53 protein-coding genes and 2 pseudogenes (2 of these 55 running past the window's edge) are annotated in these 57,427 nt (G+C 68.6%); 23 read left to right on the top strand and 32 right to left on the bottom strand.

Annotated elements, in window-relative coordinates:
• On the bottom strand, positions 1-314 hold the 5' portion of the coding sequence (gene dcd, locus QM721_RS03425) for a dCTP deaminase (protein WP_415119003.1). It extends 262 nt beyond the left edge of the window; 314 of the gene's 576 nt are visible here — the first part of the coding sequence; its start codon is at positions 312-314; its stop codon lies beyond the left edge, outside the window.
• A 315-nt stretch (positions 315-629) separates the two neighbouring features.
• On the opposite strand from dcd, the gene QM721_RS03420 reads away from it, so the two are divergent.
• Positions 630-806 carry a DUF5302 family protein gene (locus QM721_RS03420; RefSeq protein ID WP_415119001.1) on the top strand — a complete coding sequence of 59 codons (177 nt, stop codon included), beginning with the start codon at positions 630-632 and terminating at the stop codon, positions 804-806.
• A gap of 105 nt (positions 807-911) precedes the next feature.
• On the opposite strand, the gene QM721_RS03415 is transcribed toward QM721_RS03420, so the two are convergent.
• The 3 genes from QM721_RS03415 to QM721_RS03405 all read right to left on the bottom strand — a co-directional run bounded on the left by QM721_RS03415 (position 912) and on the right by QM721_RS03405 (position 4,982).
• Positions 912-1,298 (bottom strand): hypothetical protein, encoded by a 387-nt coding sequence (locus tag QM721_RS03415; protein WP_415118999.1) that lies wholly within the window; start codon positions 1,296-1,298, stop codon positions 912-914.
• A gap of 4 nt (positions 1,299-1,302) precedes the next feature.
• Positions 1,303-3,426: a BTAD domain-containing putative transcriptional regulator gene (locus QM721_RS03410; protein ID WP_415118997.1), complete on the bottom strand. Its 2,124-nt coding sequence runs from the start codon at positions 3,424-3,426 to the stop codon at positions 1,303-1,305.
• 236 nt (positions 3,427-3,662) lie between these two features.
• Positions 3,663-4,982, bottom strand: coding sequence for an MFS transporter (locus tag QM721_RS03405; protein ID WP_415118995.1), 1,320 nt, complete (start codon positions 4,980-4,982; stop codon positions 3,663-3,665).
• 215 nt (positions 4,983-5,197) lie between these two features.
• Here QM721_RS03405 and QM721_RS03400 point away from each other — a divergent pair, with 215 nt between their 5' ends.
• Together QM721_RS03400 and QM721_RS03395 are read left to right on the top strand one after the other, a co-directional pair.
• Positions 5,198-5,626 carry an OsmC family peroxiredoxin gene (locus QM721_RS03400; protein WP_415118992.1) on the top strand — a complete coding sequence of 143 codons (429 nt, stop codon included), beginning with the start codon at positions 5,198-5,200 and terminating at the stop codon, positions 5,624-5,626.
• A 64-nt stretch (positions 5,627-5,690) separates the two neighbouring features.
• Complete coding sequence (locus QM721_RS03395; protein ID WP_415118990.1) at positions 5,691-6,431, top strand: alpha/beta hydrolase; 741 nt, start codon at positions 5,691-5,693, stop codon at positions 6,429-6,431.
• Between the two features lie 174 nt (positions 6,432-6,605).
• Here QM721_RS03395 and QM721_RS03390 read toward each other — a convergent pair whose 3' ends face one another.
• Positions 6,606-7,814 carry an NAD(P)-dependent oxidoreductase gene (locus QM721_RS03390; protein WP_415118988.1) on the bottom strand — a complete coding sequence of 403 codons (1,209 nt, stop codon included), beginning with the start codon at positions 7,812-7,814 and terminating at the stop codon, positions 6,606-6,608.
• A gap of 111 nt (positions 7,815-7,925) precedes the next feature.
• Here QM721_RS03390 and QM721_RS03385 point away from each other — a divergent pair, with 111 nt between their 5' ends.
• Positions 7,926-8,843 carry a hypothetical protein gene (locus QM721_RS03385; RefSeq protein ID WP_415118986.1) on the top strand — a complete coding sequence of 306 codons (918 nt, stop codon included), beginning with the start codon at positions 7,926-7,928 and terminating at the stop codon, positions 8,841-8,843.
• 69 nt (positions 8,844-8,912) lie between these two features.
• Here QM721_RS03385 and QM721_RS03380 read toward each other — a convergent pair whose 3' ends face one another.
• Positions 8,913-9,311, bottom strand: a complete 399-nt coding sequence (locus QM721_RS03380; RefSeq protein WP_415118984.1) for a hypothetical protein — start codon at positions 9,309-9,311, stop codon at positions 8,913-8,915.
• Positions 9,311-9,805 (bottom strand): NUDIX hydrolase, encoded by a 495-nt coding sequence (locus QM721_RS03375; protein ID WP_415118982.1) that lies wholly within the window; start codon positions 9,803-9,805, stop codon positions 9,311-9,313. The genes QM721_RS03380 and QM721_RS03375 overlap by 1 nt, the downstream gene beginning before the upstream one ends.
• Positions 9,806-9,915: 110 nt before the next feature.
• Between QM721_RS03375 and QM721_RS03370 the strand changes: the two genes are divergently transcribed.
• From QM721_RS03370 to QM721_RS03345, 6 genes are all read left to right on the top strand, one after another.
• Positions 9,916-10,845, top strand: a complete 930-nt coding sequence (locus tag QM721_RS03370; RefSeq protein ID WP_415118980.1) for a rhomboid family intramembrane serine protease — start codon at positions 9,916-9,918, stop codon at positions 10,843-10,845.
• On the top strand, positions 10,842-11,666 hold the full coding sequence (locus QM721_RS03365) for an NAD-dependent protein deacetylase (RefSeq protein WP_415118978.1): 825 nt from the start codon (positions 10,842-10,844) through the stop codon (positions 11,664-11,666). Before QM721_RS03370 ends, QM721_RS03365 begins: the two co-directional genes overlap by 4 nt.
• 79 nt (positions 11,667-11,745) lie before the next feature.
• Positions 11,746-12,528 carry an EI24 domain-containing protein gene (locus QM721_RS03360; RefSeq protein ID WP_415118976.1) on the top strand — a complete coding sequence of 261 codons (783 nt, stop codon included), beginning with the start codon at positions 11,746-11,748 and terminating at the stop codon, positions 12,526-12,528.
• 32 nt (positions 12,529-12,560) lie between these two features.
• A complete protein-coding gene (locus tag QM721_RS03355) occupies positions 12,561-13,139 on the top strand; it encodes an ArsR/SmtB family transcription factor (protein WP_415118974.1) in 579 nt (192 codons plus the stop codon).
• A complete protein-coding gene (locus QM721_RS03350) occupies positions 13,136-14,476 on the top strand; it encodes an MFS transporter (RefSeq protein ID WP_415118972.1) in 1,341 nt (446 codons plus the stop codon). The genes QM721_RS03355 and QM721_RS03350 overlap by 4 nt, the downstream gene beginning before the upstream one ends.
• A 55-nt stretch (positions 14,477-14,531) precedes the next feature.
• Positions 14,532-15,563, top strand: a complete 1,032-nt coding sequence (locus QM721_RS03345; RefSeq protein ID WP_415118970.1) for a DUF1353 domain-containing protein — start codon at positions 14,532-14,534, stop codon at positions 15,561-15,563.
• A 2-nt stretch (positions 15,564-15,565) separates the two neighbouring features.
• Here QM721_RS03345 and QM721_RS03340 read toward each other — a convergent pair whose 3' ends face one another.
• From QM721_RS03340 to QM721_RS03330, 3 genes are all read right to left on the bottom strand, one after another.
• Positions 15,566-15,886 (bottom strand): hypothetical protein, encoded by a 321-nt coding sequence (locus QM721_RS03340; RefSeq protein WP_415118968.1) that lies wholly within the window; start codon positions 15,884-15,886, stop codon positions 15,566-15,568.
• 126 nt (positions 15,887-16,012) lie between these two features.
• Positions 16,013-16,525: a flavin reductase family protein gene (locus QM721_RS03335; protein ID WP_415118966.1), complete on the bottom strand. Its 513-nt coding sequence runs from the start codon at positions 16,523-16,525 to the stop codon at positions 16,013-16,015.
• A gap of 60 nt (positions 16,526-16,585) precedes the next feature.
• The gene (locus QM721_RS03330) at positions 16,586-17,341 is read right to left on the bottom strand and encodes a hypothetical protein (RefSeq protein ID WP_415118964.1); all 756 of its coding nucleotides are present in this window, start codon (positions 17,339-17,341) and stop codon (positions 16,586-16,588) included.
• Positions 17,342-17,389: 48 nt separating this feature from the next.
• On the opposite strand from QM721_RS03330, the gene QM721_RS03325 reads away from it, so the two are divergent.
• Complete coding sequence (locus tag QM721_RS03325) at positions 17,390-17,803, top strand: globin (protein WP_415118962.1); 414 nt, start codon at positions 17,390-17,392, stop codon at positions 17,801-17,803.
• A 144-nt stretch (positions 17,804-17,947) separates the two neighbouring features.
• Here the strand turns inward: QM721_RS03325 and QM721_RS03320 are convergent, their stop codons facing one another.
• From QM721_RS03320 to QM721_RS03295, 6 genes and pseudogenes are all read right to left on the bottom strand, one after another.
• On the bottom strand, positions 17,948-18,316 hold the full coding sequence (locus QM721_RS03320) for a glycosyltransferase (RefSeq protein WP_415118960.1): 369 nt from the start codon (positions 18,314-18,316) through the stop codon (positions 17,948-17,950).
• Positions 18,317-18,605: 289 nt separating this feature from the next.
• Positions 18,606-19,016: pseudogene (locus QM721_RS03315) on the bottom strand (MGDG synthase family glycosyltransferase); the annotation flags it as partial.
• 348 nt (positions 19,017-19,364) lie between these two features.
• Positions 19,365-20,285 carry an IS982 family transposase gene (locus tag QM721_RS03310; protein ID WP_415118958.1) on the bottom strand — a complete coding sequence of 307 codons (921 nt, stop codon included), beginning with the start codon at positions 20,283-20,285 and terminating at the stop codon, positions 19,365-19,367.
• A gap of 96 nt (positions 20,286-20,381) precedes the next feature.
• Positions 20,382-21,170, bottom strand: a complete 789-nt coding sequence (locus QM721_RS03305; RefSeq protein WP_415118956.1) for an amino acid ABC transporter ATP-binding protein — start codon at positions 21,168-21,170, stop codon at positions 20,382-20,384.
• Between the two features lies 1 nt (position 21,171).
• The gene (locus QM721_RS03300) at positions 21,172-21,999 is read right to left on the bottom strand and encodes an amino acid ABC transporter permease (RefSeq protein WP_415118954.1); all 828 of its coding nucleotides are present in this window, start codon (positions 21,997-21,999) and stop codon (positions 21,172-21,174) included.
• A gap of 79 nt (positions 22,000-22,078) precedes the next feature.
• The gene (locus QM721_RS03295) at positions 22,079-22,921 is read right to left on the bottom strand and encodes a transporter substrate-binding domain-containing protein (protein WP_415118952.1); all 843 of its coding nucleotides are present in this window, start codon (positions 22,919-22,921) and stop codon (positions 22,079-22,081) included.
• 146 nt (positions 22,922-23,067) lie between these two features.
• Between QM721_RS03295 and QM721_RS03290 the strand changes: the two genes are divergently transcribed.
• Entirely contained in the window at positions 23,068-24,351 is a 1,284-nt protein-coding gene (locus QM721_RS03290) for a low temperature requirement protein A (RefSeq protein ID WP_415118950.1), read from the top strand.
• Between the two features lie 258 nt (positions 24,352-24,609).
• Here the strand turns inward: QM721_RS03290 and QM721_RS03285 are convergent, their stop codons facing one another.
• Both QM721_RS03285 and QM721_RS03280 read right to left on the bottom strand, forming a co-directional pair.
• A complete protein-coding gene (locus QM721_RS03285) occupies positions 24,610-24,777 on the bottom strand; it encodes a hypothetical protein (RefSeq protein WP_415118948.1) in 168 nt (55 codons plus the stop codon).
• A gap of 173 nt (positions 24,778-24,950) precedes the next feature.
• Positions 24,951-27,275 (bottom strand): sodium-translocating pyrophosphatase, encoded by a 2,325-nt coding sequence (locus QM721_RS03280; protein ID WP_415118946.1) that lies wholly within the window; start codon positions 27,273-27,275, stop codon positions 24,951-24,953.
• Between the two features lie 173 nt (positions 27,276-27,448).
• Between QM721_RS03280 and QM721_RS03275 the strand changes: the two genes are divergently transcribed.
• From QM721_RS03275 to QM721_RS03250, 6 genes are all read left to right on the top strand, one after another.
• A complete protein-coding gene (locus tag QM721_RS03275; RefSeq protein WP_415118944.1) occupies positions 27,449-29,176 on the top strand; it encodes a glycerol-3-phosphate dehydrogenase/oxidase in 1,728 nt (575 codons plus the stop codon).
• Positions 29,177-29,583: 407 nt separating this feature from the next.
• Positions 29,584-29,928, top strand: coding sequence for a hypothetical protein (locus tag QM721_RS03270; RefSeq protein WP_415118942.1), 345 nt, complete (start codon positions 29,584-29,586; stop codon positions 29,926-29,928).
• Positions 29,929-29,997: 69 nt separating this feature from the next.
• Positions 29,998-30,885 (top strand): GNAT family N-acetyltransferase, encoded by an 888-nt coding sequence (locus QM721_RS03265; RefSeq protein WP_415118940.1) that lies wholly within the window; start codon positions 29,998-30,000, stop codon positions 30,883-30,885.
• Positions 30,886-31,090: 205 nt separating this feature from the next.
• A complete protein-coding gene (locus QM721_RS03260; protein WP_415118938.1) occupies positions 31,091-32,350 on the top strand; it encodes a glycosyltransferase in 1,260 nt (419 codons plus the stop codon).
• Entirely contained in the window at positions 32,347-33,114 is a 768-nt protein-coding gene (locus tag QM721_RS03255; RefSeq protein ID WP_415118936.1) for a PIG-L family deacetylase, read from the top strand. Before QM721_RS03260 ends, QM721_RS03255 begins: the two co-directional genes overlap by 4 nt.
• 127 nt (positions 33,115-33,241) lie before the next feature.
• A complete protein-coding gene (locus tag QM721_RS03250) occupies positions 33,242-34,537 on the top strand; it encodes a multidrug effflux MFS transporter (RefSeq protein WP_415118934.1) in 1,296 nt (431 codons plus the stop codon).
• Here the strand turns inward: QM721_RS03250 and QM721_RS03245 are convergent.
• The 5 genes from QM721_RS03245 to QM721_RS03225 form a co-directional block, all read right to left on the bottom strand.
• Positions 34,513-35,151: an ABC transporter ATP-binding protein gene (locus tag QM721_RS03245; RefSeq protein ID WP_415118932.1), complete on the bottom strand. Its 639-nt coding sequence runs from the start codon at positions 35,149-35,151 to the stop codon at positions 34,513-34,515. The two genes, QM721_RS03250 and QM721_RS03245, sit on opposite strands and share 25 nt — an antisense overlap.
• A 2-nt stretch (positions 35,152-35,153) precedes the next feature.
• The gene (locus tag QM721_RS03240) at positions 35,154-36,626 is read right to left on the bottom strand and encodes a hypothetical protein (protein WP_415118930.1); all 1,473 of its coding nucleotides are present in this window, start codon (positions 36,624-36,626) and stop codon (positions 35,154-35,156) included.
• A 44-nt stretch (positions 36,627-36,670) separates the two neighbouring features.
• Positions 36,671-37,486, bottom strand: coding sequence for a hypothetical protein (locus QM721_RS03235; RefSeq protein WP_415118928.1), 816 nt, complete (start codon positions 37,484-37,486; stop codon positions 36,671-36,673).
• Between the two features lie 70 nt (positions 37,487-37,556).
• Positions 37,557-37,898, bottom strand: coding sequence for a hypothetical protein (locus QM721_RS03230; RefSeq protein ID WP_415118926.1), 342 nt, complete (start codon positions 37,896-37,898; stop codon positions 37,557-37,559).
• A 170-nt stretch (positions 37,899-38,068) separates the two neighbouring features.
• Positions 38,069-38,731, bottom strand: coding sequence for a response regulator (locus tag QM721_RS03225; protein WP_415118924.1), 663 nt, complete (start codon positions 38,729-38,731; stop codon positions 38,069-38,071).
• Positions 38,732-39,117: 386 nt separating this feature from the next.
• Here QM721_RS03225 and QM721_RS03220 point away from each other — a divergent pair, with 386 nt between their 5' ends.
• Positions 39,118-40,311, top strand: a complete 1,194-nt coding sequence (locus tag QM721_RS03220) for a sensor histidine kinase (protein ID WP_415118922.1) — start codon at positions 39,118-39,120, stop codon at positions 40,309-40,311.
• Here the strand turns inward: QM721_RS03220 and helR are convergent.
• On the bottom strand, positions 40,245-42,512 hold the full coding sequence (helR, locus tag QM721_RS03215) for an RNA polymerase recycling motor ATPase HelR (protein WP_415118920.1): 2,268 nt from the start codon (positions 42,510-42,512) through the stop codon (positions 40,245-40,247). The genes QM721_RS03220 and helR overlap by 67 nt on opposite strands.
• 107 nt (positions 42,513-42,619) lie before the next feature.
• On the opposite strand from helR, the gene QM721_RS03210 reads away from it, so the two are divergent.
• Both QM721_RS03210 and QM721_RS03205 read left to right on the top strand, forming a co-directional pair.
• Positions 42,620-43,426, top strand: a complete 807-nt coding sequence (locus QM721_RS03210; protein WP_415118918.1) for a methyltransferase domain-containing protein — start codon at positions 42,620-42,622, stop codon at positions 43,424-43,426.
• A 104-nt stretch (positions 43,427-43,530) separates the two neighbouring features.
• Positions 43,531-43,905, top strand: coding sequence for a VOC family protein (locus tag QM721_RS03205; RefSeq protein ID WP_415118916.1), 375 nt, complete (start codon positions 43,531-43,533; stop codon positions 43,903-43,905).
• A gap of 9 nt (positions 43,906-43,914) precedes the next feature.
• Here the strand turns inward: QM721_RS03205 and QM721_RS03200 are convergent, their stop codons facing one another.
• From QM721_RS03200 to QM721_RS03185, 4 genes and pseudogenes are all read right to left on the bottom strand, one after another.
• Positions 43,915-44,397 carry a YbaK/EbsC family protein gene (locus QM721_RS03200; protein WP_415118914.1) on the bottom strand — a complete coding sequence of 161 codons (483 nt, stop codon included), beginning with the start codon at positions 44,395-44,397 and terminating at the stop codon, positions 43,915-43,917.
• Between the two features lie 179 nt (positions 44,398-44,576).
• A pseudogene (locus QM721_RS03195) lies at positions 44,577-46,269 on the bottom strand (L-lactate permease).
• Positions 46,270-46,311: 42 nt separating this feature from the next.
• Entirely contained in the window at positions 46,312-49,146 is a 2,835-nt protein-coding gene (locus tag QM721_RS03190; RefSeq protein ID WP_415118912.1) for an FAD-binding and (Fe-S)-binding domain-containing protein, read from the bottom strand.
• 196 nt (positions 49,147-49,342) lie between these two features.
• Positions 49,343-50,233, bottom strand: a complete 891-nt coding sequence (locus QM721_RS03185; protein ID WP_415118910.1) for a hypothetical protein — start codon at positions 50,231-50,233, stop codon at positions 49,343-49,345.
• A gap of 64 nt (positions 50,234-50,297) precedes the next feature.
• Between QM721_RS03185 and QM721_RS03180 the strand changes: the two genes are divergently transcribed.
• Positions 50,298-52,076, top strand: coding sequence for a hypothetical protein (locus QM721_RS03180; protein WP_415118908.1), 1,779 nt, complete (start codon positions 50,298-50,300; stop codon positions 52,074-52,076).
• Between the two features lie 136 nt (positions 52,077-52,212).
• Here the strand turns inward: QM721_RS03180 and QM721_RS03175 are convergent, their stop codons facing one another.
• Complete coding sequence (locus QM721_RS03175) at positions 52,213-53,220, bottom strand: intradiol ring-cleavage dioxygenase (RefSeq protein WP_415118906.1); 1,008 nt, start codon at positions 53,218-53,220, stop codon at positions 52,213-52,215.
• A gap of 160 nt (positions 53,221-53,380) precedes the next feature.
• Here QM721_RS03175 and QM721_RS03170 point away from each other — a divergent pair, with 160 nt between their 5' ends.
• Complete coding sequence (locus QM721_RS03170) at positions 53,381-54,334, top strand: phosphatase PAP2 family protein (protein ID WP_415118904.1); 954 nt, start codon at positions 53,381-53,383, stop codon at positions 54,332-54,334.
• On the opposite strand, the gene QM721_RS03165 is transcribed toward QM721_RS03170, so the two are convergent.
• From QM721_RS03165 to QM721_RS03155, 3 genes are all read right to left on the bottom strand, one after another.
• Positions 54,303-55,265, bottom strand: coding sequence for an ATP-binding cassette domain-containing protein (locus QM721_RS03165; RefSeq protein ID WP_415118902.1), 963 nt, complete (start codon positions 55,263-55,265; stop codon positions 54,303-54,305). The two genes, QM721_RS03170 and QM721_RS03165, sit on opposite strands and share 32 nt — an antisense overlap.
• Positions 55,266-55,372: 107 nt before the next feature.
• On the bottom strand, positions 55,373-56,506 hold the full coding sequence (locus QM721_RS03160) for an ABC transporter permease (RefSeq protein WP_415118900.1): 1,134 nt from the start codon (positions 56,504-56,506) through the stop codon (positions 55,373-55,375).
• Positions 56,503-57,427, bottom strand: partial view of an ABC transporter permease gene (locus QM721_RS03155; RefSeq protein WP_415118898.1) — the 3' portion only. Its footprint extends 215 nt past the window's final position; 925 of the gene's 1,140 nt are visible here — the last part of the coding sequence; its start codon lies off the right edge, out of view — the gene reads right to left on this strand; its stop codon occupies positions 56,503-56,505. The genes QM721_RS03160 and QM721_RS03155 overlap by 4 nt, the downstream gene beginning before the upstream one ends.

Below are 57,427 nucleotides of genomic sequence, written 5' to 3'. Positions count from 1 at the left end.
CCGAGGCTCGACTTGCCCTCGACCCGGGCGGCCAGATCGTCGGGCAACGTGATCGTCTCGAACGTGCTGCCCAGCACGAACTCGCCCGGGTGCAACACGAACCCCTCGGCGGGGTCGACCTCAACCAGGCGGGTCAGGTCGGGCTGGTCCTGGGCGGGGTCGATCACCGGGTATTTGTGGTTGTCGAACAGCCGAAAGTACTTGTCGAGCCGCACGTCGACGCTGCCCGGCTGAATCATGGCCGGGTCCCACGGCTCGAACTCCACGCGTCCGGCGTCGATCTGGGCGCGAATGTCGCGGTCGGAAAGCAGCACGCAGCGAGGCTATCGTGCCGAGGCCATCGGGCAGCAGTTGTTTGCGGCAGCCGGGGCCCTTGTGACGTGCCCGCCGAGAAACGCGCGTATTGATCGATGCACTCGCAGCGGTTCCCTCGTGACGCGCAGAGATGAGCGTTATGGCGTACCCGAAGCCGGGGCATAACGCTCATCTCTCCGCAGGCGGTTCCCTGGGCGGCACGAGCCATCCTGAAAACGCGCGTTTCGCCGCGAACACCTCGGCTGCCGGGGCAGGCACCCGGCCAAATCACCCGACCGCTACAGTGAAGACCAACCGCAGCCCAGGAGGTCAGCATGCCCGACGCCAGCGATCCCAACGCCGACACCAAGGCCGCCTTCGCTGCGGCGCTGGAGCGCAAGAAGCAGGCCCAGCACTCCGGAACCGACCACACCGACGCCGCCCGGGGCAGCGCCAAGAACACCCACGCGCAGGGCGGCAAGCGGCAATTCCGCCGCAAGTCGGGTGGCTGAAGAAGCGCTCGCCCACGCAACCCACCGCTGATTGAGCCTGTCGAAACCCCCCGTGCGTGCACTCTATTCGAGGTCTCGACAAGCTCGACCGACGACAATCGGGGTTCAGGCAGCCGGGTCGCCCACCACGTAGAGCATCACGATCTTGGCCGCCTTGTTCTCGGCGACGCTCACCGCCGGCGGAAACGAGAAGTCGAACTGGTTCACCACCGCTCCGAAGCGCCAATTCTTCTTCTTCACCTTCTTGAACGCCTTCAAGAAGGTGCGCGAGAAGTTCTCGTGCCTGGTCAGGTAGTGCCCGATGTGCTCGGGCACCTGGTCGTCCATGGCCGCGGCGAGCGCGGTGATGAAACCCAGCGCGCTGCGGTGGTCGGCCTTCCAGGCCGCTGCGTAGAGCTGCTGCCGCTGCTGTGAGGTCGACCAGTTGTTCCAGCGCAGCACGAAGCTGGTCACGCTTTCGCTGGCGTCGTCCTCAATGCCGCTCTTGGGCATGTACTCACTCCTTCTCGGTGAATCGCACCCAGGCGGGCGCAAAACTGTGCGCGACCGACGTCGCCCGGCGGCGGTGCCGCTCACCGGCCGCGGCGTCGCCCTGCAGCACGAACAGCCGCGCCAGGTAGGCGTCGGCCGGGCCGGCACCCGCCGAGCCGCCGATCGGAATCCAGCAGCCCTGGAGCACCTGCAACTGGGCGGCCAGTTCGGCACCCAGGTGCGCCTCCGGCGCCTGGTCGGCGCAGGCCACGACCAGCAGGGCGGCCCCCGATCCGGCACGGAAGGTGCCGCGGACGTTCGTCCACAACTGCGCCAGATACGCCTGCGGCACCGGCGCCCCCGCCGCCGCCGCGATGGCTGCGCCGGCAATCTGGTACAGCGGGTCGGCGTTCGACATGTCGTCGGAAAGATCGGCCATCTCGGTGGCCAGGTCGGCCAGCACGCCCTCGCGCAGGGCGTCGCTCAACTGCCGCTCGTGCAGGGCCACCTGCACTGTCTCGGGGTCGACCCCGTGCTGCAGGGCCGCGGCCCGCTGGGCATGCCGGACGGCCAGCGCGGTGCGTCCGCCCAAGGTGGCGAGCAGTTCGGAGCGTCCGGCCGCCCACCACTGGTGCAGCACCGACCCGGCGGCTTGCGCCCGCTGGGCATAGGTCTGGGCCGCCGCCGCTGCTGCCAGCCGGTCGGCCAATTCGAAGTGGGCGTTGACCACCAGCCGCAACGCCTCGAGTTCGGCCTCGGCACTGTGCACCCGGGCGGCCTTGACGGCGATCTGCTGGGCCAGGTCGAGCCGCTGCGCGGGCGGGCGTCCGGCGGGCCAGGTGAGCGAATGCAGGGCGCGCAGGGCGTCCAGCGCAACGGCCGGGTCGGCTCCGGCGGCCTGCTGGCGCAACTCGGGCTCGACGTCGCCCAGCCGGGCCAGCATGGTCGGGTCTCCGGCCTTGCCGGCCCGCAGATAGCCCTCGATCAACCGGACCCGCCACGCGCCCTGCTCGCGGGGCAGCCAGTCGAGCGCCTCGCTGATCAGCAGCTGGGCGCGGCGGGCGTCCGCGCCCAGCGGCACCCAGGGGCTGGCCACGGCCAGCGCCGCCTGGGCGAACAGGATGGGTTCGCCGGCGCGCCGGGCAGCCACAGCCACCTCGCCGGCACGCACCATGGCCTGCTCGATATGCCCGCCCAGGCTGAGCGCGTTGACGGCCTCGAGTTCCCAGGGCAGCCAGACCGCGGGCGACTGCTCGGCCCGGCGGGCCAGTTCGACCGCCCGGGCATAGCCCTCGGCGGCGGCCAGCGGGTCGCCGTCGCCGAGCAGCAGGGCGGCCCGCTGCGCGTCCTTCCGGGCCGACCGGGCCAGCGAGTCATGGTCGGCCAGCGGCAGCGGCGCATCGAGACGTGGGTTCTGGTTCAGCACGTCGGCCTCGAGCCGGCGGAAGCCGCGGCTGGCGTCCAGGCCGTACTCGTCGGCGAAGCGAGCGGTGAAGGCGCGGCACTCCTCGAGAGCGGCGATCGGGTCGCCGCTGCGGTAGAGGGCGAGCACCAGGCTGGCGGCCAGCGACTCCGACTCGGGAAACTCCGCCGTCCAACGGCGCAGGTCGGCCACCACGGTGACGTGCCGGCCCGCTGCTAGTTCGACCTCGGCGAGTTCGGTGAGCAGTTCGGCCCGGCGGCGCTCCAGGTAGCTGCGCATCATCGCGACCGTCTCGATGCCGTCGATGCCGTCGAACGGCACCCCGCCCCACTGCGCCAGGGCCGCGCGCAGCAAATCCGCCGCGGTGGCCGGGTCGGCGCCGGCGATCTCGCGGGCCCGGCCCATCGTGTTCTCGAAGCGTGACGCGTCGAGTTCGTCCGGGGCGACCGTGAGCCGGTAGCCGCCTGATCCGGTGACCAGCCGACCGGCCTGCCGCTCGCCGAGCGCGGCGCGCAACCGGTCGACATGCACCCGGATCGCGGTGCTGGCGGTGCGGGGCGGTTCACCGCGCCACACCCGGTCGAGCAGGGCGTCCAGGCTGACCGAACGATTGGCCTCGGCCAACAGCACCGCCAGCACCGTGGTCTCCATCGGGCGCAGCCGCTGCGGCTCGCCGTCCACGAGCACACTCACGCGGCCCAGCACGCGGAAGTCGACCGCTGCCATTGCGCCTCCGGGGGAAGAGGGTGTGTTGATCGCACCCTAACCAACCCGCGGCACTCGCGGCAGTGCTACTGACAAGGGCTGACACAACCGGACTCCTGATCGCTGAACGCAACCAGAGTCGTCCGGGGCCGTAAACGCGCGATAAACGACCTGGGGACAGACCCGTGAACCATGCGGAACCGTCCCCTGAACCAAGCGGAACCGTCCCCGTGGTTCAGGGGACGGTTCCGCATGATTCACAACTCGTCGAGGTGCCGCGGACGACCCATCCGGTTCCACAGGTGGCCACCGGCCAGCAGTGCGGCCAGCCCGGTGGCGATCGCACCCACCAGTAGCGTCCAGCGCGGGCCCCAGGCGTCGCCCACCCAGCCGATCAGCGGAGCGCCCAGCGGCGTGCCGCCGGTGAAGATCGCCATGTAGAGGCTCATCACCCGCCCCCGCATGGCCGGGTCGGTGCTGAGTTGCACCGTGGTGTTGGCGGCCGTCATCACGGTCAGCGAACTCAGCCCGACCGGCACCAGTAACACCGCGTAGACCCAATAGCTGGGCGCGAACGCCAGCAGCGTAGTGATCACCGCGAAACCAGCCAGCGAGCCGACCAACAGCCGCAGCCTGGGACGTCCTCGGCGCGCAGCCAACAGGGCCGCCGCCAGGGTTCCCGACGCCATCACCGACCCCAGCAGGCCGTACCCCTCGGGGCCGACGCCGAACACCTGAGTGGCCATCAATGCGTTGGTGATCTGGAAATTCAGCCCGAAGGTGCCGAGCATGAAGACGCAGAACAGGATCAGTTGCAGGTCGGGACGCCCGCGCACGTAGCGGAGTCCCTCACGAATCGCCCCGCGGCCCCGCCGCACCGGTGCCGGGTGCAGGGCTGCCGGCTTCATCAACACCAACCCCAGCAGCACCGCCACGAAGCTGAGCGTGTTCACCGCGAACACCGGCCAGATACCCACCCAGCCGATCATCACCCCGGCGATCGCCGGGCCGAGCAACCGGGCACCGTTGAACGACGCGCTGTTCAGCCCCACCGCATTGGCCAGCAGGTGGTCGGGCACCACCTCGCTGACGAAGGCCTGCCGGGCCGGGGCATCGAAGCCCCACAGCACGCCAGCCAGCACGGCGCTGACGTAGACGTGCCACAGTTGCACCGTGCCGCTGGCCACCAGGGCCGTCAGCGCCGCGAAGATCAGCCCGGTGCCGGCCTGGGTGACCATCATGATGTGCCGCTTGCCGAACCGGTCGGCCACCGCCCCCGCCAGTGGCGAGATCAACACGCCGGGCGCGAACTGAAGGGCGGTCACGTAGCCCAGCGCGGTCGCCGAGTTGTCGGTGAGCACCGTGAGCACCAGCCAGTCCTGGGCCACCCGGGCCATCCAGGTGCCGACATTGCTGGTCAGCGACCCGAGAAACAGCAACCGGTAGTTGGGCACCCGCAGCGAGGCGAAGGTGTGGACGGGCCCGAGGGCGACAGCTTCACTGTCGGTCTCGCTCATCGTTGCCGGCCCGCGGTCATCGGCACCATCGTAGGCCGGGCGATCCTTCGGTGACGACATCGCTTCCGACGGTCAGGAGGGGGGTACCCCCCGGCTCCCTCCTGACCGCCGGACGCTCCCGCGCGGTACGCCGGCTCCCGTCGGCCGCCGTGGCCACCGGTTCCGCTTCGGGATTGGTTACAGCATGCAAAGCCGCCGTAAACGACCCGTAAACGCGGCGCTAGGGTTGAGGTCCGGGTGGGGGGGTCCGCCCGGGCAGACGAAGGAGTAGCTGGATGGCAACCAACAGCACCGCGCAGGCGCATTGGGAAGGCAGCCTCATCGAGGGTGCCGGCAAGGTCGAACTGGTCACCTCACAACTGGGCGAGTTCGAGCTGAAGTGGGCCAAGCGGGCCGAGGCGTCCGCGGGCGGCACGAACCCCGAAGAGCTGATCGCCGCGGCGCACGCGTCGTGCTACTCGATGGCCCTGTCGCACGCGCTGGCCGGCAACGGCACCCCGGCGGAGTCGATCGACACCACCGCCGTGGTCGGTTTTCAACCCGGCCAGGGCATCACCGGCAGCGACCTCACGGTCAAGGCCAAGGTGCCCGGCCTGACCGCCGACGAGTTTCAGAAGTTCGCCGACGGAGCCAAGACGGGCTGCCCCGTCTCGGCCGCCCTGGCCGGCATTCCGATCACCCTGAGCACCGAATTCGTCCAGTGAGCTGAGGACGTCGGTTGCCCGGGCCCGCTGCCCCGGCGCGGGCCGCTGCGCCATGATGGGCACCATGACGATCCTGCCCGGAGCCGACCCGATCAGCATCGACGGCGGCGACATCGGCGTGCTGCTGTGTCACGGCTACTCGAGCACCCCGCAGTCGATGCGAGGCTGGGCCGAGCACCTCGGCGGCAGTGGGTACACCGTGCGGGTGCCCCTGCTGCCCGGCATGGGCACCCACTGGAAGGATCTCAACGCCACCGGGTGGCACGACTGGTACGGCGAGCTCGAACGCGCCCACGACGAACTGGCCCGGCGCTGCGGCACGGTGTTCGCCGGCGGCCTGTCGATGGGCGGGCTGCTGGCCACCAAGCTGGCCCAGGAACGTCCGGCCCTGGCCGGACTGATCCTGGTGAACCCGATCTTCGCCCACAACAACCCGGCGCTGCTGGCGTTGCCGCTGCTGCGGCACCTGGTGCCGGCGCTGGGCGGCCTGGCCGGCGACATCAAGAAGCCGGGGGTGGTCGAGCTGGCCTACGACCGCAACCCGCTGCACGCCATGTACAGCCAGACCCGGTTGTGGAAGATCGTTGTCGAAGACCTACCGCACCTGAGGTTGCCGGTGCTGCTGCTCACCTCGACCGAGGACCACGTGGTTCCGGCGCTGTCGTGGCGCACCTTTCTCGACCGGGTCGGATCCACCGACGTCACCCACATCGTGCTGCATGACAGCTACCACGTGGCCACCATGGACAACGATGCCGAACTGATCTTCGCCGAGTCGGTGGACTTCATCGAACGGCAGCGGTAAGAGGTTCCGCCGGGAGGGCTGCCAGCCGACTTCGCCCACCGGCGGAACCCCTAAAGAACGGGTGGGCGCACCGCAACCACCGCTGGTTGAGCGTCTCGAAACCTCGGACATGGCTCTCGGCCACGGGGTTTCGGCTGGCTCAACCAGCGGCAAATAAGCGGTGCTGCGCCACGTTCAGGCCGGGGTGGCGTCGATCACCTGCACGTCGAGGACGCTGTCGTGCCCGCGGATCGCGCTCACCAGGGACGGCCGCAGCGAACCCTCGACGTTGATCCGGGCCACCGCCGCCTCACCGCCCTCGAAGACCACGTTCTCCATCTCTTGCACGTTCAGTCCGGCCCGGCTGATTACGTCCAGTGCGGCCGCCAACACCCCCGGACGATCCAGGTGCCGAATCACCACCGTGCAGGTGGCGGGCGTCGCGCGAGCCAGATTGACCACGTTGGGCACCGTTCCGGTCTGGGCGAACACCCGGACGATGCGCACGGCCTCGTCGGCGATCGCCAGTTGGGCCTGTTGCGTGGAGGCCCCGATGTGGTGCGTGCCGTACACTCCGGGCAAATCGACGATCGCCGGGTGAAACTCGCCCCGGCCGCCTGCCGGCTCGTCGGCGAACACGTCCAGGCCGGCTCGAACCCCCTTGTCACGCACCGCTGCCGCGAGTGCCGCCTCGTCGATCACCTCACCTCGTGAGGTGTTGATGAAGTACGCACCGTCGCGCAATTGCGCGAAGAAGTCCGCGTTCAACAGCCCCCTGGTGTGCCCGTTCAGCGCCAGGTGCACGCTCACCACGTCACAGGCCCGCGCCACCTCGGCCGGCGAACCCACCCGGGTCACCCCCAGCTCGGACGCCCGCTGGTCGGTCAGGCTGCGGCTCCACGCCACCACCGGCATGCCGAACGCGTGCGCCCGCGGCACCATTGCCGAGCCGATGCCGCCCAGCCCGATCAGCCCCAGCGTGCGTCCGTACAGGCCGCGCGCCTTGCCGTACTCGGCCTTGTTCCACACCCCGGCGCGCAGGTCGGCCACGTTGTCGGCCACCCGTCGATCGAGGGCGGCGATCAACGCGAACGCCAGTTCGGCCACCGCGATCGAATTCTTGCCGGGGCAGTTCGATACGTAGATGCCCAGTCGCGATGCGGCGGCCACGTCGATGGTGTTGTAACCCGCGCCGGCCCGTACCACCAGCTTGAGCGGAGCCGCGGCCAGCACCGCCGCCGGCACCTTGGTGCTGCGGACGATCAGCACGTCGGGCGCCACTGCGGCCACCTGGTCGACCAGCGCCTGGTCCTTGGCCTGGGGTCGGTAGACCACTTCGCAGCCGGCGTCGGCCAGAGCGTCCAGACCCGACGGTTCGAAAGCATCCGCAACAAGAACTCGCATGAACCCAACCTATTGGGGTCACCAGGTGACGCGCCCGGGTGCGAGCGATATTGATGGGTTGCGGCGCAGTTGATTAGCATGCCTAAAGAACCCCGCCCCGAAGAAGGTCCATTGGACAAGAAGTCAATTGACGACACCTCGCGCACGTTGCGGGAGTTGCTGCTCGAACCGCCCTATGCAACGCGCTGGCAGCGCCACATCGCGCGGCGTCAGTCGCATGCCCTGCACCAGAGCGCCATCTGCCAGGTGATCGCCGAGTACCTCTGGGCGAACGATCTGCAACCCGCCGGTGACGGTGCGCTGCCACGCAAGCTCAAAGACCGGGTGTACCGGGCGCTGGGCGGCCAGTCACTGAGCCTGGGCACCCTGCGCTGGTTCATCGAAGCGTTCGAGATGACGCCCGAGCACACCGCCACGCTGCTGCGGCTGGCCGGGCCGCAGGCATCCGGCGGAACCGTGATCGGCGGCTCGTTGGTCAGCCCCGGGACCCTACCGCCACGCCGGCACCGCACCGTGTCGCTGCACGAGTGGCATCGGGTGGGGCCGGACGGGCTACCCGAATCGCACCGCACGGTGCACGTGATCCGGGCCGTCGAACGACTCGATCGATACCCGTACGTCTTCGACACCGACGCGGCCACCGTGCGGGTGGTGCACGGTGGCCGCTCCGGCAAGCCCTACGCGCTCGACAACGGGCTCTACGCCGTCGACATCATGCCGACCACCCCGCTGGAGCCCGGCCAGACGGCGTCGATGGAATACGAAACCACCTTCTGGTACCGCACCCCACCGCCGCAGGAGTTTCGGCGGGCCAGCACCGGACGCATCGAGAACCTCGACCTGCGGGTGCAGTTTCACCCGCTGCGCCTGCCGGTGCAGGTGTGGTGGAGCGAGTGGCCGGCGCTCGACCAGCAGCCGAGTATGTCCGAGCCTGTGGCACTCGACAGCGACAAGTGCGCGCACCGCTACCTCGACGCGATCGAGAGCACGGTCGTCGGCTTTCGCTGGCAGATCGTGCAGCGCCGCTGAGCAGCCCGGCCTCGGCTCGAACGGCCGGCAACTCGATCGGCCGGCAACTCGATCCGCCGGTGATCTGAGTCAGAGCCACTGCCCGCGCAACAACCGGTCGAGCTCGAACGGCGGAAAATCCTTGCTGAGGTCGCTGCCCGGGTTGAGCAGCACGAACAACTCGTTCTGCACCGCCCACCCGAACAGTCGCCGCGGCCGCTCGGCACGCACCTGCCAGTCGAGCTGCGGCAGCATCATCGAGGCGGTGAACGCGTCGTAGCGCAGCGGGTGGGTGAACACGCACACACCACTGGTTCCCGACGGCGCCAGTGCGAGCGGCTGAAAACCGTGCGCTTCGTCGCGACCCAGCGCACCCAGCATGGTGACGACCAGTTCTTTCACGAACGCGACGTATGCCTTGCCGTCGGTCGGACGGGCATGTGCCTGCGCCAGCAACCGCTCCAGATGGGTCTGTGGCCCGAGCCCCATCAGATCGGCCCGTTCCGCCGTCCGAGCACCGTCTCGGGCCGGTCGGCCAGCACGATCTCGATGCGTTCACGGTAGTGAGCGGGCATCTGCGGCAGCCGTCCGACCGGAAAGAAGGCAGCCTCGGTGGCTTCGCCGTCGCACGGCTCGGGGTCACCGGCCAGCCACCGGCAGCGAAACGTGTGGTCGATGTACTGGGTGACGTCGCCGTTGCCGTACACCACCGGTTCGGTCACGTTCAGCCAGGCCAGCCGTTCGACCGCGATCTCGACACCCGCCTCTTCAGCCGCCTCGCGCACGGCGGTGACGTGCGGGTCTTCGCCCGGGTCGACGATGCCGGCCACCGGCGACCACTGCCCGTCGTCGGAGCGGCGCACCAGCAGCACCTCCTCACCCGCGTCGGTGCTGCGCAGTACGACCGCGGTGGCGCCGGACAGCCACAGCATGGCGTGGCCGACCTTCTCGCGCAGTTCGATGATGAAGTCGGGTACAGGCACCGGGTAAGCCTAGCCAGGGAGGGTGCGGCAGGGCCTCTAGGCTGGCGCCATGGAACACCGACCCCGGGCCCTGGCGCAGCCGGCGATCACCCGGGTCGCCGGGTGATCCGATGACGCAACCGAGCATGGCGCAGGGCTGCTACCGGCATCCGGACCGCCCTACGATGATCGCCTGCCAGCGCTGCCGGCGTCCGGTCTGCCCCGAGTGCCTGGTGCCCGCCCCGGTCGGCGTGCAGTGCCCCGAGTGCGTTCGCCAGGGCCACCGGGTGACCCGCACCGGCGTGGGCCCGCTGGGCGGACACCGCTCGGCCAACCCGCAACTCACCACCTGGGTGCTGATCGGGCTGAACCTCGCCGTCTTCGGCCTGCTGCTGGCCACCGGTGGCGCCGACAGCCCCTGGGCGGAGGTGCTGGCGATCACCCCGCTGGGCACCTGCCTGGCCGGCACCGGTCACTACTACCCCGGCGTCACCGACGCCGCCGCGTGCGCCGCGCTGCCCGAGGCCACCGGCTGGACGGCTGGGGTGGCAGCGGGCGCCTGGTGGCAGGCACTGACCAGCGCCTTCGCCCACACCGACCCGATGCACCTGGGCAGCAACCTGCTCAGCCTGTGGTTTCTCGGCCCGCCGCTGGAGCAGGTGCTGGGCCGAGCCCGGTTTCTGGCCCTCTACCTGATCAGCGCGGTGGGCGGGTCGCTCGCGGTGATGTGGCTGGCCGACGCGTCGTCGTCGGCGCTCGGGGCCTCGGGTGCGATCTTCGGCATGCTGGGCGGGTTGCTGCTGCTGGCCCGCAGGTTCGGCGGCAACTACCAACTGATCGGCGGGCTGCTGGCGCTCAACCTGGTGATCACCTTCGCCAACACCGCCGCCATCTCGTGGCAGGGGCATCTGGGCGGCCTGCTGGCCGGCCTGGCCGTGACCGGGGTGCTGCTGGCGGCACCCCGCGGGCCGCGCCGATCGTCCTGGCAGTGGGCCGGGCTGGCAGCGCTCACCCTGCTGCTGCTCGGCGGCATCGCGTGGCGGGCGATAATGCTCGGGTGAGCGTACACGACCTGGCCCGGCTGCTGCGCCGACGGCGCTGGGCCGTGCTGACCGGCGCCGGAATCAGCACCGACTCCGGCATTCCCGACTACCGCGGCGCCGGCGCGCGTCCGACCAGTCCGATTCAGTACGACGACTTCGTGAGCACCGCACAAACCCGTCAGCGCTACTGGGCGCGCTCCCTGCTCGGCTTCCGCAGCTTCGGCGCAGCTCGTCCCAACCCCGGGCACCGCGCCCTGGTCACCCTGTCCGATCACGGCCTGACCACAGTGATCACCCAGAACGTGGACGGCCTGCACCAGGCCGGCGGCAGCCGGTCGGTGGTCGACCTGCACGGACGCATCGACCGGGTGATCTGCCTGGGCTGTGCGGCGGTGTCATCGCGGGCGGCGCTGCAGCAGCGACTCGAGGCGGCCAATCCGGGGCTTGAGGGCGAGGTGCCTGCCAGCCGGGCCGAACTGGACGACACCCGGCTGCGTCCGGACGGCGACGCCGTGGTCGACCGCTGGGGCGACTTCGTGGTGCTGCCCTGCCAGCGGTGCGGCGGCGTGCTGAAACCCGACGTGGTGTTCTTCGGCGAATCGGTGCCGGCAGCTCGGGTGGCCACGTCCTACGCCGTGGTGGACGATGCCGAGGTGCTGTTGGTCGCCGGGTCGTCACTGACGGTGATGTCGGGCCTGCGGTTCGTCCGGCACGCCGCCCGGGCCGGCAAACCTGTGGCGATCGTCAATCGCGGGCCCACCCGGGGTGACGATCTGGCCACCGTGCGCATCGACGCCGGAACCTCCGAAACCCTCACCGCGTTGGCCGCCAACCTGTGAATCCGGTCTCGGGGCCGGGCTGGCTAGCCGATTTGTCGTAGGGTGGGCGCAGCATTCGGCCGATCGGGGAGGTGGGGCCGTGAGCAATTCATCGGCACCGCCACGCCCGCTATCGAACCCGGTCAGCGGACTGTTGCGCGGCATCGGGTTCTTGATCACGGGAGCGGGACTGGTGCTTCGGCGTGCCCGACTCTTCGGTCTCGGCCTGGTTCCGCCGCTGATCACCAGCCTGGTGTTCATCGTGCTGTTCGTCTGCGCCAGTTGGGTATCCCAGCAGGTCGCGGTCTGGGCGACCCCGTTCGCCGAGGGCTGGAGCGGGGCCGAGGCACTGCGCGCGCTGGTCGCGCTGCTGGTGGTGGTCACCAGCGGACTGCTGCTGGTGTTGCTGTTCACGGTCACGACCCTGGCTCTCGGCGCTCCGCTCTACGACCGCATCTCTGAAGAGATCGACGCCCACGCCGGCGCCTTTGTGCGGCAACCGGACGAGACGCTGCTGCGCGCCGTCTGGTCGACCCTCAAGCATCTGGCCAAGGTGGCTGCGATCACCATTCCGGTCGCGCTGCTGATGCTGCTGGTCGGGCTGATTCCCGGCGTCGGCAGCTTGCTGGCCGGGGTCGGCTCGGCAGTGTTCGGCGGCTGGATGATCACCCTCGAGATGGTGGGCTCAGCGGCCGGACGGCGCGGCATTCGCACCCTGGGCCAGCGGCACCGGCTACTGCGGAACGACCCCTGGCTGGCCCTCGGGTTCGGGGTTCCGACGTTCCTGCTGCTGTCGATGCCCGCACTGGCCCTGCTGCTCTTCCCGATCGCCACCGCCGCCGGCACCCTGCTCACCCGCAAGCTGGTCGCCCAGGTCTCTTGACTCCATGGTCGGCATCGGCCGACCATACGGCAATGGCCGACCATTCACCGTCCGACGCCCTGCCCGACTACGGCCTCGCCGACCGGCTCGACCTCCAACACCCGGCCCAGTACCGGGCGTTGTTCGAACCCACCCGCACCCAGATCTGCTCGTTGCTGCTCGAACGGGCGGCGACCACGTCCGAGCTCGCCCAGGTGCTGGGCAAACCCAAGGGAACCATCGGCCACCACCTCAAGGTGCTGGCCGACGCCGGCCTGGTCACCGTGGTGCGCACCAAGCGGGTGCGGGCCCTCGAGGCCAAGTACTACGGTCGCACCGCGCGGGTCTTCTGGTACGACCGGACCCACGACGCGATCGGGCAGGAGGAACGGGTGCTGGCCGCGACCCTGGCCGGCGTCCGGGCCGCCCTCGATCGGGACGCCTTCGCCCTGACCAACGTGCGCTACGCCCGGGTGGCCGAAGACCGGGTGCGCGAGTGGAACGAACGACTGCTGGCCCTGCTGCTCGAGTTCGCCGCCGAGCCGCCGTCCGGCGCGATCACCTATGCGATGACCGTGGCCCTGTACGCCACCGACCGCGCCCCGCTGCCGACGTCGGAGCCGGACCAGTGAGTGAGCCCAGCAGCCTCGGGCCCAACTACCGCAAACTGTTCGGCTCGGCCGTCGCGGCCAACCTCGGCGACGGGCTGATGTCGATCGCCCTGGTCTGGCTGGCCTCGGCCGTCACCCGGGACGCACTGCTGATCGCCCTGATCGGCGTGGCCGGACGACTGCCCTGGCTGATCGTCAGCCTGCCGGCCGGCGTGATCAGCGACCGCTTCGACCGCCGCAAGCTGGTGGCCTGGATGGACGTCTGCCGGTTCGTCGTCGTCACGGCGCTCGGGTTGCTGGTGCTCGCCCACCAGGCCGACCTGCCGACCCCCGAGCAACTGGCCGCCGGAGCGGCCGAGCCGGCGGGCGGCGCCGTGCTGCTGACGGCACTGGGCCTGGCGTCGTTTCTGCTGGGCTGCGCCGAGGTGCTGCGCGACAACACCGCCCAGACGCTGATGCCCGCACTCGTCGACAAGGCTCAGCTCGAACGGGCCAACGGACGGCTGTGGGCCGCCGAGACGACCATGAACAGCTTCGTCGGCCCGCCGCTGGCCGGGGTGCTAATCACCGTCGGCCTGGCCCTGCCGTTTCTGATCAACGCCGGCCTGCTGGCCGTCAGCGCCGCCATGGTGTTCGCCCTGGCGGGCACGTTCACCGCGCAGTCGTCGATGGAACGCAGCCCCCGAATCGACTTCAAGGGCGAGATCGCCGAGGGCTTCGGCTGGCTGTGGAACCACCGGCTGATTCGTACCCTGGCCATTCTGCTCGGATTGCTCAACATGCTCAGCAACGTGGCCCTGGTGAACGGCGTGCTGTACGCCCAGGACGTGCTCGGGCTCTACCAGGGCTGGCAGTTCGGCCTGGTCACCACCGGCTTCGCGGTGGGCGCCGTGGCGGGCTCGCTGACGGCCGCCACGGTGTCGGCACGACTCTCGCCCGGGGTGACCCTGATCGTATCGATCACCGGCATGGGCGGCTGCCTGCTGCTGATGGGCCTGGCCCCCTCGGCGCTGCTGTTCTGGGCCTGCGCGGTTGCCGAGGGCGTGTTCGTGGTGCTCTGGAACGTGATCACCGTGTCGCTGCGGCAGCGGCTGATCCCCGACCACCTGCTCGGCCGGGTGAACTCCGTGTACCGGTTCTTCGGCTGGGGCACCATCGCCATCGGCACCGTGCTGGGCGGTGCGCTGGTGAATCTGGGCCAGCCCTGGCTGGGCCGCGGGTGGGCGCTGCGAACGGTGTTCCTGCTCGCCGGCGCCGCGCACCTGGCGCTGATCGGCTATGCCGCCACACGGGTCAACACCGACCGCATCCGGGCGGCGGAGGCCGCCGCGGCGGTCGAGCAGCAGGCGTCCTCCTGACCGGTGACACTCAGTCTCGCCGACGCGCTCACCCCGCAACGGTAGCCTTCGCGCCATGCCCTTTGCATTGCCCGCCGGAGACGACTCCTCCACCACCGGGGTGCAACTGCGCATCGACACCCCCCGGATCTTCACCCTGACCACGCCGTTGTGGTACGCGCCGCGGCGGTCACTGTCGCCGGTGCTGGACGCCGCCCTGCCGCCGACGCCGTCCGATGCCCCCGATGAAGCGCACCGCTGGCTGAAGATCGGCGACGAGAAGACCCCGCCGACCACCGATCTGGGCAGCGTGCCCGGCGTGCTGTGGGGGTTGATCGCCAGTTACGGACGGCACACCCTGGCCGTGCTGGTGCACGACCAGTTGTGCGACCACAACGAGGCCGGGCCGTCCGACCAGCGCTTCGTGCGCCGCACGGCCGCCGACGAGATCTTCCACCAGGCCAGGCGCGACCACGACCCCGATCGTCCGGACTTTCAGGCGCCGCCGTTCCGCTCCCTGGTGCTGTGGGCCGGGGTCTCCGCGGGCCGCTATTGGACGACGCGCCGAGCCGGCTTCGCGGCGCTGGCCGGCGCAACCCTCGGGCTGTGGGTGGCCGGATGGTGGGCGTTGCAGTCGGCACCGGGCCCGGCTCAGCCGCTCGCCGCGTGGGTGCTGCTGCTGGCGGGGTTGGCGCTGCTCGGCGTGGCCGGCTGGGCGGACGCCCGGGTGCGCGCCACCGGGCGTCGGGGCGACCGGTGGGTCGGGCGGGCGCTGGTGGTGGGGGTGCTGCTGCTGCTGGCGTCGTCCGCCTGGGCGTCAACGCCCTGGCCGCCGCTGTTCGGCTTCGTCGTGCCGGGCTGGCTGGCGCTGCTGGGTGGGTTGGCCTTCCTGGGGGGCTCAGCCGCCCTGGCCGCCTCGCCGGTGCGGCGTGACGCGCTGCTGCCGTTGCTGGCCGCGGTGACCGGGCCGGCGGTAGGGCTGGTGGCGGGCGTCACGATCGCGGTGCTGTACCTGTTGTGGATTCCGGACGTGTTCGCCCGCAACTCGTGCGGGCCGATCAACACCGTCGACTCACCGTCGAACACCCTGCGCGGGCCGCGCAACTGAGTTCAGCGCTCGCCCGAACTCGGGCCGCGGTTTGCCAGAAAGTCACCGTCGACCCGCGTCTCGGCAGCGGGGGCGAAGATGCCGTCAGTGTCGGGGGTGTCGTCCCACGCGGGCACGTTGCGGCTGCGGTTGGGGTTGATCAACGCGTCACGACTGAGCAGTTCACGCGAGGCGGCCCGGGCGGCCTGCTGACCGGTCGTACCCAGCGGCGGCAATGGACGAATCGCGGCGCGACGGCGCGCGAAACGGTGCTGGATCGTGAACCCCACTGCCAGCAGGGCTACGGCGACCAGCGAACCGATGATCATCCACAGGGGATTCATCCGGGGTCCTTCCCGCGGCCACGAGCCCGGCCGATTCACCAAACCGTAAACCAGTCCGACCCGCCCTGCAAAGGCACCGCGTCGAGGCGTGAGCCGGATCGCGGCCATCGGCCGGCCGGTACGACCTCACAGCTCGCGATAACGGCCCCGCACATAGGCCACCGGCGCCTGTTCCTCGTCGATCTCGACCTGTTCGACCACGCCCCGCAGCAACATCGACCAGCCCACTTCGACCGGCTGGTCGAGCAGCCGGGCGCCCAGCCAGCCGGGGGACGTGGCCAGCACCGGCCCCCAGTCGGTGTCGCGCCAGGTGGCCAGCCGAAACGAGCCGCCCGGCGCGGGGGCCAGGCCGGCCATCGCATCGGAGAGTTGCCGATCGGCGTAGCCGAGCAGGCTGACCGCCCACCGTCCCGACGCGCTGACGGCGTCGAATAGCCCCGACGCCGGGTCGATCAGACCGACCACCTCGCCGGGTTCGCCGTCGGCGACCAGCATCGACGACACGGTGAGCCCGACCGGGCCCCGCCCGGTGTGGGCGGACCAGATGGTGACCGGGGCCGGCAGCCTGCCGCGAAACCGCCGCAGCGGGCGCCGGGGCTGGCCGTTCGCCGCGAACGGGTGGGTGTCGTGGATGGTCACCTGCCCAGTGTGTCAGCCCGTCGTGGGCAGTCGGTCAGGCATCCGAAGCAGAACCGGCGATTAGTCGCTGGCGGTCGTCTGCTCCTGAACCTCGGCGGCCTGACCGGCGCCGCTCTCGGTGGCCGTCGCCGTTGCCGTTGCCGTCGCAGTTGCCGTTGCCGTCGGCGTGGCCGTGGGTGTTGCCGTGGCCGTGACAGTTGCCGTCGGCGTCTGGGTCGCCGTCGCACTCGCGGTCGCACTGGCCGTCGCGGTCACCGTGGCCGTTGAGGTGGCCGTCGGGGTCGCCGTAGCCGACGGGGTGGCGGATGTCGTCCGGCTGGCCACCTGGCCGACCGTCGTTCCGCTCTGGCCGTTGAGGCTCTGGCCGCTGGCCGATTCCCAGCCGGTGATGACGACCAGGGCAACCGCGAACGTCGCCGCCGCGGTGACCAGCATGCCGCCGGCGACGGCCCAGGGGCTGCGCCACGCCGACTGTTTGGCGCTGCGGCTGGACGTGTCGCGCGCGGCCTCGTCCGGCGTGCTCTGCGCCTCGGTGTCGCTGGTGCCGTCACGCAGCACGATCTTCTTCACGCCGTCGCGGGTGTGCTCCAAGCCCTTGGTGTACAGGGTGCCGGCGATGGCCGCCACCACACTGGCCAGGGCCGCACCGATCAGGGTGCCGGCCACGCCCAACTGCGAGCCCACCGCGGCGGTGGTGACAGCAGCCAAGGCACCCCCGGCGAGCTGGGGCACGTTGAACAGCTTCGAATTCTCGGTGGCTTCGGTCTTGTCGGTAGTCTTCGTCTTCTCGATCGTTTCGCTATCAGTCACTGTCACTCAAATATGCTTGCTTGGTTTCAACCCCGACCATCCAGAGTAGTCACGGTGACCAATAATCCCAACCTTGGCGTGTCGCAGCCTGAGAGTTTCTATGAAAAGGTCGGCGGGCACGCCACCTTCGCGGCCCTCGTCGACCGCTTCTACGCCGGCGTGGCGAGCGACCCACCACTGCGTGCCCTCTACCCCGAGGACGACCTGGGGCCGGCAGCGGTACGGCTGCGGATGTTCCTCGAACAGTACTTCGGCGGGCCCAAGACCTACTCCGAACAGCGCGGGCACCCGCGGCTGCGGCTGCGGCACGGCCCGTTCGCCGTCACGCCCACCCAGCGTGACCGATGGCTACATCACATGCTGGACGCCCTGGACTCGCTGGCGCTCGACCCCGACGACGACGCCGAACTGCGCGACTATCTCGTCCGCGCCGCACAGTTCATGGTGAACAGCTTCGACGAGCAGTGAAGCCAGGGAAGCACTGATCAACGCGTCCACCGCTGGTTGAGCGTGTCGAAACCCCTCGTGAGCACACCCCGTTCGAGGTCTCGACAAGCGCGACCAGCAAAGAATCAGCGCCTGCCCAGCGCCGGCCGGAGCCCGCATCGCTGGTCAGCGTTTCAGCGGCGCGTACACCCCGGCCCGGTCGGCGATGATCCGGGCGATCTGACGGGCGGCGTTCGGCTTGGCGACCCGACGGCTGGCCTGAGCGGCGGCCTCGAGCGCGGCCGGATCGGTCACCCAGCGCCGCACGGCGTCGACCACCTGATGCGGACGGGGCGCCCACACCCCGGCCTGCTTCTTGACCACGTACTGCACGTTGCCGTCCTCTTGGCCGGGCAGCCGCGAGTAGAGCACCAGCGGCAGGCCCGCGATGAAGCCCTCGCTGATGGTGCCCGGGCCGGCTTTGGTGACGAGCATGTTCGAGGCGGCCATGAACTCGGGCATCTGGGTGGTGAAGCCGTAGATGTGGTGCGGCATGGTCCAGTGCAGGCCGCGCAGCCGTTCCTGCAGCCCCTCGTTGCGGCCGGCAGATCGCCACCAGGGTGGCGTTCAGGCGGGCCTCGTTGATCGCCTTGACCACAGCCTCCATCGGCCCCATGCCGTCACCGCCGCCGACCACCAGGATCACCGGCAGGTCGCGCCGCCAGCCTTGCTCGTCGCGAAAGGCCATCGGGTCGTCGGGCGGCACCCGAAAGCGCTCTGCCGTGGGCAGCCCCACCACGCGCACATTGCCTGCCGGAATGCCGTACTCGGTCGCCACTTCACGAGCCTCGTCGGTGGGCACCACCACCAGGTCGGCGCGCCGGTCGAACCAGAAGGCATGCGTGGTGACCATGTCGGTGACCACCGTCATGAACGGCGTCGGGTTCGATTTCATGATGCGCAGCATCGCCGTGTTCACCAGCGGGTGCACCGACACGATGATGTCGGCCGGATTCTCGCGGTACAGCCGCCGGATCGACCGCGCCACGTACGGGAACAGCAGCCGGATCACCGCTCGCGAGCGCCGCTTGCCGTCGGTGGTGCGGTACGAGATGGCCCAGGTCTCGGGAAATTTCGTCATCGGCGGGTAGATCTCGGGCGCATACCGCAGTGGGGCCGGCAGATAGTCGCGAAAGACGTCCACCATCTTGCAGTCGAAGGTGTCGGGAAACTCCAGGCTTATCGCCTCGATCATCGCCGCGGTGGCCGACCGGTGCCCGCCGCCGGTGTCGGAGAACAGGAACAGCACCCGCTTGCGCGCGGCCGACTCGCCCATGACTCTCCTCGCTTACCGACGCCTCTCCCGCCCAGCACCCTACCGCCGCGTCCGCGCGGATGCCCGCCCGTCCGGACGTCCGCCCGGGCATCCGCCCGCCCGTCCGGACGCTGCGACGTTGCGTAGGTTGTGGCTCATTGCGCAGGGTGCACCGTGCGCAATGAGCCACAACCTACGCAACGTCACCTATCGGGCCGCGCGGGGCTGCGGTGGGGGCGGGACGCAGCGGGGGGCGGGTGGGGCTAGATGACCAAGTCCCAGGGGGTGTTAGTGGTCGTAGGCGACCAGGTTTCTTCTGGCTAGGGAGTTTGCTTGGTGGTTGTGCCAGATGGCGGTCGTGAGGGCGAGGATGCGTTGCGCGACCCGGGCGGCGACGCCGGCTGGGGTGCGTCCGCCGTGGGCTTCGAGGTCGAGTTGGCCTTTCAACGTGTCGTTGACCGATTCGATGATTTGGCGCAGTGGTTTGAAGAACCGCTGGCCGGGTCGGGGCTTCTCTCCTTTACGGGCCGGGCGGAGCAGATCAATCCCGACCTCGGTCAGTCCGGTTTCGAACTCGCGGCCGCTGTAACCCTTGTCCGCGATGATGATCTGGCGTCGCCGGGTGGGCCGGTCCTGCAACGCCGCAGTGGAATCGAGCAGGTGCTTCACCACGTCACGTTCGTTGGCTTTCGCGCCGGTCAACGCCCACGCCAACGGCAATCCGTGCAGGGTGCACACCAGATGCAACCTGAGCCCCCAGAAGTAACGGGAATGGGACGCGCAATAGCCGTACTCGGCCCATCCGGCCAAGTCAGAGCGTTTCGCGGTCTCCCGAGACCGGCCACACTCCACCGGGGTGGAGTCCACCACCCACACATCATCACTCGCGACCGGCACATGTCGGGCCAGCTCGGCAGCGAGCCACGCCATGGTGCCGTTCAGCTTCCGCAACCGCTTGTTGTAGCCGGACTGACGCGGCAGATACGGAAACATCGGCCTCAGATGCCGGTGGGCGTACCGCAACCAGCGGGCCTCCGAGGTGTAACCCAGGAACGCCTGCATCACCGCCAACACGATCAGCTCAGCATCACTGATCCGCTCAACGAACCCGACCTCAGGCCGTTGCGGAACCTGTTCGGGATGAGCCTTCAACAGATCATCAGCAGTCACGTAGAGTGCAATCGCGAGGGTGTCCAGATCGGTGTCCATCAAAGCCTCCAGAGCTTGACATGGGTTAGCAACACCGACTCTGCGACACCCTCCCCTTCAACCCCCAGACGCCACACCGACCTTGGACTTACTCATCTAGGACGCGTCGACGTGGGTGGGGTCGAGCACTCGGCGCAGGAAGGTCTTGGTGCGCTGGTGCTGCGGGTTGCCGATCACGTTGTCGGGGTGACCCTCCTCGACGATCACGCCGCCGTCCATGAAGATCACCCGGTCGGCCACCTCGCGGGCGAACGCCATCTCGTGGGTGACCACCATCATGGTCATGCCCGACTTGGCCAGGTCGCGCATCACCGCCAGCACGTCGCCGACCAGTTCGGGGTCGAGTGCCGAGGTGGGCTCGTCGAACAGCATCAACTCGGGGTCCATACTGAGCGCCCGGGCGATCGCCACCCGCTGCTGCTGACCGCCCGAGAGTTGGGCCGGGTAAGCATCGGCGCGCGCCCCGAGGCCGACCTTCTCGAGGTTCTCCCGGGCGGTCGCCTCGGCGTCGGCCTTGCTGCGCTTGAGCACGTTGATCGGGGCGATCGTGCAGTTGTCGAGCACGGTCAGGTGCGGGAACAGGTTGAACTGCTGAAAGACCATGCCCATCTTGGTGCGCAACTCGTCGACGAAGGCGTCGGGGTCGGTGATCTCTTCGTTGAGGATGAAGATGCGGCCCTTGGTCGGCTGCTCCAGCAGGTTCACGCAGCGCAGCAGCGTCGACTTGCCCGAACCGGACGGGCCGATCACGCAGACCACCTCGCCGCGGTGAATGATCGTCGAGATGCCCTTGAGCACCTCGACCTCACCGAAGCTCTTGTGCAGGTCGTAAATCTGGATCTCGTCGTCGCGCAGGCCGGTCGGAATGGTGGGGGTCTCGGTCATATCAGCGGGCCTTTCGAGCGTTGGCTTCCATGCGCTTGACCACGAAGGTGAGCGGAAGCGTGATCACCAGGTAGCACAGGCCGGCCACCACCAGCGGCGTCAGGTTGGAGGTGGTGCTGGCGAGTTCACGGCCGTACTTGGTGAGTTCGTAACCGGACGCCGACAGGCCGAGCACATAGACCAGCGACGAGTCCTTGACCAGCAGGATCAGCTCATTGGTCAGTGGCGGGGTGACGATGCGGAATGCCTGCGGGAGGATGATTTTCTGAATGGCCATGCCCTGGGGCATGCCGAGCGATCGCGCTGCCTCGGTCTGACCCTTGGGGACCGCCTGGATGCCGGCCCGGATCGTCTCGGCCATGTATGCCGCAGCCACCAGGCCGAGCGCCACCCATACCGTGCCGTAGGGGTCGAAGGGAATGATCGCGCCGGGAATGGCCAGGGGCAGCAGCCCGAAAGCCATGAACACGATGATCGCCGGAACGCCGCGGAAGAACTCAATGTAGATGCTGGAGAGCCAGCGGTACGGGGCGACCTGCGACAGTCGCATCAGAGCCAGGATCGTGCCTACCACCAGGCCGAAGACGAAGGCGCCGATGGTGTAGACGATGGTGTTCTTCAGCGCGATCAGCAGTTCGACACTCAGCGTGCGCATCACCAGGTCGGGACGGAAGAAGACCCGCTGAATCTGGCCGCCGTCGGCGAACAGGATGATGGCCAGCACGAACAGACCGAGAACGGCGTATTGGATGCGCCGGCGCCGGATGGCTCGTCGTCGCGGTGACCTGCGCCGCCGTTCGGCTACGGGGTCGAGTGTTGCTGCGGTCATCTCGGTCCTCTCACGACGATTGATCGGGCAGTGCTGTGCTCAGGCCCACATTGTCCGGACCTGAGCACAGCGGTGAACCTCACTTCGGGGCGTCGACCCCGAACCACTTCTTGAAGATGTCGTTGTACGTGCCATCGGTCTTGGAGGTCTTCAGCACCTCGTTGATCACGGCAATCAAAGCGGTGCCGCTGGCGTCGTCGCGCTTGGCCATCAATCCGTACTGCTCACCGGTGTCGAACTCGGCTGACACTTCACTGGTCGGGTTCTCCTTCGCGTAGTCGAACACCACACCGTTGTCGTTGACGGCACCGTCGACGCGGCCCGACAGCACCGCGGCCAACTGGCTCGGCATGTCTTCGAAGACGACGATCTCGTAGCCGTTGGCCTCTGCATTGGCCTTGGCGTAGTCCTGGCCGGTGGTGTCGGTCTGCACGCCCAACTTCTTGCCCTTGAGGTCGGCGAGGCTGGCGATGCCCGACCCGGCCTTGACCAGCAGCGCCTGGGTCGCCTCGAAGTAGGGGTCGGAGAAGAGGATCGCCTTGGCCCGGTCTTCGCGAATCGTGGTCGCGGCCGCAGCGGCGTCACACTTGTGCGCGGCGAAGGCCGCACCGGAGGTGATCTGATCGAACGGCACGTCCACGATCTCCTGGGTCACGCCAAGCTTCTTGGCCACCAGATCCATCAGGTCGACGTCGAAGCCGACCACGTTGCCGCTGTCGTCCTTGAACTGGAACGGCTTGTAGGACAGGTGGGTGCAGACCAGCAGCTTGCCCGGCGTGATCAGGGTCGGCGCCGCAGCGGCGCTGCCCGACGGCGACGCGGTGGTCGGCGTGGAGTAGTTGGCGCAGGCGGCCAGCATGCTGAGGCTGAGGGCCGCCACGCCGGCAACAGCCGCACGCAGGGCCTTGAAACGAAAGCTCACGATTGTTCCTCCATAGATCGAAAGGTTGGCCGCATCCTGTCGCAGCTTTGTTACGGCTTCAATGCGCTGCGCCGATTGAGACCCCCTTGTGACCTTGCGGTGGCCTTGGGCAATCGACAGCGCAGAGGGCGGTTAGGGCGCCGCCCATGACCGCTCAACCCAACCAGCAGGCCCCGAGCCGGCTCGGCACCCTGACCGCACCCCTGGCCCGCATGACCGGCCGCGACGTGCACGAGGCACACCGCGTTGCGACACCGCTCGAACTGCTGATGGATCTGGCCTTCGTGGTGGCCTTCGGCATCGCCGGTGAGCAATTCGCCCACCTGATCGCCGAGGGGCATGTCGTCGCGGGCATGGGCGGCTTCGCCTTTGCCATGTTCGGCATCGTGTGGGCCTGGATCAACTTCAGTTGGTTCGCGTCGGCCTTCGACACCGACGACTGGGTCTACCGGCTCACCACGATGGTGCAGATGATCGGCGTGGTGATCTTCGCCCTGGGGTTGCCCGACATGTTTCACTCGATGGACGCCGGCGAGCATCTCGACACCCGGGTGATCATCGCCGGTTACGTGGTGATGCGCGTGGCGATGCTCGCCCAATGGCTGCGGGTCGCCCTGACCGAACCCGCCTATCGCGCAACGGCGATTACCTACGTGATCACGATCGCGGTGGCCCAGGCGGGCTGGGTGGTGGTCGCCTGGCTCGACCTCTCGCTGGGCGCGTCGCTGGCGGCGTCTGCGGTGCTGATCGTGGTGGAGATGCTCGGGCCCTATCTCTCCGAAACGCGCCAGACCGGAACACCCTGGCACGCCCACCACATCGCCGAGCGGTACGGCCTGCTGGTGATCATCACCCTGGGCGAAGGCGTGATCGGCACGGTGGCGGCGGTCGGCACCGCGGTGGGCGAAGCCGGTTGGAATTTCGAAGCCGTGGCCGTGGTGGTGGCCGGCATCGGGCTCACCTTCGGACTGTGGTGGATCTACTTCGCCACCGACTTCGGCGGGCTGCTGCACGCGCGGCGCAATGGATCCTTCGGGTGGGGGTACGGGCACCTGCTGCTGTTTCCGCCCCTGGCCGCGGTGGGCGCCGGCCTGCACGTCGCGGCCTACGTCCTCGCACACGAGGCGCACATCGGCATGGGCACGGCGGTCGCCTCAGTGGCCGGCCCGGTGGGTGCGTTCATGGTGGTCGGCTACCTGCTGGGCACCGTGCTCACCCACCGGTTGGACGCCCCGCACCTGGGGCTGGTCGGGGCGGCGGTGCTGGTCTGCGTCGCGTCGGTACTGCTGGCCCGCTCGGGGCTGTCGATGGGCGGTGCGCTGCTGGTCACCACCCTGGCGCCCTGGGTGGTGGTGCTGGGCATCGAACTGCGCGGACGGAGCGAAGCGTCAGCTGGGGAAGCGCTGATCAACACACCCACCGCTGGTTGAGCCCGTCGAAACCCCTAGGGAGAGCACCCTGCTCAAGGTCTCGACACGCTCGACCAACAAAAACCCGGCGTATTCCTCGAGACCCGCCGATCAACACACCCACCGCTGGTTGAGCCCGTCGAAACCCCTAGGGAGAGCACCCTGCTCAAGGTCTCGACAGGCTCGACCAACGAAAACGCGGCGTATTCCTCGTGAAGCGACACACGCGCCGTCCGGCCGAACTCGTCGGCACGCGGCTCGTTGATCGAACCTGCCGCGTCAGTACACCCGGTGGTGTCCCCCGGCGCCGCTGCCCCCACGGGCCAGCGAACCACGGACGCTTGCGCCGCGAACGGTCGCGGCCCGTCGAATCGGCTCGGCCTGCACCTGTTGAATGGTGCCCGCGAGAATGGCTGCGCGCACGGCCGCGGAATCATCGGTGAACATGTTCCCCCCCTGGATCGATGTCACCCACTAGGAAAGCACCGCCGGGCCGCAGCAGACTAGGCAGAATTGCGCAATCCGCGAAAACTGTTGCCGGAGCGTGACCTTCGGGAGCCCCTGACCGCTGGTCGAGCTCGAAACCCCACCGGAGCGGTCTCGCCAAGCTCGACCAGCCGTCAACGCACCTGCTGGGTCTGCTCCGGCTCGTCGTCGACCAGGTGCATCTCGTGCTCCAAACGACCCTCGACGTCAACCTTGGCCGCGCGGATGCGCGACCAGACGACGCCGCCCATGGCGACCAGCCCGGCCAGCGTGCCGATCGCGATGCGCAGCACCGGGTTGGCGCTCTCGCCCACCGACAGCGCCACCACGGCCGGCGCGATCAGCACCGCGACCAGGTTCATCACCTTGATCAGCGGGTTGATGGCCGGGCCCGCGGTGTCTTTGAACGGGTCGCCGACGGTGTCGCCGATCACGGTGGCCGCGTGCGCGTCGGAGCCCTTGCCGCCGAAGCGGCCGTCCTCGACGATCTTCTTCGCGTTGTCCCAGGCACCGCCCGAATTGGCCAAGAAGACGGCCATCAGCACACCCGCGGTGATCGCCCCGCCCAAGAAGCCGGCCAATGGCCCGACGCCCAGGCCGAAGCCCACCGCGATCGGTGCGGACGCCGCGAGCAGCCCCGGCGTGGCCAATTCGCGCAGCGAGTCGCGGGTGCAGATGTCGACGACCTTGCCGTACTCGGGCCGGGCCTCGTAGGTCATGATCCCGGGGATCTCGGCGAACTGCCGGCGCACCTCGAAGACGATCGCTCCGGCCGCCCGGGTGACGGCGTCGATGGCCAGCCCCGAGAACAGGAACACCGTCGCGGCGCCCAGGATCACGCCGACCAGGGTGATCGGCGAGACGATCTCGTAGGTGAGCATCGACTGGGTGATGGCGCTGCCGGCCAGATCGGTGAGCGAGCCCAGCGAATGATTCACCGCGTCGGTGTACGAGCCGAACAGCGCGGTGGCGGCAAGCACCGCGGTGGCGATCGCGATGCCCTTGGTGATGGCCTTGGTGGTGTTGCCGTCGGCGTCCAGCGCGGTGAGAATCGCCTCGCCCTGATCATCGACGTCGTGGCTCATCACGGCGATGCCCTGGGCGTTGTCGCTGACCGGGCCGAAGGTGTCCATGGCGACGATCACACCCACCGTGGTGAGCAGCCCGCAGCCGGCCAGCGCGATCATGAACATCGACAGGATCATCGAACCGCCCGCGATCAGGAAGACCCCGCAGATCGCGGCGGCGATGATGCCGGCGGTGTAGACCGCCGACTCGAAACCCACCCCGATGCCCGACAGCACCACCGTGGCCGGGCCGGTCAGCGAGGTGCGCGCCACATGCACCGTGGGCTTGGAGTCGGTGCCGGTGAAGTAGCCGGTGAGCCACAAGATGACCCCGGCCAGCACGATGCCGATGGCCACCGACGCCGCCGCCATCAGCCGCGGGTCACCGGGCAGATCGCGGACCACCTCGGGCACGCCGGGCAGCCCGGCGAAACTGGACGGCAGGTAGACGAAGGCGGCGACAGCGGCCAGCACCGCGCCGGCGATCGCCGAGGTGTAGAAGCCGCGGTAGATCGCGCTCAGGCCCGACTCCTCGCCGCGAATTCTCGTGGTGGCGATGCCCAGCACCGCGGTGAGCGCACCGATCGCCGGCACCAACAGCGGGAACACCAGGCCCTGCTCGCCGAAGGCCGCCCGGCCCAGGATCAGCGCCGCGACCAGCGTGACGGCGTACGACTCGAACAGGTCGGCGGCCATGCCGGCGCAATCGCCCACGTTGTCACCGACGTTGTCGGCGATGGTGGCCGCGTTGCGCGGGTCGTCCTCGGGAATCGACTGCTCGACCTTGCCGACCAGGTCGGCGCCGACGTCGGCGGCCTTGGTGAAAATGCCGCCGCCGACCCGCATGAACATGGCCAGCATCGCGGCACCGAAGCCGAAACCTTCCAGCACCGACGGCGCCTGATCGCGATAGATCAGCACCACGGCGGCGGCCCCCAGCAGGCCCAGGCCGACCACGCTCATACCGACCACGCCACCGGTGTTGAAGGCGATCTTGGCGCCGCGCCGGCGTCCGTCGGGCTGCATCGCCGCAGCCGCGACGCGGACGTTCGCGCGCACCGCCAGCCACATGCCGAGGTAGCCGATGGCGGCCGAGAAACCCGCGCCGAGCAGAAAGAACAGCGACCGGCCGATCTTCACCGACGGGTCTCCGGGCAGCAGGAACAGCAACCCGAAGGCGATCACCGCAAAGGCACCCAGGGTGCGGAACTGGCGGTTGAGATAGGCCGACGCGCCCTCTTGAACGGCACGCGCGATGTCTTGCATGCGGGTGGTGCCCTCATCCTCGGCCAGCACCTTGCGGCGCAGCCACACCGCGTACAGCAGGCTGATCGCGGCAATCCCGGCGATCGTCCACACGATGGCCAGGCTCGTCGTGCCCAACTGCAGCATGAAGTCCTCCTCGACCCACGGCTTATGGCCGGGTTTGTTTGCACTCCCCCCGGTGCGGGAGATTGGGGGAGTCTACGGGTCAACCTAGGCGCCTGGCACCTCCCCCGCGACCCCACCCGATTTTGTGAACTATTTGGTTGCAGATTTCGAGCCGGTCTAGTTGGATTCAGAGCATGTCAGCCACCGCCATGAATCCCGCCAGCCGCGCCATTGCCCTGCATCGTCTCGCCACTGACGAACTCGACGTTCTGGTCGTCGGGGGCGGGGTCACCGGGGCCGGCATCGCCCTGGACGCCGTCACCCGCGGCCTGCGGGTCGGCATCGTCGAGGCGCAGGACTGGGCCAGCGGCACGTCGTCCCGCTCCAGCAAGCTGATCCACGGCGGCCTGCGCTACCTGCAAGCCCTCGACTTCAAGCTGGTCAACGAGGCCCTGCACGAGCGCGAACTGCTGCTCGACACCCTGGCCCCTCATCTGGCCAAGCCGGTGTCGTTTCTGTACCCGCTGACCAAGAAGTACGTGGAACGCCCCTATGTGGCCGCCGGCATCACCTTGTACGACCTGATGGCGCGGCTCGGCGCGAAGGCCACCTCGCCGTTCCACCGGCACCACACGCTGAAGGGCGTGCAGCGGCTGTTCCCCGACGTCCGGCCCGACGTGATGGTCGGCGCCATTCAATACTGGGACGGGCGGGTGGACGACGCCCGGCTCACCCTCACCCTGGTGCGCACCGCCGTGGAGTACGGCGCACTGGCCGCCAACCGGGTGCGGGTCACCGACTTCGTCAAGACCGACGGCCGGGTGAGCGGCGCCGAGGTGACCGATCTCGAAACCGGTGAGAGCTTCGCGATCAAGGCCAACCACGTGATCGCCGCCGCCGGCGTGTGGACCGAAGCCACCCAGGACCTGGCCGAGGCCGAGGGTGGCCTGAAGGTGCTGGCGTCGAAGGGCATTCACCTGGTGGTGCCCCGGGACCGGCTGGACGGCGACGTCGGCTTCATTCTGCAGACCGAGAAGTCGGTGCTGTTCATCATTCCGTGGGAGCGGTACTGGATCATCGGCACCACCGACACCCCCTACGTGCAGGACTTCACCCACCCGGTGCCGTCGGCGGCCGACGTCGACTACGTGATCGAGCATGCCAACGTGGTGCTGAGCAAGCCACTCACCCGCGACGACGTGATCGGCACCTTCGCCGGGCTGCGTCCGTTGCTGCAGCCGGCCACCAAGGGCGACGGTGCGCAGTCGACCAAGGTGTCACGCGAGCACACCGTCACCGAGGCTGCGCCCGGCCTGGTCACCATCGCCGGCGGCAAACTGACCACGTACCGGGTGATGGCCCAGGACGCCGTCGACTTCGCTCTCGGCGAGACCGGGGCCAAGCAGCGTCCGTCGCAGACCAAGGGCACTCCCCTGCTGGGCGCCGCCGGGTACCGGGCCCTGTACGCGGCCGCGGACACCCTGGGCGCCGAGTTCGGCTGGGACGGCACCCGGGTGCGGCACCTGCTCGACCGTTACGGCAGCGAGTTCAACACCCTGGTCGCCCAGTGCCGCGAGCAGGCCGACCTGGCAAAGCCACTGGAGCACGCCCCCGACTACCTGCGGGCCGAGATCGGCTACGGCTGCACCCACGAGGGCGCCCTGCACCTGGAGGATCTACTGGTCAACCGCACCCGGCTGACCTACGAGATCGCCGATTCGGGGCTGGCCGCCCTGCCCGAGATCGCCGACCTGGCCGCCGAGCGGCTGGGCTGGAGCGACGCGCGCCGTCAGGCCGAGGTCGACGCCTACACGGCGCGGGTGCAGGCCGAGCGGGCGGCGGCGAGCGAACCAGACGACGCCGCAGCGGCCGCGGCCCGCGGCGCGGCGCCCGAGGTGACCGACGCGGCGAGCGCCGGCTGAGCGCCTCACCCCGTAGCGTGCCGTAGGCGGCCAGTTCGCCATCGGCGCAGTGGGTGCGGGGCCAGAAGAAGCTGCGCGGGCCGTTGCCCTTTCGAGCCCGGCAGCAGGTCGTCCGACAGGTCGAGAGCATGGTGTCGACAGGCAGTACCGGACAGACCAGCACGTGGCCCTTGACCACCCCACGGTGATCGAGAAAGGCGATCACTTCGGGGGGCTCAGCATGACCTCGGCGGCGAGCCGGCCCTCGCTGATCACGCCGGCGATGTCGTTGTCAGCCACCCGGGCATTGGGTCCCCTCGAAAACCGTGTGGCATGTCACCCGCGGGGTGACGTAGCGGTTGACCCTCTTCCTTGGCACAATGACCCCGCACCACTCGAGTGACCTGAAGAGCACGGGGGGAATCTTCATGACACGCGATCTCGTGATCGTGAGCCAACGCGGACTCACTGTGGGGGACCTCTCCGCCGCAGTGGCCGCAGTCCATCAAGGCATGCCGTGGACGGTGGTCGACCGGGGGGATCGACTGGCCGTCCACCATTGCGACCAACCACTGATCGAAGCGTCGCCGTCGCAACGTCTGGACGACTGGGCCGAGGTGGCCGAGTTGTTTCCGGACGGCACCAAGGTGTTGTCACCGGCCTGGTGCACCACACTCACCGTGGCGCAGGACGCCGATCTCGCGCTCGGCATCGAGGTGGCCCGAGCGGCCGCCTGGCAGACCGACGGTGAGCTGGCCATGCTCCAACCCTGATCGGGCACCCGGCAACCGCGCGACCGTCCCCGGTTGCCAGGCACTGTGGCATGCCTCCACGATTGCTTCATGGGGCAGATTCGCGCGATGGCCGACGACGAGATCGAGACTGTTCTCGACCTGATCACCGCCGAGCAGGCAGACCCGTCCACCGGCACCTGCTACATCGGCACCACACGGGCTGAGTTGCGCCTTGAACTCGAGGAGTTGGACGGCTGGCCGGCCCGGGCCCTGGTCGCCATCGACGACGGACTCCTGGTGGGCGCCACCATCGCCGACGTCGACACCGAGCTGGGCCGCAGTTGGATCTTCGGGCCCTGGGTGCCCGGCGAGGCATGGCACACCTGGGCGCGGCCCCTGCTCGAGGCAGCCATCGAAGGCTGCCCTGCCGAGGTCACCAACCACGAGATCTCGGCCGATGTGGTGAACCGGCGCCTGGCCGAGCTCGCTGCGGGCCTGGGCTGGAAGACGTCGGTGCCCAACCACGTATTCCGGGTCACCGCCGACACCGTGACCGGCTGGCCGGCGGACGACCCCCGGGTGCGTCCGCCGCGGTCCGACGACTTCGCCGCCGTCGACCCGCTGCACGCCCTCGAATTTCCCGACACCTACCTCACCACCGGCACCATGCTCGCCGAGGGGACGTCCGGCGAACGGATCGTCGCGGTGAGCGAGGCCGACGACGGCCGGGTGGTCGGCTACGCATCAGGCCGCGTGCAGCCCGATGGCTCCGGCTACCTCGACTTCATCGCGATCACGCCCGATGCGCGCGGCACGGGCGCCGGGCTGGGCCTGCTGGTCACCGTCGGCCGCCGGATCGTCGAGCGGGCACCGCAGCGCGACGTCAACCTGACCGTTCAGCACCACCGGGCTCCGGCCATCGCCCTCTACCGCAGGCTCGGCTTCACCCTCGAGACCACGATCGTCGGCTACTCATCACCCGCGCTCAGCCGTTAGGGAAACCCTTCCGTCGCGCCGGTCGAGCTGGTCGAGACCCCGGTCATCATGCTGCGACAAGGGGTTTCGATACGCTCAACCAGCGCTGGGTGCGTTGATCGGCACCCGTAGGAAGACTCCCGGGCCAGCGATGCGAGGCCGGGCACGATGGTCGCCCAGCCGCGCCCGGCCCGCCGCCGGCCATCGGCCAGTAGGCTGAGAGCCGATGTCAGAATCGCTTCGCATCGCCTTCGTGTCGATGCACACCTCCCCCGCCGACCTGCCCGGTTCGGGCGACGCCGGCGGCATGAACGTGGTCGAGTACCACCAGGCGTTCGCGTTGGCCGAGTTGGGGCACAGCGTCGACCTGATCACCCGGCGCAGCGACCCCGGCCAGCCTGACGTGGTGCAGCTCTCGAACGCCGTCCGGCTGCTGCACGTGCCAGGGGGTCCGCCGGCAAAGCTGGCGAAGAGCCTGATCGACGCGCACATCGAGCAGTTCTCGGCCGGCCTGGCCACCCTGCGGCCCTATCACGTGCTGCATGCGCATCATTGGATGTCGGGCGTGGCGGCACTGCCCGTGGCCCGGTCGTGGGGTGTGCCGCAGGTGCAGAGCTTTCACTCGGTGGCGGCCCTGCCCGGCTCGGCGTTGTCTGAGGGCGAGCCTCCCGAATCGCCGGCCCGGGTGCCGGGCGAGCGCCTGGTAGCCACCCAGTCCGACCTGGTGATCGCAATCAGTGCGGCCGAGGCCCGCACGGTGGTGGAGCGCTGCGGCGCCGAACCCGACCGGGTCGTGATCGTTCCGCCCGGGGTGGATCGCACGGTCTTTCACGCCTCGCCAGCGTTGGTCGAGCCGGTTGGCACCAACCCGCTCGTCGAGCCTGCCGCGGGTCCCCAGGCTGCGGCCACGGCAACCTCGATCACCCAGGGTCACGGCAACGGCTACCTGCTGTACGCGGCCCGGCTGCAGCCGCTGAAGGGGCCCGACCTGGCGATCCGGGCACTCGCCGACGTGCCGGCCCAACTGCGCCCCGACCTGCTGATCGCCGGCGACGTGTCGGCGGACTTCGCGGCCTACGAAGCCGAATTGCACGCCCTGGTGGCCGCACACGACCTCGGCGACCGGGTCCGGTTCATCGGTCCACAGCCCCGGGAGCAGCTTGCCGCCCTGATGCGCGGCGCGCGCATCGTGCTGGTGCCGTCGCATTCTGAGACGTTCGGCCTGATCGCGCTGGAGGCCGAGTCGTGCGGAACGCCGGTGATCGCGTCCGCGGCCGGCGGACTGCGCGAGGCGGTGGTGCACGGCGAGACCGGCCAGTTGATGGATTCGCGGCAGCCCGAAGACTGGGGCACCGCGATCACCCGACTGCTGGCCAAGCCGCGGTTGCTCGACCGGATGGGGGTCGTGGCGCAGATTCACGCCCGCCGGTTCGACTGGGGCTGGACGGCGCGGCTGCTCGAGTCGCACTATCGCGAGCTGCTGTGACGTTCGAAGCGACGGACCTTTTCCAGGGCGTGACGCGGGTGGTGTTCGCGCATGCCCATCCCGACGACGAGACGCTGGCGACGGGCGCACTGATTCAGCACCTGACCCAGACCGGGGTTACGGTCGCCGTGGTGACCGCAACCCGCGGGGAGCGTGGTGAGGTGGTGCCCGGATCGGGCGCTCCCCCGGCCGGCAGCCCCCAGTTGGACGCCCATCGCGAGGGCGAGTTGGCGGCGGCGCTGCGGGTGCTCGGTGCGGAGGGGCCATTCTTCTTGGGCGAGCCGCCGGCCCGGGCGTCCGGCCGGCCGCCCCGGCGCTACGCCGACTCGGGGATGCGCTGGGTGACCCCCACGGTCGCCGGGCCGGGCGAGGATGCCGGCCCGGACGCGTTCACCTCGGCCCCGACCGTGGAGGCTGCTGCCGACCTGGCGGCATTCCTGGTCACCTGGAGCGCCGAGCTGGTGGTCAGCTATCAGGCGGACGGCGGCTACGGGCACCCCGATCACGTCCGCATGCATCACGTGGCACGGCAGGCGTCGGAGCGCACCGGAACCCCCTTTGCCGAAGTGATCTCGATCCCTCGCGACGGCACCCCGCCCGACTCAGCAGGCGTCACCTGGTACGACCGCACCGATCGGCTGGACGACCTGCTGCCCGCCCTGCACGCGCACGCCTCCCAGTTCACCGTGGACGGCCGCGACGCCGTCCACTCCGGCGGGCAACGGGAACCCCTGCAGCTCCGCATCGGAGTGCGGCCGCGCTGACCTGGGCCGGAATCGAATGGGCCGAGACGAACCGTCGCCTCGATTCACGGCGTCGCCGGGTTTCCACCGGGCGTGAAACCGAACCCCGGCCGCCTCCCCTCGCGGCGCGGCCTGCCACAATGACGCGGTGTTGAAAACGTCCGATCGATCGCTGCCCCCGCAATGGCTACTGCTGACCATTCTCGCGGGACTGGGCATGGTGGGGCCGTTCTCGATCGACACGATGTTCCCGGCATTCACCGAGATGGCGGTCGACCTCGACACCACCCCGCTGGCCCTGCAGCAGTTGATCAGCGTGTACCTGCTCTCGTTCGCTGTGATGAGCCTGTTTCACGGCCCGCTGTCAGACGCGGTGGGCCGCAAGCCGGTGATCCTGGTGGGCAGCGCCCTGTTCGTGCTGTCGTCCCTGGCCTGCGCCCTGGCACCCAGCCTGCCGCTGCTGCTGGTCGGACGCGCCGCCCAGGGCGTCAGCGCCGGGGCCGGCCAGATCATCAGCCGGGCGATGGTGCGCGACGTTTTCGCCGACGCCCGAGCCCAGCAGGTGATGAGCCAGATCGCGATGATATTCGGGCTCGCCCCCGCCCTGGCTCCGATCATGGGCGGCTGGCTGCTCGCCCACGGCGACTGGCGGCTGATCTTCTGGTTTCTCACCGCACTGGGCGTGGTGCTGTTGCTGCTGGTCTGGCTACTGCTGCCCGAGACGCACCCCGAAGATCGCCGCACGCCGCTGCAGGTCGGCCCGCTGTTCGCCTCCCTCTGGGCGGTGTGGCGCGACCCCAACGGGCGCCGGCTGGCCCTCACCGGCATGGTGAACTTCGGCGGCATGTTCGTCTACATCAGTGCCGCGCCCTACCTGGTGGTCACCTTGCTGGGCATGGGCGAGCAGGACTTCTGGGTGCTTTTCGTGCCGCTGATCTCGGGCATGGTGATCGGTTCCTGGTTCTCAGGACGGCTGGCCGGGCGGATGAACCCCCGTCGGATGACCACCCTCGGGTACTGGATCAGCCTGGCCGGTGGGGCCACCAACCTGGCCCTGATGCTGCTGCCCGCGGCGCAGCGGCTGCCCTGGGCAGTGCTGCTGCTGCCGGTGATCACCTTCGGCGTGGCGCTCGCCTTCCCGGTGCTCACCCTCGCGATGCTCGACCTGTTCCCGGCCAGCCGAGGCGCGGCCGGCCTCGGTTCAGAGCTTCGTGTCGCTGGTAGCCAACGCGCTGATCGCCGGGGCGCTGACCCCCGCTGTGGCGTTCTCACTGCCGTCGCTGGCGGCTGCCTCGTTGTGCCTCACGCTGATCGGGTACCTGCTGTGGCGGCGTCACCTGACGATGACGGAGCGGCGGCCGGACGGCTCGTGAACACCGGCGTCGCCGCGCTCCGCGGTCAAGCCGGCGCAGGCCTCGCTCAGCCAGCCTCTTCGAGCGTCTGATTGTTGATTCTCCAGCAGCGATCCGCAAGCAGCTTCATGTCTTCTGAGTTGTGACTTGTGAAGATGATCGTGCGGCCCTCGTCACGAAACTCGAGAAGCAGGCTGCGAACCCGCTCGATACTTGTGGCGTCGAGACCGTTGAACGGCTCATCAAGGATCAGCACCTGCTGCTCTTCCATGAATGCCTGGGCCAGCGCCAACTTCTGCTTCATGCCAAGCGAATAGTTCTTCACCTTCTGGGGCAGCCGAGGGTCCAGGCCGACGCGGAGCATCGCAGCCACCACGGCCTCGTCGGAGATCTTGCGCCGGATCCTTGCCAGCGAGCGGAGGTTTTCCACTCCTGTGCTGGTCGGCAGATATCCCGGCCGATCGATGATCACACCGAAGGACTCAGGAAAGTCCTTGCTACTGCTGAGATACTTCTCATCGATATGAACCGTACCGGAATCCGGGTCGACAAATTTGCACATCATCTTGAACAGAACGGACTTTCCCGACCCATTGTGGCCTTGAATTCCATAGATGCGGCCTTCATCAAAGGCGACATTGACGTTATTAAGAACGGTGGTTCCTCGGAACGATTTCGAGACACCCGTCAGGGTAATGAGCGCCATGGCTAGAGATTTCTTTCGCGAAGACGGGAGGAGTGAGCAAGGATGACGAACGTGAGTGCAGCCAGGAACAAGTCAGCCGCGGCGAGTTGTACCGTGATCTGCAGGACGGTGGGCCATCCGTAGTCGGCGTAGCCAATACCGTTGAGCATCAGCGGTAGCCACCCACTGGGGTTGAGTGGGGGTATCCCGAGGCCCATGATGAGTCCCGCGGCCACCAACGGCGCCGACTCGCGTCCGGTGATCCAACGGGCCAGAAACAACACCAACAAATAGAAAGCGGCTTGCAACGCCCCATTGACCAGATATTGATAACACTGGAGCGCCAATACCGGCGCCGGAACATCGTAGCTTCGATTGCCCACACCAGCAGCCACACTCAGCACAATAAGCACGATCACACCGGTCATGAATCCCATGGATATCAGTTGCCAACGGCCGAACCTGGTCGCCCACCAAGTCAGCGTCGAGCGGTGCCGAATCAATTCCGAATAGACCCCCTCTTGCAGTACATCATTGAGGCGGGCCGCATACAACCAGGCGGGCGCGAGGGACAAGAGTGCGAATGCGGCATATCGCCACAGCTGAGTCTGGCCGTATGCGCCTGCGAACAGGGTCTCGAAGACCACGCCGGCAACGGTCTGGGAAACGGAGGCCGACACGGCGAGCAGGACGACACAGCCCGATCCCACCACGAGGACGAGGACCCTTGCCGGCGGCAGCCTCAAGCGTTCGGCTGGTCGCACCAACACCTGCTGCGCCAGCACAGCCGCCGGCATCCACACCACCGCGACGAGCCCTGCCGCTACTGAGCCGTAGTCGGCGGCTGCCAGGTGGAGCAGCAAGCCGTCCGACAGATTGGCGATCGGCATACCCGTGGGTGTGCGAAACGTGATCAGGGTCCACAACCACAGCAGTGCCGCCAGCGCATATTGCCAAACACCCGCGGTCAGGTGAAGCCTCGCCACGGCGAGCACGGTGGCATACCCAGCCAGGCCAACTGCGAGAAAAATGCCCTGTCCGACGACGACCAGCGGCGGCGAAATACCGAGTTCGGCAATCGGGTGGATGGTCAGATCGGCGAGGCTCTGGTCGAGCGTCAATGAGCTCCATTCGAGGCTCCACCCCAAGGGAAAAGATGTGGCCACCCCCGCCGCGATCAACACCGCGACGAAGCCGAGCGCATCGACCAGCGCACGCACGTACCCCCTCAGCATCCAGTTCTGTCGACTGCCGAACCGGAGCATCACCTGGGGTTCGACACCGGCATGATTCACGGCGGCACTACGCAGCAGCCAGAGCGGGAGGACGAACGAGCACAGCAGATACGGATCACTGAGGACGCCGACAACCTGGTCCCACGCGTTCATCGCCAATCGTGAGTTGTGGGCCAATCCGCTTTGCGTCAGGCGGATCCACAGCGCGTAGAGCACGGCCACCAACGCCAGCAACAGGTGCCACATGCTGATCTGCGGCATCCCTAGGCCCCTTGGCGTGCCGGTGTCCGCAGTCGCGGGCGGCTTCACTGCCACGATTCCCATGACGTCGCCCTTCTGTGCACGACCGTGACGAGAACGGCGGCCAATGCAGCAAGAACGGCCAGCGGGATCATCGGCAGGCTCATGCTGGTCTGGCTCAGGTTGAACGGGAAGAACGCATTGGGCGACACCGGTGCCAGATTGAGAACGGCCATCACGAACAGCACAGCCACATGCACGATCCATGGAGTCGCCGTCGCGAGGAATCGGTTGGTCATCATGAATAGGCAAGACACAGTGATGACGGAGTACAGCGCACCCGTGGCACCGGTGAACAGCGAGTAGCCGAGGCCGAAAGCCACATCGCCGTACGCGAGCAACTGCGAGAACGTGAACGCCTGCAAGTCTGCTGCCTGGATCTGGGCCGCCGTGGTCAGCCCAGACAGTTCGGGACGCAGAGCCACGATGCCGAGTGACGGTTCAATGGCGAACGCCCAAACAAAAACCAAAAGGGGGACGACAAAACCAACCACGAAGCCCACCAGGGCAGCAGTACCGAATCGGTGACGGATCCCTGTGCCGATCGGTTCCCGGGTCCGCGTGTAGAGAAGGTACCGATGACTGATCTCGCCGGATACGACCGTGGCGTAGGGTAGCGAAACGATCAGTGGAAGAAGAAGGTTGATTGGCGAGAAGCCCATAACGAACCTGAACACATCGGCCGGGCTGCTCAGCGCATACCGGTCCGCCAGCAGCATTGCGCCCACGATGGGCGCGACGCCCGCAAACAGGGTCACCACGCCAACCGCGGTCCCGATGTAGGCTGACTGTCGGGCGAGGGTGGTACTCAATTTGTACATTCCTTCCCATCTCGGTGTGGATCCGCGGCATTCCGGGTCGCGGATCCACACCAGAGACACCGAACTAGCGTCAGTAGGCGCGGAATTGCCCACTGACCTGGACATTGACGAGCGTGTTCCAGTCGTTGGTGAAATGCAGCCTCGCCTTGGCACCCTTGCTGATGCTGTTGTTGAGGTACTTCGTCTGGTTGTCGTCGATACGGACCGCGGTGCCATCGGCTTGAGTGTCAGTGCGCTGAAGTGCCACCATCAGGGTGTAGCCGCCTCCGACGGTCCCTGACTTGATCGTCCCCTGAGCGCCGGTGGAGGTCTTCGTCTGGCTGCCGCTGTAGCCTTGCCCCATCATGGCCCCGACGGTCGTGTCATAGTTGCTGTAGGGTGGTCGATGCCCATGCTGCGGCACCAACTTCACCTGCGATGATGGCTCCCATCGCGACTGCGCCGCTGAGCCGAAGCGCTGTGTTCCGCTTCATTGTTGAACCTTTCGTCGTGCCAGGCTCGGCCAGTTCCGGCCCGGCTGAGACGACCGTAGCCATGCGGTTGGGACCGGCAACAGTAACGAAAGTTAAGAGCGCCGGAGAATCACGGGCCCATCGCAGGCAAAGTGTCAAGATCCACAATCCGCAGCTGAAGCGATCTCACCAATATCTGCGTGCGCGAACGGACGCCCAGTTTGTCTGCAATGCGATTGAGATACTGCTTAACGGAACCTTCAGACAAGTACATCTCGTCGGCGATCTGCTGGTTGCTCAGCCCTTGGGCGAGCCACATCAATAGCTCAGCCTCACGCTGAGTCACGATTCCAGACGATGCCTGGGTGTGAGCATCCTCACGGCGAACCGAGTCCACGAGTGCAAGCCGGACGCCAGGCGACATCGGCATCTCACCGGCGAGAGCGTCATGCAAGCCGCGGACCAGCCCCTCAGCTCCGCAGTCCTTCAACAGATAACCAGAGGCTCCAGCCCGCAGCGCTGCGACTATGTGGTCACGGGTAGCCAACGTTGTCAACGCCACGACCCGCGCATTCGGATCCGTCTCGCAAATCGCACGCGTTGCATCCACGCCCGACATCAGCGGCATTTTGAGGTCCATCAGGACCACGTCCGGGCGCAGCTTAGCAACAACGGCAACCCCCGCCTGACCGTCTGCGGCCTCCCCGATCAGACTGAACCCGGGGCGTCGAGCGAAGAACGCCCGATACGCGTCGCGCACCTCAACCTCATCGTCGACGACGACAACGGTCACCAAGCTGGGCACGATCCACGATCGTGGCCTGGATGCGGCTACACGGTGGCTCGCGCTCAGTTCCCCTTCTCTCTCACGTTCGACAATCGCGCCGACAGACGCCTCGCTCCGTGTTCGAAGTGGCCGGAAGTTAATGGCTCGACACTGGCCACACCGACAGGCTTCGTGTGCAGGTTCTTCACACCCGAAAGGCACCAAAATGAACCAACTCATCGCCGTCGCCGTAGTCAGTCTCATCGCGACCGCCCCAGCGGCCCTAGCGGCCCCAACAAGCAGGGATGCCTCCAACCGCTCCGCGAAGGTTGCGACCACGTCCGCAGGGCCCTGGTGTAAGGTCTTGCCGATTCTCTGCCAATGAGTACCAAATTGTTGATGCTGAACCAGCCATGACCGCGCCCGTGACGACCACCTCGCTTAAGAGGCGTCGACGGTCAATGAGGCTCGGCTTTGCCAAGGGCGGTTTGAGTCGCACCGCCCAACTTGCGATCAGCGTGCTGGCAGTGGTCAGCCTGATAGACGTCCCCAGCGAGGCCGGGCTTTTCGACGGCGGCCCGGCCGACTGGTGGAAGGTAGTGGCACTGGCAACCGGCTATCTCGCGGTTGGCCTCGCCCCCTGGCGCCCATGGTGGGCGGTCGGTGTGAGTGCGATTCCACTCATCATTCCGCTGGTCCACAGCGGTGGAGTGAAACCGTTCGCCCTGGTTCCCTGCCTGATCGCTGTTGCAGCCACGGCGTCCCGAGGCCAGCTATGGGCGCTGACGACTGCCTACTCCGCGTGGGCTGTCGCTTTGGCGCTGGTCACAGGCAACGACGTTTGGGGCTGGGGCTACGGAGTGGCCATCTTCCTGAGCGTGATTGTCGGTCTGGCCATCCGCTACTTCGTGGTCGAGCGCGCAGCCGCGCGGCGCACTGTCGCCGAACTGCAGGAGCGAGTCCACCGGGTCAGAGCCGATGAACGCGACCGCCTGGCACGGGAACTCCACGACGTGGTCGCCCACGAGCTTTCGGTGATCTCCCTGCAGGTGATGGCCCATGGTGACTCTGATGATGCCAGCCAGTTGCGTGCCGCGATGGCCCGGGTGGACAAGGCCAGCAAAGCCGCGCTAACCGAATTGCGCGCCCTCGTCGGTGTGCTGCGGGATCTGAACGCGAGTCACCCCTCAAGCCTGCTCGACGATGTCGGCTTCTTGTCCGTCAACCGCACCGCGGAGCGCATGATGGCTGACCTCAAAGCCCACGGATTCGCGCCCCTACTCGACCTCGATCCGCGCTCGGCCGACCTCAATCCGACTGAACAGACGACAGTGGCCCGCGTAATCCAGGAGGGCACCACCAACATTCTGCGCCACGCGCGACCGGGGTCTCCGTGTACTTTCTCGATCCAGTGCACCGCCGATCAGGTCAGAATCCGGGTCACGAGCTGCTTGGCGAGTAGCCGCGATACTCCCCTCTCCTGGCAGTCCAGCGGCTGGGGGTTGCACGGACTCCGGGAGCGTGTGGAACTCACTGGTGGCTACTTCGAAGCAGGCCCAGCCGATGATTCCTGGATCCTGACCGTCAACCTCCATCGGGAAAGTTGACCAAACGGCCGCCGACGCGCCGGTCCGTTCCTCCCAGCCGCACCATGGCAGCGCAGGACGACCAGATCCTGCGTGGCCCGCGTCATCGCCACATAGCGATCCACGGCACCGATGATGCCGGGTTCGAAGGCGTCGGAATCCACCAGCAGCACCAGGTCGAATTCCAGGCCCTTGGCGCCTTCGGCGCTCAACGAACGCACCCGGTCCGTTCCTGAATATGAGGGGTCACCGATGACGCAGGCGATGCCGTCCTGGTGTGCGGAAAGCCAGTCAGCGAGAATCTCCTCCCGCTCAGCAAGCGAAGCGTGCCGCACCGGACGCCCGGTACTGCGAATAGACATCGGCACCGTGACATCGGGCAATGCGGCCAGAATCACCGGTTCGGCCTCGGCCATCACCTCTTCGGGCGTCCGGTAGTTCACGGTCAGCGTCGACACCCGGACGTCGGCGAAGCCGACCCGCTCGAGCCGGTCGGCCCACGACTCGGTGAACCCGTACCGGGCCTGCGCCCTGTCCCCCACCACGGTGAAACTGCGGGACGGGCAGCGGCGCAGCAGCAGTTGCCATTCGGCGTCGGTCAGTTCCTGGGCCTCGTCGACGATGACATGCGCGAACGGCCCGGCCAGCGGATCGGCCTCGGCCGACGACAGCGCATCGTCGTGCACCAGCGAATCCCGGATGCTCGCCCGGTTGAGCAGCTTCAAACCCGACTCGGGGTCGTCGTCGGCGGCCAGGATGTCCTCGACCACGTCGTCCATGTAGGAACGATCCGCCGCCTCTTCGGCGCGCCGGCGGCGGTTGCGTTCCGGCGCCTCGGGATCGCCCAGCCGTTGCCGCATGGCGTCCAGCAGCGGCAGGTCGGCCACGGTCCACGGCGACCCCTCGGGACGCTTCAATGCCCGCACGTCGTCCGGGCTCAACCAGGGCGCACAGCGCCGTAGATAGGCCGGCACCGCCCACAGATCGGCGATCAGGTCGGTCGGTTCCAGCACCGGCCAAGCCCGCCGGAACTCCCTGCTCAGAACCCCATTGCCCTCCAGTGAACGACGGACGTCGTCGGTGGTCACCTCGTCATCGGTCGCCGCCGCGTCGAAGGCGTCGAGCAGGATCTCCAGCAACGCCTCCCAGACCTGCTCCTGCGCCTCGTTGTGCGGCGTCCCGGCATCGACCGACTCGAAGGCCTCCGCCCAGTCGGCGGCCCGGATGCGCAGATCGGCCCACGGCGTCTCGACCACCAGCGTCTTCGTCGGCGGCTCCTCATAAAGTGCGACGGCGGGCTCAACGGCTTCAGCCATCCGCGCCGACGACTTGAGCCGAGCCACCCCGGGGTCGGACTCGTCCACCGCGGCGGCACCTTCGGGCAGCAGGTCGCGCAACGTGCAGGTCTGGACGCCCTCCTCGCCCAGCCCGGGCAGGATGTCGGCGACATAGGCCAGGTACGCCTGATGCGGACCGATGAACAGCAACCCGCCGCGAGCACCGCCCAGCCGCGGATCGGCATAAGCCAGGTAGGCGGCACGATGCAGCGCGACCACCGTCTTGCCGGTGCCGGGTCCGCCGTCGACCACCAGCGCACCGGACGAGCCGGCCCGGATCACGGCGTCCTGATCGGCCTGCAGGGTGCCGAGCACGTCGCGCATCCGCGCCGTCCGCGATGCGCCGAGGCTGGCCAGGAAGGCCGACTGGTCGTCGAGTGCGGCACTCGGCGCGGCGGCGTCGGCGACGAAAGACTCGTCCCAGTAGTCGATGACGCGGCCGTCCATCCAGCGGTAGCGGCGGCGTTCGGCCAGGCCCAGCGGGTGAGCTCGGGTGGCGGCGAAGAACGGTTCCGCGGCCGGAGTGCGCCAATCGACCAGCAGTTGCCGTCCGATGTGATCGGTCAGGCCGACCCGTCCGATGTAGACCGGGTCGCTGCCGTCGGTGAAGGTCATCCGGCCCAGGCATGCCTCCCAGGCGAAGCGGCGCAACAGCCGCAGTCGGGCGCTGAGCCGGTGGATCTCCAGGTCGCGGTCGAGCGCCTGACGGCCGCGGCGTCCGGGCGCCAGCCGGAGTTCGTCGAGCCGGGCGGAGACCTCGGCGACCTGCTCGGCGATGCAATCAGCGATGCTGGCCAGATGCCGTTCGTCGGCGTCGATCAGGCGTGGATCGGCCTTGGCGGCGAGGCGTTCGGGAAGCTGAAAAGCAGTGGTAACCGGGGACATGACGGACGATTCTTCCCCCGGGTGGGGGTCTTGCAGCAAGCCCCCCGATGGGTTATAGCTTGGAATTGCAGGGAGAGCGGAAACCGGCGGGTGTAGCGTCCGCGGCTATGGCACCTGCCTATACCCACGGGCACGCCGAGAGCGTGCTGCGTTCCCACCGCACCCGCACCGCCGCAAACTCGGCGGCCTATTTGCTGGGCGAGTTGCGCCCCGGTCAAGCCCTGCTCGACATCGGCAGCGGACCCGGCACCATCACCGCCGACCTGGCCCGGCTGGTCGCGCCTGGGCGGGTGACCGCCCTGGAGACCTCGGACGAGATCGTGGCCCTGACCCGCACCGGCATCACGGGCGCCGGCGTCGAGAACGTCGATTATCTGGTCGGCGACGTGCACGCCCTCGACCTGCCGGACGACTCCTTCGACGTGGTGCACGCCCACCAGGTGTTGCAGCATCTGCCCGACCCGGTGCAGGCGCTGCGCGAAATGGTGCGGGTCTGCCGTCCGGGCGGCGTGGTGGCGGTACGCGACGCCGACTACGAGGCCTTCACCTGGTACCCGACGTCGCCGTGGCTCGATCGGTGGCTGGCCCTGTACCGCGACCTGGCCAGGCGCAACGATGGCGAGCCGGACGCCGGGCGCCGCCTGCTGAGCTGGGCATTGGCGGCCGGCGCCGACCCGGCGCGGGTGACGGCGACCGCCTCGGTGTGGTGCTACGCCGACGACGAGTCGCGCACCGCCTGGGGGCTGGGCTGGGCCGATCGCATCGTGCACTCGGCGGTCGCCTCGCAATCGCTGGCGGCAGGATTGGCCACACCGACCGTCCTCAACGAGATCGCCAACGCCTGGCGCACCTGGGCGGCCACACCGGACGGCTGGTTCACCCTGCTGCACGGGGAGTTGCTGATCCGGGTGTAACGCGAGCAAACAACGGTGGATCGGGTGCTGAGGGTGGTGCCCGATCCAGCGCACTGCGTGCGCCCGGACTCGACCACCGAGGCCACCAATGGGAGGGTTGGCCCATGCAGGACATCCGTCTGACCACCGTCACGCTGGGCGCACTCGATCCGGTGTCGCTGGCCCGGTTCTACGCGCGGCTGCTCAACTGGGAGCTGGGCCCGAGCGGCGACGGCACCTGGGTGGCCGTGCGCAACCCCGAGGGCGGCATCGGCATCGCCTGCCAACTGGAAAAGCAGCACGCCCGACCGGTATGGCCCGGCAAGGCCGGCGACCAGCAAATGCAGGTTCATCTCGAGATTCAGGTGCCCGACCTGCAGGCCGGGCTGCGGCACGCCCTGCAGTGCGGGGCGCGGATGGCACCCACCCAGCCACAAGCCGACGTCCGGGTCTGCATCGACCCCGCCGGGCACCCGTTCTGCCTATGGGTCGAGAGCTGAATCGACGGGTCAGGCAGTGACGTCGGCGACCGGTGCGCCGGTGAGCCGGATCAAGTCGTCCGGGGCGAGCTGAAACACCGCGTGCGGGTGGCCCGCGGCGGCCCAGATCACGTCGAAGCGGAACAGTTCGGTGTCGATCAACTCGACGCCGGGGTTGGCGTGCGCGACCGGCGAGACGCCACCGATCGAGAACCCGGTCGCCTGCTTGACGAACGCGGCGTCGGCGCGGGCCAGCTCGCCCACCTTCATCGCCACCTTGCCTTCGTCGACGCGGCGGTCGCCGGAGGTCATCACCAGCACGGCCGCGTCGTCCACCCGGCGTCGAAAGATGATGCTCTTGACGATCTGCCCCAGTTCGACGCCCAGGGCGTCCGCCGCCTCCTGAGCGGTGCGGGCGGTCTCGGCCAGCATCACCGGTTCATGCCGGTGACCGAGTTCGACCAGCCGTGCCCGCACGCGCCGGGCACCCTCGGGAAGCGCTGAGGTCACCATGTGCCCATCCTGCCCGACGAGGCGTCGTCCGGCGGCAGGTCTCGGCAGCTCACTGACCAGTGACGCCCACGAGGCCGCGAAATTACATCCGATTCGGGGGACGGCTGAGCCTCCCGAGGCGCAGGAAGCGCCGAATCGGACGTAATCTCGCGGCCTCTACCGCCGACTGCCGGCCAGACTCAGAACACCGGCAGCATCCACGACAACACCGGCGTGGACTGCAGGCCGACCACCAGGCACATGACGACCAGCATGCCGAGGCTCCACCACAGCACCTTGCGCAGAATATCTGACTCGCGCCCGAGCAGGCCGACCGCGGTGGCGGCGATGGTCAGGTTCTGCGGGCTGATCATCTTGCCCACCACGCCGCCGGAGGTGTTCGCGGCGACCAGCAGGGTCGGGTCGATGCCGGCCTGGTTGGCGGCGGTTTGCTGCAGGGTCGAGAACAGCGCGTTGGCCGAAGTGTCGGAACCGGTGACGGCGGTGCCGATCCAGCCCAGAACAGGCGAGAAGAAGGCGAACGCCGCGCCGGTGCCGGCGATCCAGGTGCCGATCGTGATGGTCTGGCCTGACAGGTTCATCACATAGGCCAAGGCGAGCACCGACGCGACAGTGAGAATCGAGTAGCGCAGCTTGACCAGCGTCGAAGCCACCTCTTTGAGCACTTCGCCGGCCGACACCCGGTACACGATCGCCACGATGATCATCGAGATCAGCAACGAGGTGCCCGGCGATGACAGCCACTGGAAGCTGTAGATCGTCGAGGCGCTCGCTGTGCCGTCGGCTTTCAGAATGTGCCCGTCCAGGCCTGGCCACTTGATCTTGATGTCGGTGGAGGCCAGCCACGCGCTGACCGACGGAATCAACTTGGTCACCGAGAACACGGCGATCACCAGCAGGTAGGGGAACAGCGCCATGAAGATGCGGCCACCGGTCAGAGCCGAGCCGTCAACCTTCTCGTCGTGCAGCTTCGGCAGCGCGGCGCGCTCCTTGTCGGTCATCGACGCCGAATTCGGCGTCACGATCGGCATGCAGTGAGGCGAGCGCTTCCGCACCACCCTCGGGCTTCCAGAACCGCATGAAGATGACCGCGGCGGCCAGGCCGACAAGCGAGGCGATGATGTCGGTCAGTTCGACCGACAGCCAGGTCGCCGACACCCACTGGGCCACCGCGAAGGCCACGCCGGTGACCAGCGCGACCGGCCAGAGCTGCTTGAAGCCACGCTTGCCGTCGGCCAGGAACACCAAGATGAGCGGTACCAAGAAGGCCAGCAGGGGGGTCTGGTGCCCGACGTAGGCACCGATGTGCTGATAAGGAATCTTGGTCAGGTTGCCTGCGGTGATGATCGGGATTCCGATCGCGCCGAAGGCCACCGGAGCAGTGTTGGCCACCAACACCACCACGGCGGCGCGCAGTGCCGAGAACCCGATCGCCATCAGCATCACGCCGGTGATCGCCACCGGCGCGCCGAAGCCCGCGAGCGCCTCGAGCAGGCCGCCGAAGCAGAATGCGATCAGCATGGCCTGCACCCGGGGGTCGTCACTGACCAGGGCGAATACCGCCCGCAGGTCTTCGAAACGGCCGCTGACCACGGTGATCTGGTAGAGCGCGATGGCCGTGAACACGATCCACATGATCGGGAACATGCCGAACACGGCACCCTGGGTGGCCGACAGCACGGCCAGCAGCACCGGCATCTGCCAGGCGATGACGGCCACCAGGATCGCCACGGCCACCGCGGTCAGGCCGGCCCAGTGGGCCTTCCAGCGCAGCCAGCCGAGGGTGACGAAGATGGTGATTAGAGGTAACAGCGCGACGATCGCCGAGAGCCACAGCGGCCCCAGCGGCGAGATCTGCGGAGTGAAGGTCATCGGGTTCTCCAAGTGGTGAGCAGGGACGTGAGTTAGGGCGGGTTAGGGCGATTCAGGTGGGCGGGTGAGTTCCTCCAGCAGCTCGATCGCGTGGCGGTAGCTATGCCCGGTGGCGCGGGACATGCCCAGCTCACAGGTGCGGTTGGAGGACAGATAGGCGTCGAAGCTGCCGCGACGCACCTCGGCGGCCTCGCGCGCGGTGGCCGAGGCGGTCAACTCCGGGTGAAGCAGGCCGCGGTCACCGGCGAAGGCGCAGCAGCCGGCATCGAACGGCACGACCACGTTGTCGGCGCAGGCCGCAGCCACCGCGCGCAGGTGATCGACGTCGCCGGCATGGCGATCGGAGCAGGTCGGGTGCAAGACCACCGAACCCAGCCGGTGCCGGACGTCCAGCACCGGCAGCACCCGCTCGGCGACGAAGCGCGACGAGTCGAGCACGGTGAGCGCCTCGACCCGGGCCGCCAGGTCGTGATCGCCGGCGGCCTCCAGGTCGTGGCCCAGGGTGTGCAGGCCGTGGGTGCACGAACTGGCCTCGCAGACCACCGGCAGCCGGCCGTTCTCGCTGGCCGCCAGCAGTGCGGTGGCGGTCGTGCGGGCCATGGCGGCCGCGCCGTCGCTAAGCCCCTTCGACCGCCACACCGTGCCGCAGCACAGGCCGGGCAGCCCCGGCGGCAACCTCACGGCCACACCGGCCCGGGTGCACAACTCGATGAAGGCGCGGGCCGGGCCCGGGGCGTCCGACCCTTCGGACGGCTCGAACAGCTCGCCCATACACGAGGCGAAGAACACCACCTCGGCCGGTTCGCCACCGGCCGGCAACATGGCTCGCGACCGCCCGGGGCCGGGCAGGTCGTCACCGACGCGCGGCACCAGGTCGGTGGGCAGCACCCTGCGCACGGTGTCGGTGACGGCTGCCAGCACCGGCCCGGGCACCTTGTCGGCCACCGCGAGGCCGACCCGCAACGTGGCCAGGGTCGGCTCCCAGTGCTCGGCCAGCCCCACCCCCACCCGCTGCGCCACCCGGGGCTGTGCCTGCCGGCGATGCTGCTTCATGAACACGCCGGTGTCGATGCTCACCGGGCAGGCGAGCAGGCACAGCGAGTCGGCCGCGCAAGTCTGCACCCCCCAATAGGAATAGTCACCCTCGATGCCGGCCACCCCCGAGGCAGCGTCGCGCAACAGTGCGATGCGCTGCCGCGGCGTGGTGGTGACGTCTTTGCTGGGGCAACTCGGTTCGCAATAGCCGCACTCGACGCAGCGGTCGACCGCCGAGTCGACCAGCTCGGGAATCTTCAGGTCGGCCACGTGCGCCTTGGGGTCGGTGCCGATGATCACCCCCGGGTTCAGCACCCCGTCGGGGTCGAACAGCCGCTTGACCTGCTTCATCACGTCGTACAGTTCGACGCCGTACTGGCGCTCGACGAAGGGCGCCATGGCACGTCCGGTGCCGTGTTCGGCCTTCAGCGAGCCGTCGGCGCCGAGCACCAGGTCGACCAGGTCTTCGGTGAAGGCGGCCAGAGTGTCGATCTGGGCGGGGTCGCGCAGATCGGGGTCGATCATGAAATGCAGGTTGCCCTCTTTGGCGTGGCCGAAGATCACCGGGTCGCGATACCCGTAGCCGGCGGTCAGTTCGCCGAGCCTTCGGACGGTCTGGGTCAAGGCCGGCATCGGCACCACGATGTCTTCGAGCAGCGCCGTCGAACCCGGACGCCGGGCGCCCGCCACCGAGGTGTAAAGGCCCTTGCGCACCTGCCAGGCCCGGGCGCGGGCGACCGGGTCGGTGGAGAAGGCCGCCGGCCGGCCCAGCTCGGTGAGGCCGTCCAGCCGGGCCAGCACCGTGCTCAGATCGGCCACCGTGCCGGCCAGCTCGTCATCGTGCTGCGCGGCAGCCTCGACCAGCAGCGCGGTGTGCTGCTCCACCGCCAGCGGACGCAACGCCTCCAGCGGGTTCGGCAGCGCCTGGGCGACCCGCAGCGAGACCGCGTCCATCAGCTCGGCGGTGCGCGCGCCTGCGGCGATCAGGTCGGGCAGCGCCGTGGTCGCCTGGGCGATGGTGTCGAAGATCAGCAGGGCGGTCGACGCCCGGGGCAGCAGCGGCACCGTGGCGAAGGTGGCGGCGGCGATGAAGCCCAGGGTGCCCTCGGAGCCGACCATCAGATGGGCCAGTATCTGCACCGGCTCGTCGTGGTCGAGAAAGCTGTTGATGCCGTAGCCCATGGTGTTCTTCATCGAGAACAGGTGCTCGATGCGGCGCACCGAGTCGGCGTTGCCGCGCACCCGGTCGCGCAGCCGGGCCAGGCCGGCCCACAGCTCGGGTTCGACGGCTCTGAGCCGGGCGTCGGCGTCCGGCGCGGCGGTGTCGATGGTGGTGCCGCTGAGCAGCACCAGTTCGAGGCCGACGAGCGTGCGGTAGGTGTTCTGGGTGGTGCCACAGGCCATACCGGAGGAGTTGTTGGCCACCACGCCGCCGATGGTGCAGGCGATCTCGCTGGCCGGGTCGGGGCCGAGCATGCGCTGGTGGGGGGCGAGCCGCGCGTTCACCGCGCGCACCGTGGCCCCGGGCTGGCAGCGCACCCGGGCACCGTCGTCCAGCACCTCGATGTCACGAAAGCCGCCTCGGGTGTCGATCAGCACCCCGGCACCGGACGCCTGCCCCGACAGTGACGTGCCGCCGGAGCGAAAGGTGACCCCGACGCCGTGCGCCCGGGCCACCGCGACCGCCCGGGCCACGTCGGCAGCCTCCCGTGCCAGCACCACCGCCTGCGGCCGCAACAGGTAGTGCGAGGCGTCGTGTGCCAGGCGGGCAGTGTCGATCGACCGATCGCTCACCGGATCGTCGCCAAGGGCGTGCCGCAAGGCGGCGGCCAGAGCACTCATCGCGATCATCACCTCCCCGTGACGCGCAGACAGACACTGCGCCTGACGCACTTGAAAGTGTGGTCCGCAACGGCACGCCGCGTGCCGAATGACGAAAATTTCCCTGAAATCGTCGCCGCACTCGTCGCCGCGCCGACGACCACCGCGAGGGGCTGTGCCGGGCACTTGAACCCCAATAGGGCCGGCTCTGGCCGGTTCAGGGGTTCCGCCGAAGGTATTTCTGGGGCCCCAGGTCGATCCTGTAGCTGCCACCTGCATCGGAGGAGCCATGCCCGTACCCCGTAACGCCGCAGCCCTCGACACCCTGTCGAGGCTGCTCACCGAGGGCCACCACGACCAGCCCGCCGACCTCCTCGACTACGCCGGCCACGAACTGAACGAGCCCGAGGGCTGGCTCTGGCACCAGAGCCAGCCACAACCCGGCCTGCAGAATCCGGACGCCTATCTGCTGGCCGACGCCCTGGCCGCCAGCCCGCAATTGCACGCCGCCCCGGCGACAGCCATCGACCGCAGCGGCGGCAACCGGCCGTTCACCCCGGCGCAGCAGCAGTACGTGCGGCACAGCATCGACGTCACGATGAAGGGCGGTACCACCAGCGGGGTGATCTACCCGCTCGCCCTGTGCGAACTGGCCCGCGAGTTCAGGTTCCGCAACCTGGGCGGGGCCTCGGCCGGCGCGATCGCAGCGTCGCTTGCCGCAGCCGCAGAGCTCGGACGGGTGCGGGCCGCGTCCGGCCAGCACAGTGCCGAACGGCTCGGCCCGGCCCAGGTCGACCAGGGACGGCTGCGGCAGGGATTCGCGGGCATGGCCGACATCGTGGCCTGGCTGACCCAGCGCGACCAGCCCGCTGCGGACGAACAGTTCCGGCTGGTCCAGCTTTTCAAGCCGACCCGGGCCGGCACCCCGCTGTTTCGGGTGATCGCCGCGGCGATGCGGCAGCAGTTCGTCCGGGGCGCACTGCTGCTGCTGGTCAGCCTGCCGACGCGGGCCCTGTGGTTGACCCTGCTGCCGTTCGTGCTGGCCCCGCTGGGGTTGTCGGCGGCCGGCGCCCTGGCGCTGGGGTGGCCCGTGGTGGAGCCTGGGCAATTATGCGTGGGCAGCGCTGCTGCTCTGGCTAGCCTTCGGCTGGCTGGTTCCGCTGGCCGCCCTGGTGCTCTCGGCGCGCAAGCCCGCCGCCCCGTCACCCGACGGCTTCGCCGAACCGGTGCCGGTGCCCGCACCCCCCACGCCTCGGCGCGACTGGCTCGGCACCGTGATCCTGCCCCTGGCCCTGGCCGCGGGCTGGGTCGCCGCCGCCCGGGACGCCATGGACGGGGCCGGGCTGTTGATCACGATCGTCTTTCTGGTCGCCGAGGTGACCTTGGTGCTGATCGGCTTCGGGTTCGGCGTGGTGCTGTTCTCGACCTCGGCCAAGCAGCACCGCTACGGCCTGATCGGCGGCTCGGGTGCCGGCCAAGACGATGGTTCGTGGCGCGACCGGGTGGCCACGCTGGTCGACCGTGCCGCGCGGGTGCTGCCGCGCCGCACCGTGGGACCCAACCTCACCGACTGGCTCACCCAGGCGATGGCCGACCTGGCCGGGCTGCCCGCCGACGAAGTGGTGCGTTTCGGCCACCTGTGGGTCGGCGGCGACTACACCCCCGGTGACCCCGACGGGGCCGGACGACGGGCCGCCGACGACCCCCGGCAGCGCTCGGTCAACCTTGAGTTGATGAGCACCGAGCTGATCCGGCGGGCGCCCTACCGGTTCCCGCTGCCGGTGGCGGCACCGGGTGACGAGCTGTATTTCGACCCGTCCGACCTGGACGGCCTGCTGCCCCGCCGGGTGATCGACGCCATGACGCTGGGCGCGCGGCCCGTCCGGGTGCGCTGCCTGGCCACCGGCAAGCCGTTGACGCTCTACCCGTTCCCCCAGCCCGCCGACCTACCGGTGGTGTTCGCCACTCGGGCGTCGCTGGCCCTGCCCGCGCTGTTCCAGGCCGTCCGGCTGTACGAACTGCGCCACGGTTCGCTGCCGGTTCGCACCGAGTTCGGCGAGCGCATCGCGGGCCCGGACGGCACCGACCTGCGCTTTCCCCTCGATCAGGCGAGCGCCGAGCCGGTTGCGCAGGAGCTGTGGTTGACCGACGGCGGCGTCACGTCGAATTTCCCGATCCACATGTTCGACTCACCGCTGCCGCTGTGGCCCACGGTCGGCATCGACCTGGGCACCCACCCAGCCGGCGCCGGGCACCAGGACGTCTACCTGCTCGGCGATGCGCGTGCGGCCAAACATTTGGCGGCGCCGCTGAAGAACGCGATGAGCGGCTTTCTGGGAGCGGTGGTGGGAACCGGGCTGCAATGGCACGACAACGCCCAGTTGCAGATGCCGGCCTTTGCCTCGCGCATCGCGGTGGTGCGCCAGCGCGGCTACGAGGGCGGCAACAACCTGTTCATGACCCGGGCGGACGTGGCTTCGCTCGCTCTGCGCGGGGTGGTGGCCGGCATGCGGCTGCGGCGCCGGTTCGCCAGCGACGCCCAGTGGCAGCGGCAGCAGTGGCTGCGGCTGCGGGTGGCCGGGCAGAACCTGGTCGACGTGGCCGAACGGCTGCAGACCGCGCTGCGCGAGCAGACCTACGCGCGGCTGGTCCCGGCGCAGCTCACCGGCCACGAGTGGAACGAGCTGGACGCCCTACGCGCGGCGGTGGCCGGGCAGGCCGACCCCAACCCGCCCGACGCTGCCTCGGACGCCCCCGACCCGGCCCTGGACTGGTACCTGCCGCCGTCCCGCACCGATGTGGCTTTCGACGACCACGGCCGTCCGGTCGGGTTCTTCGCGAACCTGACCACCCTGGTGTCGTCGTCGCGCTACCTCACCGCTGACCCGGCGGTGCTACGTGAAGGAGTGCCGCTGCCGCTGGCCGAACTGCGTCAGGTGCCGCGCAGCTAAAGCGATGATCATCGCTGGTCGAGCGTGCCGAGACCTCGAACACGCGCCCTGGCAAAGGGTTTCGACAGGCTCAACCAGCGCTGGTCGAGCGTGCCGAGACCTCGAACACACGCCCTGGCAAAGGGTTTCGACAGGCTCAACCAGCGCTGGTTGACGGCGCGGGCACACCCGAGGGTGCACCCGACGGCGGCATTCCACCAGGCGTTCCACCAGGTCCGCCGGACCCGCCACCGGAGGGAGCGCCGCCACCACCGGCAACGGTCGTGCCTTCGGTGGGTTCGGTGCTCGTGTCGATCGGCACCGTCAGCGTCACCGTGTAGCCGTTGGTGACATCGCCCGACACCGTCGCCAACTGGGTGGCGCCGCTGTCGTCGCCGAACACGTTGTCGGTGGCCAGGCTGACCTGGGCGAAATTCGCGATCGACGCGCTGTACCCCTCGGTGGCGAAAACAGCGTTGCAGACGTCCTCGGGAAGAGCGACCTGCGAGGTGGAGAGACGGTTGTCGGCGTTGGTGATACTGGCCTCGTCGGGGTACACCTCGAAGTGCACGTGCGGCCAGCGTCCCGAGTAACAGGCCGGGAAGATGCTGGTGAAGGTCACCGTGCCGTCGGAGTCGGCGATCTGCACGCCGCGCAAATAGTTCTCGTTCTCGATCCCGCTGCTGTACATGGAGTAGTTGCCCTCACGGTTGCAGTGCCACACGTACACCGCCACGCCTTCGAACGCACCGCCGCCGCCGGCCAGGTCGAGAATCGTCAGGGTCAGCCTCATCGGAATCCCCTCGGCGACGGTGGTGCTGTCGCCGAAGCTGGCCGTGATGTCGGAGCGCACCACGCCGGACTGCTCCAAAATGTCGGGGCCGTTGGTGCCGTCACCGGGGTAAGGGCCGTTGGTCTCGTCCGGAATCTCGGTCAGCCCGGTCGAACTGGTCGCGGTCGCGCTGGCCGAGCTGGACGCCGCGGTACCGGTGGTGCAGGCGGCCAGGGTCAGGCCCACGGCGCCCACCCCGAACACGCCGAGAATGCCGCGCCGCGAGAGCAACGTGCCCAGATCGAACTGCAGCCCCTGATCGACCAGCGGTTCAGTGGGGTCAGTCAGTGGGCGTCCCTCGTAGCGCCCGTCGGGCGTGGGTGGCAGGTTCATCCGGGTCGTCCTTTCGGATTGTGCTGGTCACGATAACCGTCCGGGCCCGCCCTGTAGGTCGGCTTTGGGTTTACTGTGCCCCACCTGCGCACATCGGGCGGCTCGCCAAACGGCGCTGGATGCGCGGTTGGGGTGCCGGCGGGTGCCCAATGCTGGGACCATGGATGCCGTGACCGCCCCGCCCGAACGCGAGCCTCGTCCGCTGCCCGGTGTCGCCTCACCGATCGCGGCAGCGGTGCTGGCCGGCGCACTGGTGTACCTGATCTGGTGGGGACTGGTCACCACCCACAGCGGCCAGACCCTGGAGGCCCTCGCACTCGAGGGAACCCGGGTGGGCAGGTGGCGGCTCGACGATCAGGCCGACGAGCTGCTGGGCACCGTGTCGGTGCCGATGGTGGCCGGCGTGATCGCCGTGGTGCTGCTGATCGGTGCCCTGCGGGGCCGTTGGGTGGCCGCCGGGGCGGCCGCCAGCGCCGTGGTCGGGGCCAACCTGACCACCCAGTTGCTCAAGTCGCTGGTGTTCCAGCGCGACGACCTGATCGGGCTGGGCGCCTGGAACGGCACCAATACGCTGCCCTCGGGGCACACCACGGTCGCCGCTGCCGCGCTGGTCGGACTGATCCTGGTGGTTCCGCCCTGGCTGCGTTCGCTGACCACGGCGGTCGGGGTGGTCGGCGTTTCGGCCTACGGGCTCGCGACCCTGGTGAACCAGTGGCACCGGCCCTCCGATGTGGCCGCCGCCGTGCTGGTGGCTGCCAGCTGGGGTTGCCTGGCGGTGGCCGCGATCCGGTTCGCCGAACGATCCGGCCCGGTGCGCGACGCCGCGCATCGCCCCGGTGCCACCTCGGTGATCCTGGTGATGATGGCGATCTGCGGCCTGGCGCTGGCCGTCGCCGCCGGCTTCATGGTCTGGAACGCCGAGGCCCGGGGCACCGACGCCACCACCGCCTTCATTGCCTACGTGGGCGGGGTCTCGGCCCTGGTCGGCATGACCTGCGGCGGCCTGGGCGGGCTGCTGCGCCTGCTCGACGCCAGCCGTCCGATTCCGAGGGGCAAGCAACGCGTCGAACTGGACGCCGGCACTACTGCTCCTGCGCCCGCGCCACCAGGTTGACGAAGACGTCTTCGAGGGTCGGCTCGACGGCGACCAGCACGGCGTCGTAGAAGCCCGCCGCGTGCAGCCGGGCGGTGAACTCGCCCACCGGGTCGGACGACGCCACAGCCGGGTCGATCACCGCGTGCAGCCGAGCCCCCGACAGATACGCCTCCTCGACGCCGGGAGCCTGTTCCAGCCAGACCAGTGCCCCGTCGATGTCGCCGACCGACACTTCCAGCACCTGCTCGGCGATCAGGTCACGACGAATGTCGTGCGGCGACCCCTCGGCGATCAGACCACCGCGGTAGATGAACCCGAGCTGATTGCAGTGGCTGGCCTCGTCCATGTAGTGGGTGGTGACGAACAGCGTCACGCCGCGGCTGGCCAGGTCGTAGAGCAGGTCCCAGAACTGCCGCCGGGCCACCGGGTCGACGCCGCCGGTGGGTTCGTCGAGAAAGACCAGTTCGGGCTGGTGAATGGTGGCGGTGCCCAGCGCCAGGCGTTGCCGCCAGCCCACCGACAGGTTGGCCGTCAGCTCGTGCTCGCGGCCGCGCAGGTCGGCCATGTCGAGCACGTAGGCCCGCTGCCGGGCGAACTGATCGGCAGACAGGTCGTAGACGCCGGCGTAGAAGCGCAGATTCTCTTCGACCGTCAGGTCTTCGAACAGGGCGAACTTCTGCGACATGTAGCCGAACCGCTGCTTGACTCGCTCGGGATGGTTGATCACGTCCTCGCCGAGCACCAGCGCCTGGCCAGAATCGGGCCCGCTGGTGCCGGTGAGCATCCGGATCGTGGTGGTCTTGCCCGACCCGTTGGGCCCGAGAAAGCCGAAGATCTGGCCCCGCGGCACGTCGAAGTCGATGCCGTCGACGGCGGTGAAGCTGCCGAAGCGTTTGGTCAGCCCGCGCACCGACAACGCCATCTCGGGGTTGGGCGGGGTGCTTGTCAACGCCGGTCGACTCACCCCCGCCGGAAGAGCCTGCCGAGACCCGTCCCCCGCCGGTCGACTCACCCCCGTCGGTCGAGCTTGTCGAGACCCGTCCCAGCTCTGTTCGCTCATTCGGCCAACCTCCTTCTGGTGGCGGCGATCGCAGCGCCGAAGATCACCACGGCGAACCCTCCCAGCACCCAGAACTGCAGGGCGAGCGCCTCGAAACCGCTGCCCTTGATGAACGCCCCACGCAAGATCTGAATCGCCCAGGTGAGCGGAATAAACCAGCTCAGCGGCTGGATCGCAGCCGGCATCGAGTCGAGCGGAAAGATGAAGCCCGACAGCACGAAGCTGGGCAACAACAGCAGCATCATCATCTGCTGCGCCTGCTGCCGGGTGTGCGACACCAGCGAGATCAGCAGCCCCATGCCGATCGCGGTGAGCATGAACAGGCCCAGCCCGGCCGCCACCACCGAAACCTGCCCGGCGAACGGCACCTTGAACCAGAACACCCCCACCCCGGCCACCAGCAGCAACTGCGCGGTGGCCAGCAGCGCGTACGGGGTGACCTTGCCGATCAGGTACTCCACCGGCTTGATGGGGGTGACGAACATCTGCTCCAGCGTGCCGCGCTCCCGCTCCTTGACCACCGCCTGGCCCATCACGACCATGATCGAGATCATCACGATCGCCGCCACCAGGCCCGGAATCATCGTGTTCACCGCGGCCAGGGTCGGGTTGAACATCACCCGCACCCGGGCGTCGATGCCGGGCGCGGCCAGCACCACCCCCGCGTTCGCGACGCGTTCGGCGTTGTAGCGGGCGATCACCTGGGCGGCATACCCGCTGCCGACCGAGGCGACCTGACTGTCGGAGCCGTCCACCAGCACTCCGATCGGGGCGGCCTCACCCCGGTCGAGGGCGGCCTGGGTGCCCTCGGGAATGACGATGGCGATCGCGATGCGTCCGGTGTCCATGAGTTGCTGCACGCCGGTCTCGGCCGGGTACTGGGTCACCGTGAAATAGTCCGACCCCGTGAAGTGCGCGGTGAGCGCCTGCGAGGTCGAGGTGCGGTCGAGGTCGACAACGGCGGTGCTGAGATGCTTGACGTCGGCGGCCACCACGTAGCCGAACAGCACCAATTGCAGAATGGGCATGATGAACAGCAGCCGAACCAGTAGCGGGTCGCGGCGCAGTTGCAGGAACTCCTTCCAGATCAGCAGCCGGATGCGTCGCCGCGACTGCGCAGCGCCGATCACCGCCGCCTCCTGGCGTTGAGCAGCACGGCCACCGCGATCACGATCACCGCATACGCGGTCAGGGCCGCCAGTTCGGGCCACACCTGCTCGAAGCCGGCTCCCTTGAGGAACACCGCCCGCGAAATGGTCACCATGAACCGGGCCGGCAGCAGGTAACTGATCACCTGCAGCCACTCGGGTATCGAGCTGAGCGGAAACGCGAAGCCCGACAGAATGAACCCCGGCAGCAGCGACAGCAGCAGGCCGAGCATGTTGGCGGTCTCGAGGGTGGGCGCGAGCGCCGAGATGACCAACCCCAGGCCGAGCGAGCAGAACACGAACAGTGCCGCCCCCAGCGCCAGCACGCCGACGCTGCCCCGCAACGGCAGCGCGAAGACCCACATGCCGACCACGGTGATCGCCACCAGTTCACCGAAGGCCAGCACGGTCCAGGGGGCCAGCTTGCCGATCATCATCTCCCAGCCCCGCAGCGGGCTGATCGCCAACTGTTCGTCGGTGCCCTGCTCGCGCTCACGCACCAGCGACACCGCGGTCTGCTGCACCGCGACCACCATGACGATCACCACGATCAGGCCAGGAATCAGGAAATCCGAACTGGACTTCTCGGGGTTGTACCAGGTGCGCACCCGCGGTTCGAGCTGGCCGGCGGCGGTCATGTCCAGACCCTGGCCATCGGCCCATTCGATGGTCACCCGTTGGCCGTACACCTGATTCAGCGCGGTGATGAACGCCTGGCCGACCCGTGCCGCGGTGGGTTCGCTGCCGTCCAGATAGACCGCGACCACGGCCTGGCCGCCGTCGGCCAGGGTGCGGCCGAAGCCGGACGGCACCAGCACCGCGATCCGCGCCTGGTTGCGGTCGAAAACCCGGTCGACGTCGTCCAGGCTGTCGGCGGTGCCGACCACGGTGAAGAAGTCCGAG

The organism is Micropruina sp., assembly GCF_047602085.1.
In the GTDB taxonomy this organism is placed as follows: domain Bacteria; phylum Actinomycetota; class Actinomycetes; order Propionibacteriales; family Propionibacteriaceae; genus Micropruina.
Note: the sequence above shows the minus strand (reverse complement) of the source record. Positions and strands in the feature narration are given on the sequence as shown.

Coding starts and splice junctions, on each gene's coding strand:
- QM721_RS03320 (WP_415118960.1), bottom strand. CDS start 18,316: ATGCCGCACCACATCTACGGCTTCACCACCCAGATGCCCGAGTTCATG.
- QM721_RS03190 (WP_415118912.1), bottom strand. CDS start 49,146: ATGAGTGCTCTGGCCGCCGCCTTGCGGCACGCCCTTGGCGACGATCCG.
- QM721_RS03415 (WP_415118999.1), bottom strand. CDS start 1,298: ATGCCCAAGAGCGGCATTGAGGACGACGCCAGCGAAAGCGTGACCAGC.
- QM721_RS03265 (WP_415118940.1), top strand. CDS start 29,998: ATGGGGCAGATTCGCGCGATGGCCGACGACGAGATCGAGACTGTTCTC.
- QM721_RS03420 (WP_415119001.1), top strand. CDS start 630: ATGCCCGACGCCAGCGATCCCAACGCCGACACCAAGGCCGCCTTCGCT.
- QM721_RS03380 (WP_415118984.1), bottom strand. CDS start 9,311: ATGGGGCTCGGGCCACAGACCCATCTGGAGCGGTTGCTGGCGCAGGCA.
- QM721_RS03270 (WP_415118942.1), top strand. CDS start 29,584: ATGACACGCGATCTCGTGATCGTGAGCCAACGCGGACTCACTGTGGGG.
- QM721_RS03370 (WP_415118980.1), top strand. CDS start 9,916: ATGACGCAACCGAGCATGGCGCAGGGCTGCTACCGGCATCCGGACCGC.
- QM721_RS03235 (WP_415118928.1), bottom strand. CDS start 37,486: ATGTACAAATTGAGTACCACCCTCGCCCGACAGTCAGCCTACATCGGG.
- QM721_RS03405 (WP_415118995.1), bottom strand. CDS start 4,982: ATGTCGTCACCGAAGGATCGCCCGGCCTACGATGGTGCCGATGACCGC.
- QM721_RS03410 (WP_415118997.1), bottom strand. CDS start 3,426: ATGGCAGCGGTCGACTTCCGCGTGCTGGGCCGCGTGAGTGTGCTCGTG.
- QM721_RS03400 (WP_415118992.1), top strand. CDS start 5,198: ATGGCAACCAACAGCACCGCGCAGGCGCATTGGGAAGGCAGCCTCATC.
- QM721_RS03245 (WP_415118932.1), bottom strand. CDS start 35,151: ATGGCGCTCATTACCCTGACGGGTGTCTCGAAATCGTTCCGAGGAACC.
- QM721_RS03240 (WP_415118930.1), bottom strand. CDS start 36,626: ATGCCGCAGATCAGCATGTGGCACCTGTTGCTGGCGTTGGTGGCCGTG.
- QM721_RS03285 (WP_415118948.1), bottom strand. CDS start 24,777: ATGTTCACCGATGATTCCGCGGCCGTGCGCGCAGCCATTCTCGCGGGC.
- QM721_RS03300 (WP_415118954.1), bottom strand. CDS start 21,999: ATGACCGCAGCAACACTCGACCCCGTAGCCGAACGGCGGCGCAGGTCA.
- QM721_RS03220 (WP_415118922.1), top strand. CDS start 39,118: ATGACCGCGCCCGTGACGACCACCTCGCTTAAGAGGCGTCGACGGTCA.
- QM721_RS03205 (WP_415118916.1), top strand. CDS start 43,531: ATGCAGGACATCCGTCTGACCACCGTCACGCTGGGCGCACTCGATCCG.
- QM721_RS03275 (WP_415118944.1), top strand. CDS start 27,449: ATGTCAGCCACCGCCATGAATCCCGCCAGCCGCGCCATTGCCCTGCAT.
- QM721_RS03345 (WP_415118970.1), top strand. CDS start 14,532: ATGCCCTTTGCATTGCCCGCCGGAGACGACTCCTCCACCACCGGGGTG.
- QM721_RS03395 (WP_415118990.1), top strand. CDS start 5,691: ATGACGATCCTGCCCGGAGCCGACCCGATCAGCATCGACGGCGGCGAC.
- QM721_RS03340 (WP_415118968.1), bottom strand. CDS start 15,886: ATGAATCCCCTGTGGATGATCATCGGTTCGCTGGTCGCCGTAGCCCTG.
- QM721_RS03280 (WP_415118946.1), bottom strand. CDS start 27,275: ATGCTGCAGTTGGGCACGACGAGCCTGGCCATCGTGTGGACGATCGCC.
- QM721_RS03290 (WP_415118950.1), top strand. CDS start 23,068: ATGACCGCTCAACCCAACCAGCAGGCCCCGAGCCGGCTCGGCACCCTG.
- QM721_RS03210 (WP_415118918.1), top strand. CDS start 42,620: ATGGCACCTGCCTATACCCACGGGCACGCCGAGAGCGTGCTGCGTTCC.
- QM721_RS03260 (WP_415118938.1), top strand. CDS start 31,091: ATGTCAGAATCGCTTCGCATCGCCTTCGTGTCGATGCACACCTCCCCC.
- helR (WP_415118920.1), bottom strand. CDS start 42,512: ATGTCCCCGGTTACCACTGCTTTTCAGCTTCCCGAACGCCTCGCCGCC.
- QM721_RS03175 (WP_415118906.1), bottom strand. CDS start 53,220: ATGAACCTGCCACCCACGCCCGACGGGCGCTACGAGGGACGCCCACTG.
- QM721_RS03170 (WP_415118904.1), top strand. CDS start 53,381: ATGGATGCCGTGACCGCCCCGCCCGAACGCGAGCCTCGTCCGCTGCCC.
- QM721_RS03305 (WP_415118956.1), bottom strand. CDS start 21,170: ATGACCGAGACCCCCACCATTCCGACCGGCCTGCGCGACGACGAGATC.
- QM721_RS03200 (WP_415118914.1), bottom strand. CDS start 44,397: ATGGTGACCTCAGCGCTTCCCGAGGGTGCCCGGCGCGTGCGGGCACGG.
- QM721_RS03355 (WP_415118974.1), top strand. CDS start 12,561: ATGGCCGACCATTCACCGTCCGACGCCCTGCCCGACTACGGCCTCGCC.
- QM721_RS03310 (WP_415118958.1), bottom strand. CDS start 20,285: ATGGACACCGATCTGGACACCCTCGCGATTGCACTCTACGTGACTGCT.
- QM721_RS03390 (WP_415118988.1), bottom strand. CDS start 7,814: ATGCGAGTTCTTGTTGCGGATGCTTTCGAACCGTCGGGTCTGGACGCT.